This is a genomic window from Winogradskyella sp. PE311, from assembly GCF_046545555.1.
Taxonomy (GTDB): domain Bacteria; phylum Bacteroidota; class Bacteroidia; order Flavobacteriales; family Flavobacteriaceae; genus Winogradskyella.
On record NZ_JBHZTH010000001.1, the window covers coordinates 1,398,344 to 1,456,014 of the forward strand.

Below are 57,671 nucleotides of genomic sequence, written 5' to 3' on the forward strand. Positions count from 1 at the left end.
GAGAAGGAGTTGTAGATGGAATAGATGTAGAATTTGATGCAAGTGTACCACGCTTTGGAACCAACGCAAGTTGGGTAATCACAGACCAAGCAACGGGTAATATATTAGGATTACCAGCAATGGTACCAGCCGGAGGCTTCGTATTAGAAGGAGCAGGACCAGGAGTATGTGATATCTGGTATTTAAGATATGAAGACGGACTAACAGGCTTAGCAGCAGGCAACAATGTAGCAGATTTAATGGGATGTTTCGATTTGTCTAATCCAATCTCAGTAACACGTAATGCAGTAGACGGAGGAGCTATTCAAATAGCAGGAACAACAGATACTACTGCAGAGATTTGCGTAGGAGAAGGAGTTGTAGATGGAATAGATGTAGAATTTGATGCAAGTGTACCACGCTTTGGAACCAACGCAAGTTGGGTAATCACAGACCAAGCAACGGGTAATATATTAGGATTACCAGCAATGGTACCAGCCGGAGGCTTCGTATTAGAAGGAGCAGGACCAGGAGTATGTGATATCTGGTATTTAAGATATGAAGACGGACTAACAGGCTTAGCAGCAGGCAACAATGTAGCAGATTTAATGGGATGTTTTGACTTGTCTAATCCAATCTCAGTAACAAGAAATGCAGTTAATGGTGGTGCAATACAAATTGCAGGTACTAATGATACAACTGCAACGATATGTGCAGGTGAAGGTGTAGATGATTTAATAGAAGTAGAGTTTGTAGATATGAGTGTATTATCTGGTGACTCATCTATTTGGGTTATTACAGACCAAGCTACAGGAGATATATTAGGTACGCCTCCATCAGGACCATTCAATTTAGAAGGAGCAGGCGCAGGAGTTTGTGATATTTGGCACCTAAGATATACAGGTGACATTGGTTTAGCCACTGCTGCGAATGTAGCAGACTTAACTGGCTGCTTTGATTTATCTAATCCTATTTCAGTAACACGTTTAACGGGAACTGATTGTAATATGATTTGTGACGCTCAAGGTGGTGAGATTCAGATAGCAGGAACAACAGATACTACTACAGAGATTTGTGTAGGTGAAGGTGTAGATGATTTAATAGAAGTAGAGTTTGTAGATATGAGTGTATTGTCTGGTGACTCATCTATTTGGGTTATTACAGACCAAGCTACCGGAGATATATTAGGTACGCCAATGGCAGGACCATTTAATTTAGAGGGAGCTCCAACAGGAGTTTGTGACATCTGGTACTTAAGATATACAGGAGATATAGGTCTAGCGACAGCAAGTAATGTTTCAGATTTAACAGGATGTTTCGATTTATCTAATCCAATCTCAGTAACGCGTAATGCAGTAGACGGAGGAGCTATTCAGATAGCAGGGACAACAGATACTACTGCAGAGATTTGCGTAGGTGAAGGTGTAGATGATTTAATTGAAGTAGAGTTTGTAGATATGAGTGTATTGTCTGGTGACTCATCTATTTGGGTTATTACAGACCAAGCTACCGGAGATATATTAGGTACGCCAATGGCAGGACCATTTAATTTAGAGGGAGCTCCAACAGGAGTTTGTGACATCTGGTACTTAAGATATACAGGAGATATAGGTCTAGCGACAGCAAGTAATGTTTCAGATTTAACAGGATGTTTCGATTTATCTAACCCAATCTCAGTAACAAGAAATTCAGTTAATGGTGGTGAGATTCAGATAGCAGGGACAACAGATACAACTGCGACGATATGTGCAGGTGAAGGTGTAGATGATTTAATAGAAGTAGAGTTTGTAGACGAAACTGTTCGTTCAGGTGATAGTTTTGCTTGGGTTATTACAGATAATGCTACAGGAAATATCTTAGGGACGCCTCCATCAGGACCATTCAATTTAGAAGGAGCAGGTGCAGGAGTTTGTGATATTTGGTACCTAAGATATACAGGTGACATTGGTTTAGCAACTGCTGCAAATGTAGCAGATTTAACTGGCTGCTTTGATTTATCTAATCCTATTTCAGTAACACGATTAACGGGAACTGATTGTGACGTTTTAAGTATAAATGATATAAGCTCTAATTTTGATTTTAGCGTTTATCCGAATCCTGCAAAAGATTCTGTTAATATTAATTTCAATGGAAATAGTGTTTTAGACTTAAATGTTCAATTATTTGATGTTCTTGGAAAGGAAGTTTATAGTAGGCCATTATCAACACAGGGAACTATGACTATAGATATTAGTAATCTAGAAAATGGGACTTACTTTATGAATATTATTGATATAACTTCTGGAAACAGAATTGTAAAGCGCATAATTAAAAATTAAAAATAAATTTATTGTTAAAAAAAGAGCACCATTTTGGTGCTCTTTTTAATTTATATATATCTTTTTAATGTTTAAAATGTCGTGTTCCTGTCATTACCATAGCTACATTATTAGCGTTGCAATAATCAATACTTAATTGATCTTTTATAGATCCACCTGGTTGAATTACAGCAGAAATACCAGCATTATCTGCAATCTCCACGCAGTCTGGAAAAGGGAAAAAAGCATCGCTTGCCATAACTGCTCCTTCTAAATTAAAATTGAAGGATTTTGCTTTATGAATCGCTTGGTTTAATGCATCAACACGGCTTGTTTGCCCAGTGCCACTCGCACATAATTGTTTGTTTTTGGCCAAGACTATTGTATTCGATTTTGTGTGCTTACAAATTTTGGAGGCAAAGATTAGATCTTCTAACTCGCCAGCACTAGCTGTTTTGTTAGTTACAGGTTTTAAACCTTCAACCGTATCTGTGATCTTATTTCTATCCTGTACTAAAACACCATTAAGACAACTTCTTACGTTGGTTTTCGGCATTTCTATGTCTTTCAAGATTAATAGTATTCTATTCTTTTTACCTTTTAAAATTTCTAAAGCCTCATCTGAAAATGAAGGTGCAATAACAACTTCACAGAATAGTTTATGAATCTCATTTGCTGTAGAAGAGTCAATTTCTGTATTACTAATTAAAACCCCTCCAAAGGCAGAGACGGGATCACCTGCCAACGCGTCTACATAAGCTTGATGAATCGTATCACGTTGTGATAAACCACATGCATTATTGTGTTTGAGCACTGCAAAAGTTGGTGCATCATTTTTAAATTCTAACATAAGGTTAACAGCGGCATCAACATCTAGAAGATTGTTATAGCTCAATTCTTTACCGTGTAATTTTGTGAAGATATCATCGAAATTTCCGAAAAAGAATCCTTTTTGATGGGGATTTTCCCCATATCTTAAAACTTTACCATTAGTCTCAGATATTTTTAAAGATGCTATTTCGTGGTTTTTATTGAAATAATTAAATATAGCGGAATCATAGTGTGAAGACACATTAAATGCTTTTGCTGCAAAATGTTTTCTGTCATCTTCAGATGTTTCACCGTTTTTTGTCTCGAGAAGTTCTAAGAATTCTGCGTAATCTTCAACTGAAGATACGCAAGTAACATCTGCATAATTTTTCGCAGCTGCTCTTATCAACGAAATGCCACCAATATCAATTTTTTCAATAATATCTTGATTGCTTGCTCCAGAAGCAACTGTTTTTTCAAAAGGATAGAGGTCAACAATAACTAAATCTATTTGCGGAATTTCAAATTCTGCTAATTCAGCAACATCACCTTCATGATTTTGACGATTTAAAATACCTCCAAACACTTTAGGGTGCAATGTTTTTACACGGCCACCAAGTATTGATGGGTAAGACGTTACATCTTCTACAGGTACGACTTCAATTCCTAGATCTTTAATAAATTTTTCTGTTCCACCTGTAGAATAAATAGTGACATTGAGGTCATTTAGTTTTTTTACAATTGGTGCTAATCCATCTTTACTAAAAACAGAGATTAGTGCAGATGACATAGTTTTGTTGCTCATAATGTTGTGTTGTGATTTTTTCGATGTTGCAAAAATAAACATATTCATCAGTTAAATCTCGATGAAAAAACGAGTTTCTTTAAGTTTTTTGTAACAATAGATTGTTGAAAACGTCCTATCTTTAAATTGTTTTAAAACAACCAATCATGCTTGTCTATTTAAGAGTGTTTAGAGAGAGTTTTTCATTTGCAATTAATGCACTTAGAAATAACAAATTGCGAACTTTTTTATCACTTTTGGGTGTTACAGTTGGTATTTTCTCAATTATAGGTGTTTTAGCAGCTGTAGATTCTTTAGACCGTTATATAAAAGATAATTTATCAGGCTTAGATAAGAATACCATGTATCTCACTAAATTTTCATTTGGTCCGACAGATGTACCTCGTTGGAAACGTGACAATTTTCCTCAAACAGAGCATGATGATTTTGATTTTGTAAGACGAAATGTCCCAGATATTGAAGCAGCTGCATATATTATTTTTGGAGGAAATGAAACTATTCGTTATCAAGCAGAAACAGTTTCTGGTGTTGGTGTGGACGCGGTTTCTAATGAGATATACGAAATAGAAGATTTTAAGGTAGAGCAAGGACGATTTTATGGTGAGGCAGAATCAGAATCGGGCGCTCCGGTTATAGTTTTGGGGCATACTATTGCAGAAAATTTATTTGGTAATTCTAATCCATTAGGAAAAAAAGTTAGGGTTTACGGTAGAAAGTTATCTGTAATTGGTGTTTTGAAAAAGTTTGGTACAAGTATATTTGACTCTCCAGACGAAAAGGCTTTTGTACCAGCAAATTTCGTAAGACGTTTTAAAAATGGAGGCGTGAATGGATTGCCAGGCGCTATTATTATAAAGCCAGATTCAGACGTAGAAATTTCCTCATTTGAACAAGTTTTAAAACAAAAGTTTAGAGCTTTTAGAGGACTTAAAGCAGATGAAGATGATAATTTTTTTGTAAATAAAATTTCTGGCTTTGTAAGTGCTGTTGAAGGTGTAATATCTGGTATGAATTTAATAGGATGGATCATCAGTGGATTCTCATTATTAGTAGGAGGTTTTGGTATCGCCAATATTATGTTTGTTAGTGTGAAAGAACGCACCAATCTTATCGGTATTCAAAAATCTTTGGGTGCTAAGAACAGATTTATCTTATTTCAATTTTTGTTTGAAGCTGTCGTACTCGCCGTTGTTGGTGGCTTAGTAGGTTTGTTTTTGGTATGGATAATTGCATTAATAATGTCCAATTTTACGGGTGATTTTAAATTTGTACTTTCATTTGGTAATATGTTTTTAGGTTTTATGCTTTCTACGATAATTGGATTAATTGCAGGTGTGATTCCTGCAATATCTGCATCGAAATTAGATCCTGTAGAAGCTATTAGAACAGGAATGTAAATTGTGTTTTATTTTTTTTAAGCCTTTTTTAATACCTTAATATTTGAAAGCGTTTATCTTTATACATAATTAGAGATGGTATATGCTTGTATATTTACGCTTATTAAAAGAGAGTTTTTCCTTTGCAATAAATGCGCTTCGCAATAATAAACTAAGAACATTTTTGTCACTTTTAGGAGTTACAGTTGGTATATTTTCTATTATCGCTGTATTGGCTGCAGTAGATTCTTTAGATAAAACCATAACATCACAGTTAAGTTCTTTAGATAGTAATACAATGTATGTTGTTAACAGGTCTTTTGGACCAACTGATGTACCACGTTGGCAAAGAGAAACGTTTGATCAAATTTCATACAATGAATATAAAAATTTAAAATCATCATTACCTAATGCAGAGCATGTTGCTTTTCAATTAGGTGTGAGACGGGAGAATATTAGGTATGAGTCTGAATTAGTTAGCGGTGTAAATACAGTTGTTGTATCAAATGAATTTACAGATATTCAGGTTTTAGAATTTGAAAAAGGACGATTTTATAATGAGTCTGAATCCAATTCAGGAAAGGCAGTAGTTGTTATTGGTTCAGAAATAGCTAAATCTCTTTTTGGTCAATTCGAACCTATTGGTAAAAAGGTAAGACTTTATGGTCAAAAGTTTACCGTAATTGGTGTTGTGAAAAAGGAGGGGTCTGGTTTGTTGGGAGATAGTAATGACGTTTCTATTTTTTTACCAGCCAATTACGTAAGAAATAGATTTGGTGATAACAACCCAAATATGTTAGCTATAGTTATTATAAAACCCGAAAAGGAAGCTGATATAGATGCTTTAAAGGCTGATGTAACTCAAATTATGAGAAACAAACGAGGGCTAAAGCCAGATGAGATTGATACTTTTTTTATAAATATTATAGCAGGTTTGCAAGGAGCGATAGATACTATGCTTGGTACCATGAACCTCATTGGTTGGGTAATTAGTGGTTTCTCGTTATTAGTAGGTGGCTTTGGTATTGCTAACATAATGTTTGTTAGTGTAAAGGAGCGTACAAACCTCATTGGTATTCAGAAATCATTAGGAGCAAAAAATAAATTCATTCTTTTTCAGTTCTTATTCGAAGCTGTTATATTAGCCATAGTTGGCGGTATAGTAGGCTTGCTATTAGTATGGATAGGCACTATAATAGGTAGCGGATTAACTGAAGATTTTGAATTTGTATTGTCACCTACAAATATGTTAATAGGATTTGGAATTTCATTTTTAATTGGGTTAGTTTCAGGAGTTATTCCAGCACTGACGGCGTCACGTTTAGACCCTGTTGAGGCAATTAGAACAGGTATGTAATACTACTATTAAGAAATAAGTTTTGAGACTTCTTTACAAACAAACTCTAAAAAGCGCTCATCGGCCTCATTAAAAGGATCTGGTGTATTGGAATCAATATCAATTTGACCGATATTTTCGCCATTTACAAAAATCGGAATAACAATTTCAGCTTTAACCGTTATGCTACAGGCAATATAATTATCTTGTGCAGCTACATCTGGTACTACAAAATTTTGATTACTCACTGCAACTTGCCCACAAATGCCTTTACCAAAAGGAATTATAGTGTGGTCCGTAGGTTCACCTACATAAGGGCCTAGTTTTAATTCATCTTTGTCACCGTTTTTAAAGTAAAAACCTACCCAATTATAATAATTAATATTAGTTTCTAAGATTTCGCAAATCTTTAATAAACGCTCGTCAACTGTGAGCTGAGATTGTACTATAATATTTTTTATTTTAGGTTTTAATTCTTGTAGTGTCATAGATTTTCAAAACTTTTGGTAAAAGTATTTAAAATGCACAATTATAAATTACAGTTTTTATAAATTTAACATCAAACTAACATTGCTTGAAGGCTTTATTAAAACAATACAAACTCGTTATTAAATTTATTCTCACTTTTTTAGTGGTTTATGCAGTTTTGACCATTGGATATAATTTATATTTAAATCTTTCCGATGGCTCGAAGTTTTACCCAGATTACTTAACTAACTTAGTAGCAGAACAAACTAATTCCTTACTAAATGGAATTGGTTACAACGCAAATATTTTACCACATGCCAATGAACCTTCGATGAAAGTTATTATTAATGGTAAATATGTTGCTAGAGTTATTGAGGGTTGCAACGCTATTAGTATCATCATATTATTTTTATCTTTTATTATTGCGTTTGCAGGCAAGTTTAAAACCACACTGTTTTATTGTGTTGCTGGAAGTATAATAATATATGTTTTCAACCTATTTAGAATTGTTGTTTTATCCCTAGGTCTCTATCATTATCCATGGAGAAAAGAAATGTTGCATAATGTTATTTTTCCATTACTTATTTATGGTACCGTTTTTATTTTATGGATGATTTGGGTGAATCGTTTTTCAAAAAACACAAAAAGTCATGCCTAAATTAACAAGATATATAGTAATTGTGCTTTTGCTAGTGGTGTTGATTCTAATACGCGCTTTTGAAGATGTCTTATTTTATGATCCCTATCTTACTTTTTTTGAGAATGATTATCTTTATATAGATAATCCAAGACGAGAGGTTTTTAAACTTGTTTTTTTTACTAGTTTGCGATATCTGCTTAATACATTAGCTTCATTAGGTATACTATATTTATTGTTTCAAGATAAGAGTATAATTAAATTTGCAATTTTAGTTTATGTTATTTCTTATATATTATTACTAATTCCATTTTTATATTTTGTTGTTAATCCAAGGCAAGCGGATTACTATTTATTCTTTAACATTAGACGTTTTTTAATACAGCCTCTGCTTTTAATTCTCTTATTACCTGCGTTTTATTATCATAAGCTTAAACGTTAATTGTTGTTTAAATTAAGTTACTTTTTTTAAGTATTTCTTAAATTTGCACTGTGCAATATAAGTTAGTACATAAACTAGTTGGGTCAATACTATCATTTTTAGTATTGTTTTCTACAATGTCTTTTACTGTAGAAAAGCACTATTGTGGCGAAAATTTAGTCGATACATCCTTGTTTTCTGAATCGAAAAAATGTGGAGGTATGGATGTTTCTGATTCTAATTATGTTAAAAAGCCATGTTGCGAGGATACTGTGGATATTGTTAAAGGACAAGATGAACTTAATACCATAGAATTTCTAAAAATTAATACATCACAAGAGCTTATACTACTGGCTTATGGATTAACGTATTCATGTTTTTTTGAAAGTTTACCTAAACTTATAATACCTCATAAAGATTATTCTCCACCTAATCTCATCAAAGACATACAAGTCTTAGATGAGACTTACTTAATTTGATTTATAGATAACTCTTAAAATAATAGTGAACATAATTGTGCACTAAATTATTATATCTATAAATAAAATAAATGAAAAAATATTTAATATTAATAATGATGTTCTTATCATTCTTTGCATTTGGTCAAGAACAGTTAAAGGGCATAGTTTTAGAAACAAGTAGCTCTAAAGAATTACCCTTATCAGGCGCAAATGTTTATTGGTTAAATTCCTCAGTTGGCGGCGTAACTAATGATGATGGTACATTTAGCATACCATATAAATTCTCTTATAATAAGCTTGTAATAAGTTATATTGGGTTTAAAGCCGATACAATAATTATTACTGAAAATAGATATATAAGACATGTATTACAAGCCTCAGAAGAATTAGATGTTGTAACACTTATTTCTAGAAAACAGGCTACAACTAAATCTTATTTAAAAGCTACAAATACACTTTTTGTAAGTAGTGACGAGCTCTTAAAAGCAGCATGTTGTAATCTCTCAGAGAGTTTTGAAACTAATCCATCTATCGATGTAAATTTTGCTGATGCAGTTTCTGGTACAAAACAGATTAGAATGTTAGGTTTAAACTCACCTTACATCTTAATTACAACAGAGAATATTCCTTCTATACGCGGTGCATCTCAAGCCTATGGTTTAAGTTTTATTCCAGGTACTTGGGTAGAAAGTATACAAATTACTAAAGGAACAGGTAGTGTTGTTAACGGTTTTGAAAGTATTGCAGGGCAAATAAATGCGGAGCTCGTTAAGCCAAATACAGATGACAAGCTTTTTGTAAATGCTTATGCCGGTCTTAATGGGAGATTTGAGTTAAATACGCACATTAATCAAAAAGTATCGGATAGGTGGAGTACAGGTTTATACTTACATGGTAATAAAAGAGATAAGAAATTCGATAGAAATGATGATTCGTTTTTAGATGTGCCAATAAAGGAACAAATTAATGTGATGAGCCGTTGGCAATATACCAATGGTGAAAAAGGAATTGTAAGCTTTATTAATCTACGTTACCTTAATGATAAAACTCAATCTGGTCAAGAAGATTTTAATCCAGAATCAGATAGAGGAACTACCAATTTTTGGGGAAGCGAAATTAATACAGAACGTTTTGAAATTACAACAAAATTAGGTTTTGTAAACCCTAAAGTGCCATATCAAAGCTTAGGATTTCAAACGGCTTTCAGTCATCACAGACAAGACTCTTATTTTGGTTTAAATATCTATGATATACAGCACAATAGTTTTTATTCCAATTTAGTTTATAATAGTATAATTACAGATTCGCGTCATAAAATAAAAACAGGTTTAAGTTTTACTTACGATCATTTTGATGAATTTGTAGATACAGATTCTTTTGAGCGCACTGAGAATTCAGTTGGTGGATTTTTTGAGTATGCTTATGATGACTTAGATAAGTTAACAATGACTGCAGGTATAAGATTAGATCAGCATAATAGACTAGGTTTTTTTGTAACCCCACGTTTGCATGTAAGATATTCACCGTGGGAGAAATCGGCATTTAGAGCTTCTATTGGAAGGGGTAAACGAAGTGCGAATATTTTTGCCGAAAATCAAAATATGTTTTCTAGTTCGAGACAAATCAATATTTTAAGTAATGGCGGCAAAATCTATGGCTTAGACCCTGAAATTGCATGGAATTATGGAATAAGTTATTTACAAGGGTTTAATTTATTTGAAAGAAAGGCAGACGTCACCTTAGATTTCTACAGAACGGATTTTCATAATCAGGTCATTGTAGATTGGGAAAATCCTTTTGAGCTTAATTTTTATAATCTTAATGGTAAGAGTTATGCTAATAGTTTTCAAATAGAATTTAATTATAACGCATTTAGAGGTTTCGATTTAAGAACGGCTTATAAGTATTATGATATAAAAGCAGATTATAATTCTGGTCGCCTAGAAAAACCATTAACTCCACGACACAGATTATTTGCTAATGCATCCTTTGAAACAGACGAAAAGGAAAATAGTGCGCAATGGAAATTCGATGCCACATATAATTGGTTAGATTCGCAACGTTTTCCTTCAACAAATTTAAGTACCTCAGAATTTCGGTTAGATGAGTATTCCCCAACTATTGGGACATTAAATCTACAAGTTACAAAAGTGTTTTCTTCTAAATTTGAAGTATATTTAGGTGCAGAAAATATTACCAATGTACGTCAGTCAAACCCGATTGTAAGTGCAGATGATCCTTTTGGGTCAAATTTTGATAGTAATTTTGTTTATGGTCCAATTTTTGGAAGTATGTTTTACTCGGGTTTAAGATATCGTATAGAGTAACACATAATTTTATGGAGCTGACAGTCACATAAAAAATGAATATAATAAGATGAAAAAAATAATTTTAATTTGCACAGTATTATTTTCTACAGGAGTATTTGCCCAAAATAAAAATGCTAAAGCTTCAATGGAAGTGGATGGCATTTGTGGTATGTGTAAACAACGAATAGAAAAAGCTGCAATAAGAACTAAAGGGGTAAAATCTGCAGTTTGGAATTTGGATACCCATGAGTTAAAACTTATCTACGATGAACGTAAGACAGATTTAACTATAATATCAAAAAAGTTAGCTTCAGTAGGGCATGATACGAAAGAGGTGAAAGCAACAGAAGAACAATATGAAACTGTTCATCCTTGCTGTAAATACCGAGATAAAGATGTAGTAAAAGATCATGACGGTGAGAAGCAAAACAAGAAGAATAAAAAATAGGAATTTAATTATATCAGTTAATAAATAGACACGAACCTTATGAAGTTTAAATTATTTTTAATTATTACATTAATATCTTTTGTAACCGCGAACGCCCAAAAAGATTATATCATAACCATAGATGGGAAGTCATATGAGATTGAAATGGATAGTGAAATAGAAATAAAAATAAAAGGTAAGAAGCTCGATTTAGGACTTAGAAAAAAAGACACATTACTACTAGATGAAGATTATTTTCAACTTAAGTATACAAAGAAACATAAAGTATCTAAAGTTACTGTAGAAGAAGGTATAGACCAGTTAATGATAATGACTGCTGGCGGATCTGGTGTAATCGTTCAGAAATATAGTAGTTTTAACCCGACAATGCTTCAAGAGATGATGCTCAACGAGGTGACTAAAGAAAGTGTTAGTTATGGTTATAGCTTAGTGAGAAAAGACTATGATAAAAAATTATTATCTGGTGAAACTATAAAAGTATTAAAAGCTGTTTTAGACTATAAAGGAGAAACTGAGACCTATGAAATTGCAGCGCACGGAAAAAAAGATGAAGGTATTTTAGTAATGACTATGGACATGGGTTTAGGTCTTGGTGATGGTGGTCCTGAAATGGTTCAACTTATGTGGGACACTTTAAAAATAAAATAGCATTTAATAAATGTAAATGATGTTTTTCTATCACATTTTTCAATCAAAATAATGAAAAAGATTCTCTGTATAACCTTAATAATTGTTTTACAAAGTTGCAGCAGCAATGATGATAGCAATGTTGTGACGGCACCAGTGGCTACTGATATTTCAGTGTCATCTTCCGTAAGTCTAATTAATTGGACTGCGAGTATCGATTTGCAACAAAAATTAGACATTGCATTGAGTTATGATTATGGAGCTGCTCTAATTAGTGAAACGGTAAAACAGACAAATTTTAACGCGGATACGACTCAAGTCATTACCACAATTAATTTTATAGCGGCTGTACAGAATGCTTACACTGATACTAATCTATCAAATAATTCTGTTACGATTAATCTTATTAAAAATATTGAAAACCCGGTACCAGAAGGGGTTGAATTAAAGGCAGATGGACCAGGAAGTACATATGACTTAATTACTTCTGTATTAGCGCCAGGTCAAAACCCTATTGAGACACCAGATTGTAATCATACGGCATTTGGAAATCATATAGACGAACTTTTTGATACTGACTTAAATACTAATGTCTTTCGTTTTTTTATTCATACTACACCAGATAATGATCGTTGTATAAATTTTGATCGTCAACGGAATGAAATAAAGACTTATAGCCAATCTCCAGATAATTTATTAGGGATAGAAAATGAAACTGTTATCTATAAATGGAAATTTAAATTGAAAGCAGGATTTCAATCATCTCCAAATTTCACACATTTACACCAATTAAAATCGGTTGGAGGTGCATTAGAAAGTATGCCAATGTATACATTAACAACTCGCAAAGGTACACCAGATAAACTTCAATTGCGTTACGCAGAGACAGATAGTCAAATAACTGTAGAAGAGGCTGAATTAGCACCCTTTATAGATACGTGGTTAGAGGTTACAGAAACCATTAAATACGGTACATCTGGCACTTATGCTATTGAAATTAAGAATATAAGTGATGATTCCGTTTTATTTGAGTACTCTAATAATACCATCATAAATTGGAGGCCAGAAGCATCCTTTGTAAGACCAAAATGGGGCATCTATAGAAGTTTAATAAATCAACAAGATCTAAGGGATGAAGAAGTATTGTTTGCTGATTTTAGTATAACTGAAATTTAAACTCCTCACAAGTCTAACAGTTTAATAAACTGTTGTTGTAGTATTAGCCTTTACCTCACAAATAATGACATGTATCAATCGTTATCAATTTCTATTGTTAGAAGTTTTAGCGTGTTTACAAATTCAATATTTTAAGAAGTGATATGCGTTTTGCTAAAGATTTCTTTAAGGTCTTATGCACGATTAGATATTGAGGTTCATAATTGATAAGATCTATTATAAATTTTCTAAAACTATAGAGCATAATTCCTCTGCTACCCATAAAACTTCATTTTACCTTATGCAACTTTAGTTGAGGTTAGACTTTTATCGTTTTTATCATCATTTTGATAATTGTTTTATTAGGCAATGAACTCATCTTTGCATTAATAATTACAAACAATAAATCAAAACCTATGGCGTATTTTCCAGATAACGGTATGATGATTGAATTTTTTATATAATTATTAATTAATAGCAAAAGAAGATACTTAGCTTTTAGTATCCTTTTCTCAAAAGAAAACAAATATGATTACAGAACAAATAGAAACGACTTTAGCTAGCTTATATAACGACTCAAAATATGACCATCTCAAAATGATGAAAGGTTTTTCTAAAAGTATATTTAGACCAATAAAGCCATCTGATTTCAAGGATGTATATCTTTCTATCTCACAAGAACAAGGTAGGGATTTGGTGCAATTTATAAAGAATAATAATCTAAAAAATATTGTTGAATTTGGGACTTCGTTCGGAATATCCACTATATTTTTAGCACAAGGTGCTGCAGATACAGCAGGTCATATTATCACAACTGAGTTAATTGAATCTAAAGCTAAAAAGGCGATTGAAAATTTTGAAAGAGCAGGTGTAGATGATATAATTGAAGTAAGAATAGGAGACGCTATGGATACTTTAAAGAATCACCAAGAGTCAATAGACTTATTACTATTGGACGGTTGGAAAGATTTGTATTTGCCTTTATTTAACATGTTGGAGCCTAATTTTCATGAAAATACTTTTATCTACGTAGATAATGCAGATATGGAAGAAACTAAAGTGTTTTTAAAAACCATTGTCAAAAACTCTAAATATAAGTTACAATCAAAATATAATGGAAAGGTCGCAATTATCACTAGTATAAGTTAATTTAATTATTATGAAATTCATAGAAAAAATCTTAAAGGAAGAATATAATGAAGTACTTTCTTATTTAACTGAAAATGTAAAACTTAATCTTCAAACGGTTGGTGATGCAAAAGGTAAAGCTTCTGGTATAAAATTATTGAAAAAGCAATTCGAATACCTTCAAAATGAAATTAAAGAAGTAAAAGTTTTTAAACAATTTGAAGATGAAAAACATAGTGTTATCGAGTATGATATTTTACTTAATAACACGTTCGACTTACCCTTAGTAGCAATTATGGTGAAAGATGGAGATAAGTTTAGTGAAGTGCGCACATATCATTCAGTTTATCCTATTACAGAAGGACATGTTTTTAGAGCATCTATATTTTCTGAACAAATTGAATTAATAGAACCAAAAGAGGTGGTAAGCTATTTTGACGGTATTACTATTGGCTCAACTCAAGCCACAATGGCAACGTTAGCTTTTGAAGACGACGTATATTTTAGAGAACCTGCTGGATGGCGCTGGAATCATAAAACTAGAGAAGGGTTAAAAAAACATTTTGACCATTTCTTTGGAGATGGCGGAGTACCCTTAAAATTTCATAACTATGTGTTTGATAAAGAGTCTGGGACTTTTGCAGGTGAATACACTTGTGAAGTTTGGGGTAGTGCAACTTTTAAGCCTCAAGCAGGTGTTTCTATTTACGATATAAATAAAGAAACTGGTAAAATAACAGGCATTAGAGTTTATGACAATGTAGATACAAATTATAGATAAGAGTAGTTAAGATTTAATATTATTGTTGACTTTACAGTTTGGTAAATAAACCCAAATTAGAGTTACTAATTTATGCATTCTATTATTTAGCGAGTATATCTAAAATACTATCACATCTTTTAATACCCTCTAAAGTAGCATCGCGTTTAAACATTAAAGCTCCGTATACACTCTGAATAATATTTTTCAATAATTTTTCGTCTTTAAAAGGAATTTTACCTACTTCTATTAATTCATAGTCTGTATGGTAAATAAAATAGTTTCCTAGATAATCTTTATTGATTATTTCTTGTCGTTTGTAGGCGTTTAAAATATCTTCATAGTCTGAATAGTGTTTTTGAATAGTAGTTCTAAGCTCAAAATTATTCAGTAGTTTTAGGTCACCAGAGTTAACTAGAGTTTGGTGCGTGTAGTCTTTTGGTTTAAATGAAGTTAATTGTGCTAAATTATAAATTGCTCTTAATCTTTGATTTTTATCAGGACTATTTTTCCCAAGAATAGAGATGACATCTTTGGCTTGGTCTATTTTGGTTTTAATGATTTCCAGGTTAGATTCTAAATGCAATTTATCAGCTGCTATATCTTGTTTTAAATTAGTTATATATTCGTTTTTCTGAGTTTCATCGGATCTCTTTTCTCCCCAATTATTCATAGCAAAGGCTAAAGAGATACCTACAATAACTATTAAAATTTCGCCAAAAGCATAGGTGAGTTTCTTTTTCATAGGTTTAAAACATTGTACTTCTTTAAAATTAGGAAAATAACATACAAAACCAAAAGCCTTTGATGAAAACCAAAGGCTTTATAGCTTAAAATATATTTACTTGCTTATATATGCATAGCAAGTTGTTGTGTATCCTTGTTAAGAATTACATCATGCCAGGCATTCCGCCTCCGCCCATTGGTGGCATGGCAGGAGCATCTTCTTTAATATCTACTAAAGCACACTCAGTGGTTAAAATCATACCAGCTACAGAAGCGGCATTTTCCAAAGCAATACGAGTTACTTTTTTAGGATCGATAATACCAGCTTTTAGCATATCTACATAAGTTTCAGACTTAGCATTATATCCAAAATCTTTTTTACCTTCTAAAACTTTATTAATTACAACAGAACCTTCTCCACCTGCATTTTCTACAATAGTTCTTAAAGGAGATTCAATAGCTTTGTTTACAATTTGTACACCAGTTGTTTCATCTAAGTTCTCTGTTGTGATTTTTTCTAAAGTTTTCTTAGCTCTCACTAATGCAACTCCACCGCCAGCAACGATCCCTTCTTCAACAGCTGCTCGTGTTGCATGTAATGCATCATCAACTCTGTCTTTTTTCTCTTTCATTTCTACTTCAGATGCAGCACCTACATAGAGTACAGCAACTCCACCAGCTAATTTTGCTAATCGCTCTTGTAATTTTTCTCGATCGTAATCAGAAGTCGTTGTTTCTATCTGCGCTTTTATTTGGTTTACTCTTGCTTTTATATCAGAAGCTTTTCCGTTACCATTTACAATTGTTGTATTGTCTTTATCGATAGTTACGGTCTCCGCTGTTCCTAGCATAGTAAGATCTGCATTCTCTAAAGAGAATCCTCTTTCTTCAGAGATTACAACACCACCTGTTAATATAGCTATGTCTTCTAGCATTGCTTTACGTCTATCACCAAAACCAGGAGCTTTCACAGCTGCTATTTTTAGTCCACCACGCAATTTATTAACAACTAAAGTTGCTAATGCTTGTCCTTCAACATCTTCTGCTATAATTAATAGAGGACGACCAGACTGTGCAACTGGTTCTAATATTGGTAGAATTTCTTGTAAGTTAGAAATCTTCTTATCAAACAATAAAATGTATGGATTCTCTAAATCAGCAATCATTTTATCAGCATCAGTGACGAAATAAGGGGATAAATACCCTCTGTCAAACTGCATGCCTTCTACAACGTCAACGTATGTTTCCATACCTTTCGCTTCTTCTACAGTAATTACACCTTCTTTACCAACTTTTCCGAAGGCTTTAGCGATTAAATCACCAATAGTGTCATCGTTGTTAGCAGAAATCGCCGCAACTTGTTTAATCTTGTCAGAATCGCTACCTACTTTTTTAGATTGTTTATCAAGGTCAGAAACAATAGCTTCGACAGCTTTGTCAATACCTCGTTTTAAATCCATAGGATTAGCACCTGCAGCAACATTTTTAAGTCCTTCTTTTACAATAGCTTGTGCTAAAACTGTAGCGGTAGTTGTGCCGTCACCAGCTAGATCGTTAGTTTTAGAAGCAACCTCTTTTACCATTTGCGCTCCCATATTTTCAAGTTCATCTGCAAGCTCAATTTCTTTTGCTACAGATACACCATCCTTGGTTACTTGAGGAGCACCAAATGATTTTCCTATAATTACATTACGACCTTTTGGTCCTAAAGTTACTTTTACTGCGTTTGCTAAAGCATCTACACCACGTTTTAGTCCGTCGCGTGCTTCAATATCAAATTTTATATCTTTTGCCATCGTTAAAATTTTAATTTTAGCGTTTCCGCGAAAGCGGAAATCTGTTTGTGTTTAATTTAAAAAATTTAGTTTTTTGGTTGATCATATTCATGTCTTAGCAGGAATGACAATCTAAATTATCGCCAAGATGTCACTTTCGCGCATCATTAAATAGTCTTTTCCTTCTAATTTAAGTTCTGTTCCTCCATACTTTCCGTAAAGTACAGTATCACCAACTTTAACTGTAATAGGTTCGTCTTTTGTGCCTTTTCCAGTTGCTACTACAGTTCCTTTTTGTGGTTTTTCTTTTGCATTATCTGGAATAATAATACCTGAAGCCGTAGTTGTTTCAGCTTGCATTGGTTCTACAAGAACACGATCTGCTAAAGGTTTAATGTTTAAAGCCATTTTGTTGTATGTTTTAGTTGTTTTAAATTCTAATTACGCTCTAGCGTAGTTCTAAAATTGTGCCAAGCAATAAAGACTGACAAACTTGCAGAAATAAAAAAAAGCCAACTAAATTTTAGTTGGCTTTTTTTTATTTCTATTTATTTAGATTACCCTTCTGGATTTGTGCTTGGGGCTGCAGCATCATCTGTTGCAGGTTCAGTAGTTAGAGGTAATTCTGTATTGTCATTAGTGTCTAAAGCTTTAGATTCTATGCTGCCACCACCATCAATAGTTAAGTTAGAAGCTAAAATTAAAATAATTAGAGCAGTAGCTAAAAACCAAGTACTTTTATCTAAAAAATCTCCAGTCTTTTTAACTCCACCTAGTTGTTGTGTACCACCACCACCGAAAGATGACGATAAACCTCCACCTTTTGGATTCTGTACCATTATAACAACGATCAATAAGAAGGCTACTATTACTATTAATACCAAGAATATTACAAATGTACTCATGTTATATATTATTTTGTTCTTTTAATTCTTTTACCGCTTTAATTTGGTGTGCAAAGAAACTACTTTTTTCTGGATATTTCAAACTTAAAATTTTATAAGATTGAATGGCTTTATCATAGTTTTTTTGTTCTAAATAAATACGAGCTAAAGTTTCTGTCATTAAACTGTTAGAAAGATGATCATCATTATTTACCAACTTAGGTTTTGGTGCATTACCTGTAATAGGTTTTATTTTAGGATTTTCATTTATAAACTTGTCTATAATATCGAGTTTACTTTTCAACGGAGCAGAAGTTGTGTTGTTTTCTAATTTTTTAGATTCATTAGTTTCACGCAAAATAGGTTTAAAATTGGTGATTTTCAGCCATTCTGCAAATGAATAATTTTCCGATTTATCAAAATCTAATGGTTGTCCTATGTTAAGTTTTTTTTCTGGAGTAATGTTTTTAACATCAACAGAAATTATAGAATCTTCAATTTTAGGCGAAATAGTTGGAGGCGGAATTGGTTTAAAAAGATGAGGATCTAAAACACCTTCAGTTGCTTTAACATGCGCTTTTAAAGCATCGTCAATAGTAACACTTTTATGTATAGAGATATCATCAATATCAGAAACTTCTATAGCTTTAATATATTCTGAGTTTTGCTTAATTTCATTAGATATTTCATTTTGATTAAAAATTTCGGAAGTTATGTAATCAAATAAAACACTACGGTCCGTTGTATGGGCAGCTGTAACTTTTAAAGAATTGTTGTATTTGTAGCTTGCTTTTTGTTTTAAACCTTTGAGATGTAATGCTCTAAGTGGTTGAAAATAAGGAAACTCGCTAATTTTTATAGATAGTGCTTCGTATTGCGATGCAGTTATTGCCTCAGGATGTTTTAATAAGTATGTGAGTTGTTGAAGCTCCATATATTACCAATTAGCTAAAGATGCGTTAAAAATATCTTGTGTTAATCTTTCGAAAATTACTTGGAAAGCTTCATCTTTTGTTCCTCCAGTAAGTTGTGCATTGGCGTCGTAATCAAAGAAGAAAGAAAAACGTCTTTCGAAATCTTTTTCTTCATCTAGTGTATTAAAATATCTAACATTAACTCCTATTGTTAAGCGGTTTTGTGCAGCTGTGTTTTGAGCCGTAGCAGTCATCGGTGCAATGCGGTACTCTGTGATTTCACCTTCAAAAAGTAAATCTCCACCTGTATTTACCAAGTTTAAATTGGTTTGATTCTGAATTAAATCTTGGAGGCTATTGGTAAAATCAATATCTAAACCAGGTTCAACTAATTCTGCATTATTCTGAAAGAAGTTAACCTGAAATGTTTTTGCATTACCAGTATCAGCACCAGTAAATGAATAAATACCACAACTAACTAGGGTTACATTTAATGATAAAAAAATAATGAATTTTAATTTTTTCATTTAATATGTATTTGGACGTTTCATAGTTATAAAAGCATAGATATAACCAGCATTATCAGCGACATCAAAATCTACATTGACAAGACGATAACCTTTATAATGTTTTTCATTTATTAATTCTTCAGCTTCCTTTCTAATAGCCTCAGAACTATTTGGTCTAAATGATTTTCTTATCATAAATATTTCTACTGCTTTCATTATCTGATATTATATTTGTGTCGAAATGTATTTAAATTAAAAACTTAATAAAGTAAATTATCTTATCTAAGACTTCACAAAATTTTCTTAAAGATCGTATTGCTTTATTTTTCTATACAACGTACGTTCACTAATTCCAAGTTCTGCGGCAGCAAGCTTCCGTTTACCACTATGTCGCTCGAGTGATTTTTTTATGAGTTCTAACTCTTTGTCTTGTAAAGATAAGGTTTCTTCTTCTTCAATTTCTTCAGCAAAATGATATTTGTCCTCAACTTCAGGTAGAATAGATTCCTTCGTATCTGTATGTTGTTGCAAAGATAAAACCTCTAAATCTTCAATGGCTGTAGATTCAATAGCTTCGTCTTTATCTCCATATATTTTCTGAATTAAATGCTCATTATCTTTTTGAACCTCAGAAACGCTTCCGTTTTTCATCAACTCCATTGTGAGCTTCTTAAGGTCATTGAGATCAGCTTTCATATCAAATAAAACTTTGTACAAAATCTCACGTTCATTAGCAAAATCGCTTTCGGATTTAGTGTTGTTTACAACAGCAGGTAGATTAGAACCTGTATTTGGTAAATAGTTCTGTATAGTAGCAGCATTAATTGTGCGAATATGCTCTAAAACCGAAACTTGTTCTGCTACATTTCTTAACTGACGAATATTCCCATTCCAACGATATCTTAAAAGTAAATTAACAGCATCATCAGTTAATTTTACAGTTGGCATCTTGTATTTTAAAGCAAAATCACTAGCAAATTTTCTGAATAACAAATGTATGTCTTCTTTCCGTTCTCTAAGGGCAGGCAGGTTAATTTCTATCGTGCTTAGACGGTAATAAAGGTCTTCTCTAAACTTTTCTTTTTTAATAGCTTCGAACATGTTTACATTTGTCGCAGCTACTATTCTTACATCTGTTTTTTGAACTTTACTAGAACCTACTTTTATAAATTCTCCATTCTCTAATACACGTAAAAGACGAACTTGAGTAGTTAGAGGTAGCTCACCAACTTCGTCTAAAAATATAGTTCCACCATCAGCAACCTCAAAATAACCGGACCTTGTTTGAGTTGCTCCTGTAAAAGCCCCTTTTTCATGACCGAATAATTCACTATCAATTGTTCCCTCAGGAATAGCTCCACAGTTTACGGCTATATATTTACCGTGTTTACGGTGTGAAAGTTGATGAATAATTTTAGGAATACTCTCCTTACCAACTCCACTCTCTCCAGTTACCAATACAGATATATCGGTAGGAGCAACCTGAATTGCTTTTTCTATAGAACGATTAAGTTTGGGATCATTCCCAATAATACCAAAACGTTGTTTTATGGCTTGTATAGATTCCATATTTTATCCACTAAAGTTGGAACTCTTAATTATTATTTTTAGTTGACGTAGTTAAACCTTTCATTGATTTCTATCATAAGTTCAGCACCAAAATCGTAAGCGATATCTCTACTCAATATTCTTCCTATGGAATTATATTCCAAATCAAATGTAAAAGCCTCACCATCAAATGTGGCGCCACTCCAGTTATTTGTAGAATGAAATTGTGCGATTAATGCGCCAACTTCATCAGAATAATCATCTGCTAAAAAATTAAGTAAATAATTGTCATTGTAGACTATTTGTAAAGGATTGGTGTTGTCATCAAAATTATAAGTGATATTACTTTCGGTTTCACCTGTTGTTATACTACTATTAATATTACCACCTCCATTATAAGTTAGCGTTTCAATTTGTATTGAAAATGTGTCGTCAAAAGACTCTTTCTTAATAATTCGATCAAAGCCGTCTAAAGTGAATACAGTAGAAATGGTCGATCCAACTTCAGTTCTTGTAATGATGTTGTCAGTGTAAGTAAAATTATAAGTATAATCATCTTCATCGTCTTCAAAATAGTCATATGTAATTTGTGAAATTGAACCATTTGTATAAGTTATTATATACTCATTTGTCGTTTGGCCTTGAGAATTAACAGAAATATCACTTGTAATCTGACCAGTCATATTGCGTGTATAAGTCTGGTTATCAGTCTCAAAAGGGCTGCCTTCAACCGATATTGCCGTTGAACTCGATAGAATTTTGTTTTCAGATATATTAATATCAGAATTTGTTATGGTTTGGAGTGGAATACCAAAAAAGCTAAATGTTAAATCAGTGTCCAATTCATAAAGAGATAATGTTAGATCACCGCTCTCGCTTCCGCCATTACCACCTGCATTGCCATCACCACTATCTTGTGTAAAACCAGTGTCTAAAGGTTCATTTTCACAAGCTGTGCTTAACGATAGTATACATAATATTAAAAGTATTTTTTTCATCTATTAATTATTTTTTGAATAACCTACAGGTTCACCAATTAAAGTGGCACTTGTGCAGTCTATAATTTTTACGTTTACAAAATCTCCTGGTTTGTAATGCTCTTTAGGGAAAACAGCAACCACATTTTGACTATTTCTTCCAGCCCATTGTTTATCAGATCTTTTTGATGACTTTTCAATCAAAAATTCTTGGATCTTACCAACATGCTGTTTTGTTCTGTAATGGCTATGTTCTCTCTGTAAAGCTTGAATCTCATTTAATCTTCTTTGCTTAACTTCTGCAGGTATATCGTCCTCCATTTTGCGACCTGCAAGCGTACCAGGACGCTCTGAATAGGCAAACATAAATCCAAAATCATATTTCACATATTCCATTAGGCTTAATGTGTCTTGATGATCTTCTTCGGTTTCTGTTGGGAATCCCGCAATCATATCTTGGCTAATACCAACATCTGGTATTAAACGTTTAATGTTATCAATAAGTTTAAAGTACTCCTCTCGAGTATGCAAACGATTCATGGCTTTTAAAACACGATTACTTCCACTTTGCACAGGTAAGTGAATATAATTGCAAATATTTTCGAAGGCTGCCATAGTTTCAATAACATCTAAAGTCATATCCTGCGGATTTGATGTCGAAAACCTAAAGCGCATTTTTGGTTGTGCTTTAGCACAAAGCTCTAAAAGTTTGGCGAAATTTACTGCGGTAGCCTTTTGCATATCGGTAGCTTTTTCGAAGTCTTTTTTTAGTCCACCACCATACCACAAATAACTATCTACATTTTGACCTAATAAGGTTACTTCCTTGTAACCTTTAGACCATAAATCATTAACTTCTTCTATAATACTTTGTGTATCTCTACTTCTTTCTCTACCTCTGGTAAATGGAACAACGCAAAATGTGCACATATTATCGCAACCACGTGTAATTGATACAAATGCACTAACACCATTAGAGTTTAGTCTAACAGGTGAAATATCGCCATAGGTTTCCTCTTTAGAAAGAATAACATTAATAGCATCTCTACCTTCGTTTACTTCTTCTAAAAGATTTGGTAAGTCTTTATAGGCGTCAGGGCCAACAACCAAATCCACTATTTTTTCCTCTTCTAAGAATTTAGTTTTTAGACGCTCTGCCATGCACCCTAAAACACCAACTTTCATTTTAGGATTGCGTTTTTTCTCTTTATTGTAGTACTTTAATCTTTTTCTAACAGTTTGCTCTGCTTTATCTCTTATAGAACATGTATTTACTAAAACTAAATCTGCATCTTGTAAATTTTTTGTGGTATTATATCCTTGTTCTGATAATATAGAGGCAACAATTTCGCTATCACTAAAATTCATTTGGCAACCATAACTCTCTATGAAGAGTTTTTTTTGATTCCCTTCTTTTTGCTCTAGTACTAAGGATTCTCCCTGTTTATTTTCGTCTATAATCTTTTCCATCTGTTATGTTCCGTGCAAACGAAATATCTGTTAACTTAAAATATTTATTTCAATAAGCATGCAAAGATATAATTATTTTAGACTTTGTGACAAAGTGGCAGTTTTATATTATTTTGATTTGTTTGTTGTTTTTTTGAATGAAATTTAAGTTTTAAGACGCAACCATTTGGAGTATTTTGCATCTTTAAATAAATTAAGAAAATGAAATCATTAAGATTAACTACACTATTTTTATTAGGTCTTCTATTGCTAAGTACACAATGCGACGAAGATAACGTGCCGATTTCTCCTCTTTGTGACGAGGTTCCGATAATAGACAGCTCATTTTATGAGAACTCGGAGTCCGATACATTTAGTATTTTAAATGCAGAAGTTGATGGTGATTGCTTACTTATTAATCTTTCAGCTAGCGGATGTGATGGGAGTTCTTGGCAAATAGAATTGGTGGATGCAGATATTGTTCAGGAATCATCACCAGTGCAGCGTTCCTTAAAGTTAGTGTTAACTAATAATGAGGCGTGTTTGGCTGTTTTTACTCAACGAAGATCTTTTGATTTAAGAGAACTTAGGGTTGCCGGAGAAATTGAGGTTTTATTAAATATCCAAGATTTTTCAGAACCGATTCTATATAGTTACTAAAGAAAAAAGAAAATATTATATTATAAAAGGCTTTGTAAAATACAAGGCTTTTTTTGTTTCAAAGAATAAGTAAACCACGATAAAATGTGTGGTATTTAAGACCAAATTAGGATTGTAAATTTATTTTCGCATACATTTGTAACCTCAAAAAAAATAAAGAATGCCAAAAAATCTAGTCATAGTTGAGTCACCTGCAAAGGCAAAAACCATTGAAAAATTTTTAGGAAAGGATTATAAAGTAGAGTCTAGTTTTGGACATATTGCTGATCTCCCTTCTAAAGAATTAGGGGTTGATGTAGAAGGAGATTTTATGCCAAAATATCAAGTCTCTAAAGACAAAAAGGATGTGGTTAAAAAACTTAAAGATTTAGCTAAGAAAGCAGAAATGGTTTGGTTGGCTAGTGATGAGGATCGGGAAGGAGAAGCAATTGCTTGGCATTTGGCTGAAACATTAAAATTAGATAAGGATAAAACGAAGCGTATTGTTTTTCATGAAATTACTAAAAGCGCCATTAATAAAGCTATTGAAAACCCAAGAAGTATTGATTATAATTTAGTTGATGCACAACAGGCTAGACGTGTGCTAGATAGAATAGTTGGTTATGAGTTGTCACCAGTATTATGGAGAAAAGTTAAAGGTGGACTTTCAGCGGGTCGAGTACAATCTGTTTCTGTGCGCTTAATAGTTGAAAGAGAAAGAGCTGTACAAGGTTTTGTCCCAGAAGCAAGCTACAGGGTTGACGCTGAATTTAAAACTGTTGGAGGTAATTCATTTAAGGCTAAATTACCAAAGAATTTTAGTTCAGAAAAAAAAGCTCTTCAGTTTTTAAATAATAATATTGATGCATCTTATGCCGTTGCTGACCTGCAAAAGAAGCCGGCTAAAAAATCTGCCGCTGCTCCATTTACAACGTCAACACTTCAGCAAGAAGCATCTCGTAAATTAGGATTCTCTGTGGGTAGAACTATGAGTAATGCGCAACGTTTGTATGAAGCAGGTCTTATAACATACATGAGAACAGATAGTGTTAATCTTTCTGATGAGGCTAAGAAAGGCGCCGAAAGTGAGATTATTTCTGCATATGGTTCAGAATTTAGTAAGCCTACTAATTATAAAGGTAAATCTAAAGGTGCGCAAGAAGCGCATGAGGCTATTCGTCCTACAAATTTTGCTAATCATTCTGTTAATGCAGAAAGAGATCAAGCTCGTTTATACGATTTAATATGGAAGAGAGCTATTGCTTCTCAAATGAGTGATGCTAAATTAGAACGCACAAATCTAAAAATAGAGATAGATTCTAGTAACAACGTTGCGGAGCAGTTTACTGCAAATGGAGAAATTATAACCTTTGAAGGCTTCTTAAAAGTTTATTTAGAAGGTACTGATGACGAACATGCGGAACAAGAGGGTATTTTACCAGACTTGAAGGTTGGTGAAAATTTAGAAAATAATTTTATAACTGCTACAGAACGTTTTACTAGACCACCTTCAAGGTTTACTGAAGCGTCATTAGTAAAACAATTAGAAGAATTAGGAATAGGTAGACCATCTACTTATGCACCAACAATATCTACTATTCAGAATAGAAACTATGTAGAAAAAGGAACTCACGAAGGGGATGAGCGACCTTACAAGCAATTAGTTTTTGAAAACGGAAATATAGCAAGTAAGAATTTATCTGAAAAATCTGGCTCTAATAAAGGTAAACTTGTTCCGACAGATATAGGAATGATTGTAACTGACTTTTTAGTCAATCATTTTGAAAGTATTTTAGATTATAATTTCACTGCTAAAGTCGAAGATAAATTTGATGATATAGCGGAAGGAAAAGAAGATTGGAGAGAAATGATGAAGGACTTTTATAAAGGTTTTCATCCGCAAGTTGAAGATGTACAAGAAAATGCAGAGCGTGAATCTGGAGAACGTGTTTTAGGAACCGATCCAAAATCTGGAAGAACAGTACTAGTGAGATTGGGTAAATTTGGTCCTCTTGTTCAATTAGGAAAACCCGACGATGAAGAAAAGCCACAATTTGCTAGTTTATCTCCAGACCAGCAATTAAGTTCTATAACTTTTGAAGAAGCTATGGATCTATTCAAATTGCCAAAAGCATTAGGTCATTATAAAGAGGAAGAGGTTGAAGTGAATAATGGGCGTTTTGGGCCTTATGTTAAATTTGGTAAAAAGTTTGTTTCTTTACCTAAGGGAGTTGATCCATTAAGCGTAGAATTAGAGGAAGCTATTGTATATATAAAGGAAAAAGAATTAGCAGATGCTCCTATATACATTTATAAGGATTTAGAGGTTACTAAAGGAAAAGGTCGTTTTGGGCCATTTATAAAGTGGAATAATCTATTTATTAACGTAAATAAAAAATACGATTGGGATAATTTATCTGAGGAAGACATTGTAACTTTGGTTGAGGAAAAAATTCAGAAAGAAATAGATAAAGTGATCCATAATTGGGAAGAAGAAGGTGTTAGAGTAGAAAAGGCAAGATGGGGAAGGCATAATATTATAAAGGGTAAGCAAAAAGTAGAATTGGCTAAAACAGTTGATGTTACTAAAATGACATTAGAAAAAGCACAAGCTTTATTAGAAAAAAACGCACCTAAGAAAAAAACTAGAAAGAAAGCAACTAAGAAAAAAGCGACTACTAAAAAGAAGTAACACACTATGAATTTTAATTTTCTAACGCCTGTTTCAGATGCGGTTTTGGCTCATAACGAACTAACAGCGCAACAAGCGCTAGGAAGAAAAATTAAAGTCCATTCAAGACAAAACGGAATTCCAGAATTAGAAGGTGTTCAATTAGCTATTATTGGTGTTAAAGAAAATCGTAATGACGTCAATTATATTGGTGTAGAGATCAATTTTGACTCTATTAGAAAAACACTTTATACGCTTTTTCCTGGTAATTGGCACACAACCTTGGCTGATTTGGGTGATATAGAGCCAGGAGAGACAGTAGAAGATTCTTACTTCGCAATAAGAACAGCAATCTCAGTTTTATTAGAGAAAGATATAATACCAATCATTTTAGGTGGTAGTCAAGATTTAACCTATCCTAATTATAGAGCCTACGATACAATAAAACCAATGATCAATATTGTAAATATTGATACTAATTTTGATTTAGGCGATGCTAGTTTACCTATTAAAAACAATAGTTATCTCGGAAAAGTCATTGTTGATGAGCCTTATAATTTATTTAATTATACAACTATAGGGTATCAAACCTATTTTAATTCTCAAGAAGAAATAGATCTTGTAGAGAAATTGTATTTCGAAGCTTATCGTTTAGGTGAAATTTCAGCCGATATTAATAGAGTAGAGCCTTTACTACGAGATGCTCATATAGTTTCTATAGATTTAAAGTCAGTTCGAGCAGCTGAGGTAAGTGAAAATCAAAAATACTCGCCTAATGGATTTTCTGGAAAGGAAATTTGTGCTATCTCGCGTTATGCTGGGATAAGTAATAAAGTATCTTCTTTTGGAATTTATGAGTATCATAATTCTAAAAATGATAGTGCTTCTTCAATGTTATTAGCTCAAATGATTTGGTATTTTATTGAGGGTGTTAATTGTAGAGTGTTAGACGATGCATTTACTAATGAAAAGCAATATCAAAAATATAACGTGTTGGTAGACGATGATGAGTTAATTTTCTATAAAAGTTTAAAAACCGGTCGTTGGTGGATAGAGATTCCTTTTTTGCCAAATGTTAATAATAAATTAAAAAAGCATGCGTTATTACCTTGCATGCACTCTGACTATAAGTTAGCATTACAAGGAGAGATACCAGAAAGGTGGTATAAAGCTTATAGGAAGAACAGCTTCTAAAATTGACGTTTAATCGATAATTTAACAGTTAAAGTATCGATGAAATGCATTTTTTAAGGACGAAATGCAAAAAAAAATAGAAAAAAGTTGTTTTTTAAAAATTATATAAATATGTTTACGTCCTTAAAATTAAGGAGAACTAATTTAACCTCGAGTTACTATGAATATTAAGAAGTTTATTTTACTAACCACAGTATTGATTTTGGTTGCCAGTTGTAATTCTGGAGACCGAGGACAATTGGTCGGTGTTAAAGGTAAATCATGGCACCCAGAAAAACCTTATGGAATGACATTAGTTCCTGGAGGAGCGTTTATTATGGGTAAATCAGATGATGATATTGCTGGTGTGCAAGATGCTCCAACTAAAACAGCAACTGTACGCGCTTTCTATATGGACGAAACAGAAATCACTAATAGTGAGTATCGTCAATTTGTAGAATGGGTAAGAGATTCTATCTTAAGATTAAAGTTAGCAGAAATGGCTGACTTGGAAGGAAAAACTCCAGGGAATGGTGATATAGGTGAGTTTGCTTATTTAGATTCAAATCCAGACGATCTTAATGCATACGAAAGTTATATGCTTAATACTTATGGTAATGAGCAAAGAAAAATAAATCGTGATCCAGAATTATTTTTTGATACTTCTGAATACCCAGATGAATTATATGCTGAGGTTATGGATGGTATGTATTTACCATTAGAAGAATCTTATAACGGACAACGTACTTGGGATGTAAAGCAATTTAAATTTCAGTATACCTATATGGATATTGCTAAAGCAGCAAAAGATAGAAGCTTAAGACGTTCAGAAGTTATAGAACAAGAAGAGGTAGAAATCTATCCAGATACAACAGCTTGGATACGAGATTTTGCTTATTCATATAATGAGCCAATGCATAATGATTATTTTTGGCATGATGCCTATGGGGATTATCCTGTGGTTGGTGTGTCTTGGAAGCAGGCAAGAGCGTTTTGTCAGTGGAGAACAATAAATCATAATGGCTACCAAAAAAGTAAAGGTAAACAACCAGTAAATGCTTATAGATTACCTTCTGAAGCAGAATGGGAATATGCAGCTCGTGGAGGTCTTCAAGGTGGAACTTATCCTTGGGGTGGCCCATATGCTAAAAATGATAGAGGATGCTTTATGGCAAACTTTAAGCCATTAAGAGGTGATTATGCAGCAGATCAAGCATTGTATACTGTAGAAGCCGACGCTTACGATCCTAATGATTTTAACTTATACAATATGGCAGGAAATGTCTCTGAATGGGTAGCTGGTTCTTATGATCCAGGTTCTTATGAGTTTTCTTCAACAATTAATCCTAATGTTAATGATCCAGATAATGCGCGTAAAGTAGTTAGAGGAGGTTCTTGGAAAGATGTTGCATACTTCTTACAAGTGAGCTCAAGAGACTACGAATATGCCGATTCGGCTAGAAGCTATATTGGTTTTAGAACAGTTCAAGATTATATGGGAACTGAAGTTACCAAAAACGCTGCAACAAACTAAAAAAGTAAAAATTAAATAACAACCCAAATTAAATTAACCTACTTAAGTTAAATACATCCATTTATAACTTAAACTAAACTTAAAACAAAAAAATTATGGCACAGAAAGGTAAAATGACAATAACAAACATGATCTACGGATTAGGAGCGGCAATCGTAATCGTAGGTGCATTATTTAAAATACAACACTGGCCATATGGTTCAGAAATTTTAACACTTGGTATGATTGTAGAGGCTTTAGTATTTACATACTCAGCTTTTGAAAGACAACAATCAGATTTAGATTGGTCTTTAGTATATCCTGAGTTAGCAGGAGGACAAACCCTAGGTGGTAAAAAGAAAAAAGAAGAACCTAAAGATGCAGAAGGTTTATTATCTAAAAAATTAGACAACTTGTTAAAAGATGCTAAGATAGATGGTGAACTAATGGCAAGTTTAGGAGATAGTATTAAAAACTTTGAAGGTGCTGCTAAGAATTTAAACCCAACGGTAGATTCTATGACAGCTCAAAAGAAATATAGCGAAGAGATGTCTTTAGCAGCTGCACAAATGGAGTCTTTAAACAGTCTTTACAAAGTACAGATGGAAAGCGCTAATCGCCAAGCTGCAATTAACGAGGAAGCAGTTGAAAATGCGACTAAATTAAAAGAGCAAATGCAATCCTTAGCATCTAACTTATCATCTTTAAATGGTGTATATGGTGGTATGTTAACTGCTATGAACAAAAACTAATTGGTTTTTATAATCGAGATTTAATTAACATTTAAAAACTAAATTACAATGGCAGGAGGAAAAGCATCTGCAAGGCAGAAAATGATTAACTTAATGTACTTAGTATTTATTGCTATGATGGCAATGAATATGTCTAAAGAAGTACTATCCGCTTTCGGATTGATGGACGTAAAGTTTGCTGAGTCTAATGCAGTAGCGACAGAAAAAAATGGAGCATTGTTAGCAGATTTAGAGACTAAGGCTGAAGAAAAGAAAGAGGAATTTGCTGTACCTTTTAATAAGGCTACAGAAGTGAATGCAGTTTCAGATAAATTTTTTACATATATAGGTTCTTTAAAGCAAGACTTGCTTAGAGAAGGAAAATATGAAGTAGAAGAAGAAACAGGTCAGTTACCATTTGAATCAATGGATAAGACTGATATACTTGATGAAATGTGGTTTACTGGTGATAGAGAAACTATCAAAGGGCAAGAAGTAATCTCTAAAATAGAAGCTTATAAAGCAGATATTAAGAAAATTCTTGGATCTGATGTAAAGTATAAAAAGGCTATTGAGCGCTTAGATAAGCGTTTTTCTACGGCAGAAGTTGAAACTAAAGAAGGAATAACGAAAAGTTGGTTAAACTATAATTTTCAAGGATTCCCAGCGATTGCTTCTTACACAAAGTTAACTGCTATGCAAAACGATGTTAAGATGACAGAAGCTAACATGTTCAACCTATTTTTAGGGAATAGTTTAGACGAGGCTGTATCTTTAAAGAAATATCAAGCTATCGTATTGGCTGATAAGTCTGCATTTTTTGCTGGCGAAAAATTTCAAGGTAAGGTTGTTCTAGGGAAATATGCAAATGTTACACCTACTAAACTAACTGTACAAGGAAAGGAAATAAATGTAAGTGAAGCAATTGATTCTACCGGTGCTGCAAAATTAGACTTTAATGTTGGTAATGTTGGAGAGCAAAAGATAAATGGAACTTTTACATTTTTAGAAGATGGAAAGCCATTAGAAATTCCAATTGTAGGTAATTATGTAGTAGTACCTAGACCAAACTCAGCTACAATTTCTGCTGATAAGATGAATGTTGTTTATCGAGGTGTACCAAACCCAATGACAATTTCTTTTGCTGGTGTTCCAGATAATAAAGTAAATGCGTCAGGAGCTGGTTTATCTAAAGCATCTGGTCAAGGAAAGTATGTAGTTAACGCAGGTTCTGGTAAGGAAATGACAATTAATGTTACTGCAACTCTAGATGATGGGTCTAAAGCAAGCGATAGCAAAACATTTAGAATTAAAGATATTCCTGCACCAACTGGAGTTATGGCTGGTCAAACAGGAGTAGTGAAGTTACCAAAGCGTAATGTAGAAATAGGTACTGTTAGTGCTAAATTAGATGATTTTGTATTTGATTTACCGATTAACGTAACTTCATTTAAAATTAAGGTGCCTGGTCAACCTACAGTTAATGTAGTTGGTACAAAAATGAACGCACAAGCCAAGTCAGCTATTAAAAAAGCGCGTAGAGGTGATAACATTACGATCTTTGAAATTAAAGCTAAGATACAAGGTAACTCAAAGTATAGATTAAAGAATGTATCTCCTGTTATTGTTGAAGTAACTAACTAGGATAATTTTTAATTGATAAAAACGTTACTGATAAAAAAAACCCAAATTATTAATATAAAGTAAGATGAAAATAAAAAATGTTTTATATATAGGATTAGCACTGTTTGCAACAAACACAATGTTTGCTCAGTCTAATGTCCTTAATGCTAAAATTCCTGAGGAAATTGGCATGAAAACTGAAGCAGAATTACTTCTAGATAACGATAAGCCATTAGAGTATGGTTATGTTGGAGATAGAGACATCTTGTTTTCTAAGATGACTTGGGAAAAGGTAGTTTTAGATGAACGTGTTAACTTTCCATTATATTTCCCTGTAGATGGTAATCTTGGTGATGATAGAAAATCTTTATACCAAGTTTTAACAGAAAATATGGAAAGTGGTATGATACCTAAAGTGTATGCGGATTCATATTTTACAGAAGAGCGTACGTTAAAGGATTTAGCTGCATCGCTTACGATGACTAAAATTACTGATGCGGGTATTGACTACATGAATGAAAATGGTGTAGGAGAAGACGAAATTCCTGAAGAATATATTATTAAAAGAGATATTGGTCCTGCTGATATAAACTCTTATTTAATAAAAGGCCTTTGGTATTTCGATAAGCGTCAAGGAGAATTAAAATACCGCATTTTAGGTATTGCTCCAGCGGCACCAGATGTAAACTTTATTGATGATGAGAATTCGGAAAATAGTGAGCCAATACCTATGTTTTGGGTATTCTTTCCAGAGGTAAGAGATATTTTACACGAGGCTAAATCATTTAATAACAAAAATAGTTCATCACCAATTTCTTTTGATCACTTATTAAATAGTCGTCGTTTCCATGGATTAATTTACAAGGAAGAGAATGTTTATGGTGATAGAGAAGTTAAGGAGTATATTGCTGAAAATGCATTAATGCAACTTTTAGAATCAGAACGTATCAAAGATAAAATTAGAGATTTTGAACAAGACATGTGGAGTTATTAATTAACGCACATAAGAAATACAAAACGCCCACTTTTTAAGTGGGCGTTTTTATTTTAAGAGAAATTCTATATTAAAAAATCAAATCGTTATGCATATAAATATACAATTGAACTAAAACCGCTTTATCGTGTGATCTTTTATTCCGAATAAGGACGTTAATTTTATTATTAAATAAGATTCTTGCCTTCGCAGGAATGCGAAACATTTATTTACTTTTACCAAAATGAAACAAATCGATTACATTATTGTAGGTTGTGGGTTAGCAAGTATTTCATTTTGCGAACTCTTAAGAGCAAACCATAAGTCATTTATAGTTTTCGATGATAAGTCGCAAAAATCGTCACTAGTAGCAGCTGGATTATATAACCCAGTCATTTTAAAACGTTTTTCAGAAGTTTGGAAAGCCAAAGAGCAACTGAAACTAGCTTTGCCAGTATATAACAAGATAGAAGTAGATTTAAATATTAAGATAGACTATAAACTTAGAATATTAAGGCGTTTCACATCAATTGAAGAAGAAAATAAATGGTTTTCTGCGTCAGACAAGCCAAGTTTAGACCCGTTTCTGTCGACAAAATTGATTAAAAATACTAATAAGGCAATAGATGCTGAGTATGGGTTTGGTGAAGTATTACATGCAGGTCGAGTTGATACAGAAAAGTTAATTGTTGAATACAAGAAATTTTTAAAGCAAGAAGGTTATCTACACGAGTTAAGATTTAATTACGAAGAGGTTCAAATTCTAGACAATTCTTATCTATATAAAACATATATAGTATCTAACATAATTTTTGCAGAAGGCTTTGGGGTAAAGCAAAATCCATATTTTAAAGATATTCCGTTAACAGGTTCAAAAGGTGAGATTCTTACTATTAAAGCACCAAATTTAAAAATTGATTATGCCATAAAGTCGTCTGTTTTTGTAATTCCATTAGGTGATGATCTTTATAATATAGGTTCAACTTACGATAATGCAGATAAATCTAATGTACCTACAAAAGAGGCTAAGGAGAAGTTGATTGATAAAGTAAAGACCTTTATTAAATGTGATTTTGAAATAGTGGACCAACGTGCTGGAGTAAGACCAACAGTTAAGGATAGAAGGCCATTAGTTGGCGCGCACGATAAATATAAAAACCTTTATGTTTTAAATGGTTTAGGGACTAGAGGAGTAATGATAGCACCATACGTTGCAAATCAGTTATTTCAGCATATAGAAAATCAAACTGAGTTAGATAAAGAAATTGATATTAACAGGTTTATTTCTTAACTAAAGATTTATCATAGCTCATAAAAAGATTAATCCAGATATTTCTAGATAATCTCATTATTATAGGCATTAGAGCAACTAGTGTGATTATGATACTAATGAAAGCCATAGTTATTGAAGATTCAAAAACTATAAAACTCATTATAAATGCGGCAACAGCAAAAGCAACACCCACGCCATAACTAACATACATAGAACCATAAAAGAAAGAGGGTTCCATCCTATATTTAGTTTTGCAATGAGAACAATGCTCATTAATTTTTAACGTATCAGAAAGTATATATGGATTTTTATAAGTATACATCGATTCTTGGTGGCATTTAGGGCAAGCCCCAAAAAGAATACTATAAAGCTTCATTCCTTTTCTAATCATAACTAAAAACGTTTATTTTTGCGTTTTTTAAGACAGTACAAAGATAAAATTTTATAATACTGGTATTGTAACAATTGTAACATTTATAGCAATTGTAATATTCAAAAAAGTTATGCTAAATATCCACAACCTATCCATATCATTTCAAGGAGAATACCTTTTTGAAGAAATCACATTTAAACTTGGTTTAGGTGATCGAATCGGTCTCATTGGGAAAAATGGGGCTGGAAAATCTACTATGCTTAGAATTCTTTCTAAAGAGCAAGAGGCTGATACTGGTCAAATAGCTGCTGATAAGGATTTAAAAATAGGGTTTTTAAAACAAGATATTGACTTTGATTTTGGTAAAACAGTTTTAGAAGAGTCGTACGAAGCTTTTAAGGAGATAAAAGCTTGCGAGGCAAGTTTAGAAGAAATTAATATACAACTCGCAGAGCGAACTGATTATGAGAGCGAATCGTATAACCAGTTGATGATTGATTTAAATGATATTCAGCATCAATACGAAATCTTAGGAGGTTATAACTATCAAGGTGAAACAGAAAAAATTCTTCAAGGATTAGGTTTTAAGCGCGAAGATTTTGAAAAACTAACAGACACTTTTTCTGGCGGTTGGCGAATGCGAATAGAATTAGCAAAACTATTACTTCAAAATAATGACTTGTTACTTTTAGATGAGCCTACTAACCACTTAGATATAGAATCTATAATTTGGTTAGAAAATTTCTTAAAAAGTTATAGCGGCGCAGTGGTTATTGTATCACATGATAAAATGTTTTTAGATAATGTTACTAATAGAACAATAGAAATCTCTTTAGGACGAATTTATGATTACAACAAACCTTACACCAAATTTTTAGCGCTTCGAAAAGAGATGAAAATTCAGCAACTAGCTGCTCAGAAGAATCAAGAAAAACAAATACAACAAACTGAAAAGTTAATAGAAAAATTTAGAGCCAAAGCCTCTAAAGCAACAATGGCTCAATCGTTAATTAAGAAATTAGATCGTATTGATAGAATTGCGGTAGATGAAGATGATAATAGTGTAATGTCTTTAAATTTTCCTGTTTCTATAACTCCAGGAAAGGTAGTTGTAGAAATTGAGAACGTGTCAAAATCTTATGGTGAATTGCAAGTTTTACAGAATGTAAATTTAGCAGTATCAAGGGATGTTAAAACGGCATTTGTTGGCCAGAACGGACAGGGAAAATCAACATTAGCAAAAATTATAGTTGGAGAAATAAAGCATGAAGGAAATTTAAATTTAGGACACAATGTTCAAATTGGTTATTTCGCTCAAAATCAGGCTGAATATTTAGATGGGAATAAAACCGTTTTAGATACTATGATTGATGCTGCTAACGAAACCAATAGGAGTAAGGTTAGAGATATCTTAGGCTCGTTTTTATTTAGAGGTGATGAGGCAGAAAAATACGTTAGAGTACTTTCGGGTGGAGAGCGAAATCGTTTGGCACTAGCAAAATTATTGCTTCAACCATTGAATGTCCTTATTATGGATGAGCCGACCAATCACTTAGATATAAAATCTAAAAACGTATTAAAAGATGCCTTAAAAAAATTCGAAGGTACTTTAATTTTGGTATCGCACGATAGAGATTTTCTCCAAGGTTTAACTGATACGATTTACGAATTTAAAGATCAGAATATTAGAGAGTATTTAGGTGATATTGATTTCTATCTGGAACAGCGAAATCTAGAAAATTTGAGAGAAGCAGAAAAGCGAACTGTTGTTGCAAACAAACCAAAGGAGACAAATAAGCAGAGTTATGAAGATCAGAAAAAATTAAAGTCTTTAAATAATAAGCTTAGTAATATTGAATCTAAAATCAATCAACTCGAAAAGGATATCAAAGCTGACGATTTAAAGTTAGCAACCAATTATGATGAAACCGCTTCCAACCCTGAGTTTTTTGATATGTATCAAAAAAAGAAAAAAGATTTAGAAAATTTAATGACGGATTGGGAGAACGTTCAGGCACAATTAGACCATCTTAATAATTAAGATTATTTTAACGACTCGGCATTTTGTTATAGGTAAATTTGCTCTTTAACAACCATCATATTACAATGCGTAAAATTATTCTTTTTATATTAGGACTTATCCTAATAGTAGGAGCCTATTTCGTTAGTCAATCTATTGCTAACAATGAAAAAAAGAAAAGACCAACACCAGCTAAGGTTGTAAAAACTGTTTTTATAGATACGGTACAGAATTCTTCAGTTCAAATTATAATTCCTGCAAATGGAAGTTTGGTAGCTCAAAGGCGTGTAGAGTTGTATGCAGAAGTTCAAGGTGTTTTTAAAACAAGTGGTAAGCTTTTTAAACCAGGACAAGAATACCGCAGTGGTGAAAACTTAATACGTATTGATGCATCAGAGTATTATGCAAGCGTACAATCATCAAAAAGTAATTTGTATAATTCTATTGCGGCAATTATGCCAGATTTACGATTAGATTTTCCAGAAGTTTTTAAAAAATGGCAAAGTTATTTAAATGGTTTTGATCTAAATAAGACAACGCCAAAATTGCCAGAGATGACTTCAGAAAAAGAAAACTACTTTATTACAGGACGTGGTATAGTCTCTAATTATTATAATGTAAAGAATTTAGAACAACGCTTGGCAAAGTATAGTATAAGAGCACCATTTTCGGGAATTTTAACAGAAGCCTTGGTTACCGAAGGTTCATTGATAAGAAGTGGACAGAAATTGGGGGAATATATAGATCCATCTGTTTACGAAATGGAAGTAGCATTAAGCAAAACTTACGCAAGTCTATTAAGAGTAGGGGAAAGCGTAGTTCTTAAGAGCCTAGATAATACACAAAGTTATATAGGTAAAGTTTCTCGTGTTAATGGGAGTATTGATGCAACTACACAGACTATAACTGCTTACATAGAGGTAAAGGATGAGACACTAAAGGAAGGCATGTATTTAGAAGCAAATCTAAATGCGAAACAAGAAACTGATGCGATTGAAGTTGATAGAAGCTTGGTGATAGAAGGTGATCAAATGTTTATTGTTAGAGATAGTATCTTAGATTTAATTAATGTTAATCCTGTATATTTTTCTGACACCAAAGTAGTTGTTAAAAATGTACCAAATGGTACTGTAATTGTATCGAAACCAATTCCGGGAGCTTATGCAGGCATGCTTGTAAAGCCTTATAAGGATAACGTTAATTCAGAGAAACCAGCTCAAAAAGTAGACTAAGTGATGAGAAAACTAATTGCTTTTTTTATTAAGCACAGCGTAGCAGTCAATGTTGTAGTTTTAACGTTTGTTGTATTTGGTTTCTTTGGTGCTAAAAATCTTAAATCCTCTTTTTTCCCCTTAATAGATTCAAAGAACATTAGTATTAATGTGACGTATCCTGGTGCTTCACCGCAAGAAGTTGAAGAAGGTATAATTCTTAAAATAGAAGATAATCTTAAAGGTCTAAATGGTGTAGAGCGTGTAACATCAACATCTAGAGAAAATAGTGGTAATATTAACGTCGAAATCGAAAAAGGAAAAGATATCGACTTTATGCTTCTCGAAGTTAAGAATGCAGTTGATCGTGTACCTACTTTTCCGGCTGGTATGGAGCCTTTAATTGTGGCTAAGCAAGAAGCTTTAAGACCAACAATTACATTTGCTATTAGTGGTTCTAAAATACCTTTATCAACTCTAAAACAAATTGGAAGACAAGTTGAAAATGACCTCAGAGGAATAGATGGTATTTCTCAAATTCAAATTTCTGGATACCCAGAAGAAGAAATTGAAATCGCATTAAATGAAACTAATTTATTAGCTTATAATTTAACCTTTGCTGAAGTTTCACAGGCTATAAATGAGTCAAGCCTTATTACAACTGGAGGTACGATAAAAACAAATGCAGAGGAATATTTAATTAGAGCTAACTCACGATCGTATTATGCTGATGAGTTATCAAATCTAGTAGTAAAAGCTGATGCATCAGGTCGTACTATTCAACTTAAAGATATTGCTGTAGTGAAGGATCAGTTTTCTGAAACACCAAACTCTAACTACTTTAATGGTGATTTATCTATCAATATCACCATAACAAGTACAAATACAGAAGATTTAATTACTTCAGCAGATAAAACCAAGGCATACATTGAAGAATTTAACCAGAAATATGATAATGTACAATTAAACGTAGTTAGAGATTTATCGACAACTTTAGTTCAGCGTACAGCTTTGTTAACTGAGAATGCGATTATTGGTATGGTTTTGGTTCTGCTATTTTTATCTTTATTCTTAAATACTAGATTGGCATTCTGGGTAGCATTTGGTTTACCTGTAGCGTTTTTTGGTATGTTTATGTTTGCAGGTTATTTTAATGTTACCATCAATGTATTATCACTTTTTGGGATGATTATTGTAATCGGGATTTTGGTAGATGATGGTATAGTAATCGCTGAAAATATTTACCAGCATTACGAAAAAGGAAAGTCACCAGAAGAAGCCGCTATTGATGGTGTCATGGAGGTGCTTCCTGCAATAGTTTCTGCAATACTAACAACTATATTAGCATTTGGGATATTCTTATTTCTTGATGGTCGTATAGGTGAATTTTTTGGGGAAGTTTCAGTGGTAGTTATGCTAACATTACTTGTCTCTTTAGTAGAAGCCTTAATTATTTTACCTGCCCATTTAGCCCATTCTAAGGCATTGAGAGTGCAAAATCCGGACCAGAAGCAAGGAGTGTTTCAGGAGGTTTTTTCAAAATTGAGATATGTAAATAAATTTGGTGACTTTATAATGCGCTGGCTTAGAGATAAAATTTACAGTCCAGTTTTACGCTTTGCTCTTAAATATAAATTCTTAACTATTTCATTTTTTATAGTCTTCTTTATGCTTACTAATGCGAGTTTTAAAGGAGGAATAATTAGAGGAGCTTTCTTCCCTAGAATTGCTAGTGACAGAATCGATATATCACTTAACATGCCAAATGGCACAAATGAAAATGTAACAGATAGTATCATTTCGTTTATAGAAGCTAAAGCAATTGAAGTAACAAATGAAATTAATCAAGAATATTTAGGTGAAGGAAATGAAAAGCATTTGGTAGAAAATATGATTAAAAGTATTGGCCCAGGTTCTTCAACAGCATCATTAACAATAAATTTATTACCAGGTGAAGAACGACCAAACTCAATAACATCAGATTTGGTTACTAATCGATTGAGAGATCGAGTTGGACCTATTATTGGAATAGAAAGTTTAGTTTATGGTGGTGGTGGTAACTTTGGCGGTCTACCAGTTTCTGTTTCCTTATTAGGTAGTGATATTTCTGAGTTGAAAGCCGTTAAGGCAGAGTTAAAACAGAGTTTAGAAAATAATGTATTACTTAAGGATGTTACTGATAATGATCCTGCTGGGATAAAAGAAATACGATTAGAACTTAATGAAGGTGCTTATGCACTAGGTTTAAACCTTAGAACAGTTATGACACAAGTGCGTTCTGCATTTTTTGGAGCACAAGCACAACGTTTTCAAAGAGGCCAAGATGAAATTAGAGTTTGGGTCCGTTATAATAGGGCGAATCGTTCCTCAATAAACAATTTAGATAATATGCGTATTACCTCACCTAGTGGTCAAAAGGTACCCCTTAAAGAAATAGCGAGTTATAGCATAGCACGCGGTGATGTAGCTATTAACCACCTAGAAGGCCGCCGAGAAATACAAGTTTCTGCTGATATAAAGGATACAAAGAAGACAAGTGCCACAGATATTATGGCGGAAATAAGAGATGAAATAATGCCAGAAATTTTATCAAAATATCCAACAGTGACGCCATCGTATGAAGGACAAAATAGAGAACGATTAAAGCTAATGAATTCTCTAGCTCCTGTAGGCTTAACAGTTTTGTTGTTGATTTATGTTGTCATTGCATTTACATTTAGAAGTTATAGCCAACCTTTGTTGTTACTATTAATGATACCACTGAGTTTACCTGCTGTGGCTTGGGGACATTGGATACACGATTTTCCATTAAATATTTTATCCATGTTGGGTATTATAGCGCTAATAGGTATTATGGTTAATGATGGGCTCGTTCTTATAAGTAAATTCAACAGTAATTTAAGAGAAGGTCTAGCATTTGATGACGCTTTATACGAGGCAGGTCGTTCACGTTTTAGAGCTATATTTTTAACCTCAATTACAACAGTTGCTGGTTTAGCTCCATTAATTTTTGAAGAAAGTAGACAAGCGCAATTTTTAATCCCAATGGCAGTATCTATCGCCTATGGTATTGGTTTTGCAACTGTTTTAACCTTAGTGGTGCTTCCTATCTTTTTATCTTTTAGTAATTTCCTAAAGAAGAATATTAAATGGCTAATAACTGGAGGTGAAATAACAAAAGAAGAAGTCGAACGTGCAATTAAGGAGCGTAATGCAGAAATTAAATCTGAACGTCTTAAACTTAAACATAATCAAGAACATCTGATAACAGAGATAAATGAATAAACAGAGTTTTTATAATATTTTTATGGTGCTTTTGTTGTGTATTTCTTTTAAAGGACTATCGCAGCAAATTGTTAGGCCTTCTGAAGCAGTTACCTTGGCTTTAGAAAATAATTTTGGAATTAAAATAGCAAATAACAATGTTCAGGTTTCAGAAAATAATAAGAGTATATTAAATTCTGGTTATCTTCCAACAGTTACAGCTAATGCTGGGGCAACTTTTAATAGAGATAATATTTCAGCCGAATTTTCAAATGGGGAAACAACTACTTTAAATGGAGCCGAGAGCTCTAGATATAATGCTAGTGTTAATTTAAATTATACCATTTTTGACGGATTAGGACGTTTGTACGATTATAAAAGATTAAAAGAAGAGTATAATCTTAGTGCATTACAAGCAAGAGAAACTATTGAAAATACTATAACACAGTTGCTTACTGTTTATTACGATGTAGCCAGACGTTCTGAGAACCTAAGATCGTTAAAGGAAACTTTAAATATATCAAACGATAGACTTACCAGATCTGAATATCAATTTGAATATGGTCAGAATACAAAGTTAGATGTTTTGAATGCAGAAGTAGATATTAATAATGATAGTATTAATATTATTAATTCGGAGCAAGGACTTATAAATGCTAAACGTGATCTTAATTTTGTAACTGGTAATACTATTCGAAATGCTTATGTCGTAGACACAACAGTGACCTTTTTATTACAACTAAATAAGCAAGAACTTTTAGATAAGCTATATGGTAATAATGTTACCCTTATTCAAAATGAAAAAAATATAGCTATAAATGAGTTTACGTTAAAGGCCAATAGATCTGGTTATTTACCCACAGTTGGATTGGTTGGGACTTATGGTTGGAATGAAAATAACAATAATGCTGCTTCATTCGTCGCAGTGTCAACAAATACAGGACTATCAGCGGGTTTAAACCTAAGCTGGAGTTTATTTGATGGCGGTGGTACTATTACCAGAGTGAAAAACGCACAGATTAATTTAGAGAATCAAAAATTGCTGAAAAAACAATTAAAATTAGATATTGAGCGCAATTTTAACAATGCTTGGGACGATTATCAAAATAAACTAACCATTTTTAGAGTTCAAGAAGATAATATTAAAACGGCAAAAAATAATTTTTCGAGAACTAAAGAAAAGTTTAAACTAGGTCAAGTAACCTCAATAGAATTTAGACAAGCACAGCTTAATCTTCTAACTGCGGAATTAAGTCGTAATCAAGCAAAGTATGACGCTAAATTAGCTGAAGTTTTGGTATTACAAATTAGTGGTGAATTATTAAACGTAGAATTTTAGTAGTTATGGAAGAGCATTTTTTTCAATGCCCTTATTGTTGGGAGGAAATTTCTATGCTAATAGATACCTCTCAAAGAGAACAAACATATATTGAAGATTGCGAAATCTGTTGTAATCCTATTCAAATTTCAACTGTTATGAATAATCAAGAATTAGTTAGTTTTCAAGCGGAAAATATAGAGCAGTAAATAGTTAAGTGCTTGTAAATCAATTTTTTAATAAAAACCGTTATGCATTTCATCGAATAAATTTGCATTTTATAGTGTTTGAACCTATATTCGTATAGTAATTGTGCCCCTCCACAGAATCCGCTATTATGAAATCTATAAAATTTACTCTACTAGCCTGCTTGTTTTCTGCATTTACATTTGCAAATGTATCCCAAAGCGAAAAGGATGCTTTAGTAGCATTATACAATACAACTCAAGGTGAATCTTGGAATACCTCATGGGATTTAGATCAGCCAATTGCTAATTGGCATGGATTAACTATTGAGAATGACAAGGTGGTTGCCATCAATTTAAGTTTCAATAATCTTCAAGGGACTATACCAAATGAACTTTCAGATCTTTCTTCATTAAGAATTTTAAATTTATCATTTAATAAACTTAAAGGAGAGTTGCCAAAATCACTTATGACTATAACTAGTCTTCAAGAGTTAAAACTTTTTTCTAACAGCTTTGGTGGACCAATTCCATCAGATATTGGTAATTTAATCAACTTAAAAGCTTTAGAGTTATACAACAATAATTTTTCAGGCGAAATTCCGTCTACTATAGGTAATTTATCAAACCTAGAAAACTTAATTTTAAGTAGTAATTTGTTAATGGGAAAACTGCCTTCAAACATTTCTAGTTTAAAATCTTTAAAAGTCTTAAGTCTTTTTGATAATAGTTTTTTAGGAACTATACCATCTTCTATAGGCGAACTGACGCAATTAGAGGAGTTAGTTCTGTCTAATAATGCATTTTATGGAGATTTACCTGGGGAATTAGCACAGTTATCAAACCTCAAAACCTTGTTATTAAGTAACAATGCTTTTAAAGGAAATTATGCTGCGTTAAAAAATCAACTACCAAATATTGTTGATTTTGATTTGGATGAGGTAAATATGAAAGGGTCTTTAGCTACTTTAGATGCAGAAGATGATGATGACGATGATTAAATCGATAAGAATTTAAATTTATATATATTAGATAGCGTTCAATTAAATTGAACGCTTTTTTTTTGGTTTAATACTTGCTAAAATTAAAAAGCGTTGTATATTTGCATTCCTAAAATGATTGAGTCGGTATTATGACCCGAAAGTTAAAAGCTAAGAAAATCGTTTTAAGATTAAATCGCGGGATAGAGCAGTAGGTAGCTCGTCGGGCTCATAACCCGAAGGTCACTGGTTCGAGTCCAGTTCCCGCTACTACTTTGAAAGTCCTACCCTTATGGTAGGACTTTTTTATTTTAAATTATTATGCATAAAGCAGGTTTTGTAAATATTATTGGAAATCCCAATGTTGGAAAGTCCACATTAATGAACGCTTTTATAGGAGAAAAGCTATCCATTATTACATCTAAAGCTCAGACTACAAGACATCGTATCCTTGGTATAGTTAATGGTGAAGATTTTCAAGTGATTCTGAGTGACACGCCTGGTATAATAAAACCAGCCTACGAATTGCAGGCTTCAATGATGGATTTTGTAAAGTCAGCTTTTGAGGATGCAGATGTGCTGATTTATATGGTTGAGATTGGAGAAAAGGAACTAAAGGATGAAGCATTTTTTAAAAAAATCACAAATTCTAAAATCCCAGTTTTATTACTTTTAAATAAGATTGATAAGTCAAATCAAGAACAATTAGAAGAGCAATCAGAATTATGGCAAAGTAAAGTTCCTAATGCTGAGTTTTTTCCAATTTCTGCTACCGAAGGTTTTAATGTTCAAAATGTTTTTAGTCGTATAATAGAATTATTACCTCAATCTCCAGCATTTTATCCAAAGGATCAGTTGACGGATAAGCCAGAACGCTTTTTTGTAAACGAGGCAATTAGAGAAAAAATCTTAATGCATTATAAGAAGGAAATTCCGTATGCCGTTGAGGTTGATACAGAAGAATTTTTTGAAGAAGATTCAATAATCAGAATGCGATCAGTTATAATGGTTGAGCGCGAAACTCAGAAAGGAATTATAATAGGGCATAAAGGTTCTGCTTTAAAAAGAGTAGGTATAGAAGCACGAAAGGATTTAGAAAAATTCTTCGGAAAACAAGTGCACCTAGAGTTATATGTAAAGGTCAATAAAAACTGGCGAAGTAACCAAAGACAGTTAAGGCGATTTGGGTATAATCAAAAGTAAATTATAAAGACTCAATAATTAGTTAAATATCATATTAATAGTACCTTTGAAGGCTTAAATTTTTAACCAAAATGGGAAATATTGTTGCTGTTGTAGGAAGACCAAATGTAGGAAAATCAACATTTTTTAATCGTCTAATTAAAAGACGTGAAGCAATTGTTGATGCCGTCAGTGGAGTTACTAGAGACCGCCATTATGGTAAATCTGATTGGAATGGAAAAGAGTTTTCTTTAATAGATACAGGTGGTTATGTCGTTGGTAGTGATGATATTTTTGAAGCTGAGATAGATAAACAGGTAGAATTAGCAATAGAGGAGGCTGATGCTATCATCTTTATGGTAGATGTAGAGACTGGTGTTACTGGTATGGATCAGGATGTTGCAAATTTGCTTCGTAAGGTTAAAAAACCAGTTTTTCTAGTTGTTAATAAGGTCGATAATAATAAACGCGCTGAAGATGCTGTAGAGTTTTATGCCTTAGGTTTAGGCGAGTATTTTACAATTGCTAGTATAAACGGCAGTGGCACAGGAGACTTACTAGATGCTCTTGTGGAGGCTTTACCAGAAAAAGAAGAGGTTGAAGAAGATGAATTACCACGTTTTGCTGTGGTAGGAAGACCTAATGCTGGCAAATCGTCGTTCATTAATGCATTAATAGGCGAAGATCGGTACATTGTAACTGATATAGCTGGCACAACAAGAGATTCTATTGATACTAAATATAACCGCTTTGGTTTTGAATTTAATTTAGTTGATACAGCAGGTATTAGACGAAAATCTAAAGTAAAAGAAGACTTAGAATTCTATTCGGTAATGCGAAGTGTTAGAGCCATCGAGCATAGTGATGTATGTTTAATTGTTTTAGATGCAACTAGAGGTTTTGATGGTCAGGTTCAAAATATATTTTGGCTAGCAGAACGTAATAGAAAAGGTATTGTGATTTTAGTTAACAAATGGGATTTGGTTGAAAAGGATACTAAAACAGCAAAAGCTTTTGAACAACACATAAAAGAAGAGATTGCTCCATTTACAGATGTCCCAATTGTATTCATTTCTGTATTAAATAAGCAACGTATTTTTAAAGCAATTGAAACAGCTGTAGAAGTATACAAAAATAGAACCAAACGAATTAAAACAAGTGTTCTTAATGATACGTTCTTACCTATTATAGATCACCAACCACCACCTGCATATAAAGGTAAATTTGTTAAAATAAAGTATATAATGCAATTGCCTACACCGCAGCCGCAGTTTGCCTTTTTCTGTAATTTACCACAGTATGTTAAAGATCCGTATAAGCGATTTTTAGAAAATAAACTAAGGGAACATTTCGATTTTAATGGTGTTCCGGTAAGCGTATACATGAGAAAAAAATAATTTATTTTATATTTCTTTTAAGAAAATTCATACGAATTTTTGCTTTCTTGCGTTTAGAAATCAGCTATTTACAATAATCATCAATCAAATCAATATGAAAAAACTAGTCTTAGTTTTTACATTACTCTTTAGTGCCTTTTTATTTTCACAAGAAAAATCATTTGAAATTACAGGTGAGATTAAAGCAGAGGATGATCAAAGTCCTTTAGAATCTGCAACTATTTATTTAGAACGTGTTAAAGACAGTAGTGTCGTGTCTTATACTATCTCTGATAAAGAGGGTAAATTTAATTTAAAAGGTACAACTTACGATGAAAGCCTTAATCTCTATGTATCTTTTGTTGGTTACAGAACGTTTTATAAAAGAGTAAAGATCGATAAAGAGATAATTAATCTTAATATTTTAAATCTAAAGGTAGATGATAATATGCTTGGTGAGGTTCTCGTAAAGTCCACTGCGCCCATAACTATTAAAAAAGATACTTTAGAATTTAACGTAAAGTCGTTTAAGACCAAAAAGGATGCAACTGTCGAGGATTTACTTAAGAAATTGCCTGGAGTTGAAGTTGATGATGAAGGTAATATTACCGTTAATGGTAAAAGCGTCAACAAAATTTTGGTAAATGGAAAGCCCTTTTTTGGTAATGATCCTACTATAACAACTAAGAATTTAACCAAAGATATTATTGAAAAAATTCAGGTAGTTGATACAAAAACTAAGGCAGAAGCGTTTACAGGTGAAGAAGGGGATAAAGAAAGTAAAACCATAAATCTTACCATAAAGGAGGAGAATAATAAGGGTATTTTTGGTAGAGTAGCAGCAGGTGGTGGTACAGATAAGCGTTATGAGTTGGCAGGTATGCTTAATTTATTTGATAACGATCGACGCATAAGTTTTTTAGTTGGAGGTAACAACACTAATACACCTGGTTTTAGTTTTGGCGAAATTTCTAAAATGTTCGGCACAGGAGGCGGTATAAGTTTTAATAGTAATGGATCGTTTTCCTTAGGAGGTCGTTCTTTTGGTGGTGGTCAAGGAATAACTACTTCGCAAAATGCTGGATTTAACTACGCCGATCAAATTGGGGAGAATACCGAAATTGCCAGTGACTATTTTTATGCATCAAGTAGCTCAGAGAATGAATCATCTTCGCAGAGGGAAACTATTTTAGCGGATTCGAGATTTTTTAGTAATTCAGAATCACAGACTGAAAACGATACAGATAGTCATAGTTTTAATTTAGAATTTGAAATAGAAACAGATTCAACCTTTCAAATTAATATAGAACCTTCTTTTAGTTATTCTCGAAATACAACGTTATTCAATAGTCAAGATGAGACTTTTGATGAAGATATGGTACTTACAAATCAATCTGATGTTAACTCTAGTGTTGAAAGTTATGCTAGACAATTTAATAATGAACTAACAGCAACAAAGCGCTTTGGTAGTAGAGGTGCTTTTATTAGATTTCAAATTAATAATAGCGTCAGTCAGCAAGAAAGTGATGACTTTATAAATTCTGATACCGAAATCTTTGGAGATAACCCAGAATCAATAATAAGAAATCAATTTACAGACGGAGAGAATGATAGTTACGGTGTTTCAACAAAATTACAATACCGCTATCCTATTATTTCTAAAAAATTCTTTTTGAATTTTGAATATGAATATGCTATAGATAAAGATAAAAATAGACAGAGTACATTCGATTTTAGCGATAGCACACAAGATTTTACAGATTTTAATACAGTATTAAGTACAGATTTTGAATACGGTGACGTAAGAAGTATTCCTGAATTAGGAATAACTTATAGAGGTGAAAAATGGTCTACACGATTAAATGTAGGTTATAATATTAGAACTTTAAATAATAAAGATTTATTGAGACCACAATTTAATATTGAGCGTACATTTAAAAACTTAGAAGGGCGTTATAATTTTAATTATAGATTTAGCCCAAAGGCTTCTGTATATATGGGTTATAGGTTATCAAATAATCCTCCTGGTATACGTCAGTTACAAGCTTTTGAAGATGTTTCTAATCCGTTAAATGTTGTAATTGGTAACCCTAATTTAGAACCATCAAATAGACATAGTTTCTATGGTGGTTACAGTGGGTTCGACTGGCAGAAGCGTACTGGTTTTTATGGTAATTTTAATGCAGCAATAAATAATAATCAAGTGATTGCAAAAACTGTAGTAGACCCAGAGACTTTAAAAAGAACTACAACTTATGACAATGTTAATGGTAGCTATTCTTATGGTATATCTGGTAATTATAGTAAAGATTTTAAAGTAGATACGCTACGAACAATTAAGGTAAGAGTTGGCGCAAGATATAATTTTAACAACAGAATTAATTTTAATAACGACGTTAAATATTCTAGCGAGGTTACAACATATTCTCCAAGCTTAGCTATCGAATATTTATGGAGTAAAGTACTAGAGTTTAAGCCTTATTACCGACTTAATTTTACTAATAATGCTTTTGATATTGATGCTTTTGAAGATAGACAATTTACGACGCATTCAGCTGGCTTGCGCACAGCAACATTTCTACCTAAAGACCTAGAATGGAGAAATGATATTAGTTTTAACTATAATCCCAACGTTGCGGATGGCTTTCAAAAGAGTGCATGGTTCTGGAATTCTACTCTCGCATATTCCATTTTAAAAGATAAGGGACTTATTACATTAAAGGTTTATGACTTGCTTAATCAAAATACTAATGCACGAAGGATAGCTACTCAAGATTATATTGAAGATTCTCAGAGCACTGTTTTACAACAGTATTTTATGCTAAGTTTTAGTTTTAAATTTAATAGTTTAGGTAGTAAAGGAGAAGCGGATAATGGTGGAGTCTTCATTATGAACTAATCCCAAAGTACAATCAAAGAATCAATAGCTCTATCAATACCCTCATAAAACCGATTTTCTTTAAATTTAGGGATCATTACACTGTCAATTATAATTTTACAATTAGCATCAGAAATTATAGCTTCAGTTCCTAAGCCAACAGCAATTGCAATACTCTTATCTTTTTTGGCAAACGTAATTAATAGGCCATTGTTTTTGTCTTTCTTCCCTATTCCCCAAGCATTAGACACTTCTGTTCCAAAGTCTAAAATATGCATATCAAAAGGTGCAGAATCAATGGTAAGCACTCCTATTTCGTTAGTCGTTTCCTTCTCGTAAGCCATTATTTTGTTTGTTAATGCCTTCTTTTCTTCAATAGTGAATATTTTTGATGCATCGTATACTACGCTTTGTGCACTATTTTTTGGAATGTAAGTCGGAATTGCTACTGTTTCAGGAGGTTTGTCTTTACAATTCAGAAAGCATATAACGCATATTACAACTAAAAGTGGAAAATGAATTCTCATATTAAATTTATGTATTATAATTGAATGTCGCATTCTGAAGTTAAATATTAAATTTACCAACCACCAGAAGCGCCACCACCTCCAAAACTACCTCCTCCAAAGCCTCCGCCGAATCCACCACCAGAAGAACTGCTGCCAAATCCGCCACCAAAACCTCCGGATGAGGAACCTCTAGAGTAACTTCCGCGTCCCATATTACTGAGTATAATTGCTTCTAAGATACTTCTGCCAGCATCGTTGCGTTTACCTCTATTTCCGCCACTGCCACCATCTCTGCGGTTTTTAGAAATCGCGATAATAAAAATGATGAAGACTATAAATAAAAAGAAGAAAATTTCAACAGGAAAATCACTTGTGTTGCCTTGTCGACTACCTTGGTACTCTCCATTCATAACTTCAAAAATGGCATCGGAAGCTCTATTAAGACCACCATAGTAATCATTTCGTTTAAAATAGGGAATAATGTCTCTATCGATAATACGTTTACTTACCGCATCGGTTAATAAATGTTCTACTCCTATACCTGTATTAATGGCTATTTTTCGGTCATCCTTTGCTAAAAGTATTAGAATACCATTATCCTCTTTTGCTTGTCCAATTCCCCATTTTTCTCCCCATTGCGCACCCAAATAATTAATAAACTCTCCTTCAGTAGATTTTATGATGGCAATAACAATTTGAGTAGAGGTGGTGTCTGAGTATTTTCTAAGTTTAATATTTAGATTGGTGCTATCAATTTTAGATAATAAGTTGGCATAATCATAAACAAAGTGTTGTTTGTTATTTTTTGGTTTTTCTGGAATTTGATATTGCGCATTCGTTACATATGTAAAGGATATACATAGTAAAAAAACTAATTTTGAAACTATAGATTTCAATTTTTCCATTAGCTCTTAGAGATTGTATTGTCTAGTTCATTACGATCTCCATGTTCCCAAGGGAAATGGTGGGATAATACTTTGCCTGCTTCTTTAATACCATCAATTAAACCTTGCTCAAAATTTAAGGTTTTAAATTGTATTGCAATTTTATCTCGAGTAGAATTCCAAAAATTGTTATCTACACTATCGTTGATTCCTTTATCACCAAAAATCACAAACGCTTTATTATCTACAGCAACATATAATAATACACCATTTTGATATTTAGTGTTATCCATTTTGAGTATATGAAATACTTCTAATGCACGTTCGTATGCATCAATATCGCAGTGTTGCTCAATATGAACACGAATCTCACCAGAAGTTTCAGATTCTGCTAAACGGATAGCTTCAACGATTTCCTCTTCTTGTTTCGCGGTAAGAAAATCTTCTATATATGGCATGATTAGATTTTAGTTAAAATCAAATTCTACATCTGGTGCATTTTCGGCACCATCTTCAGATTCAAAATATGCTTTTTTATCAAAACCAGCGATTTTTGCGATAAAACTTCTTGGAAAAGCACGTACATATGTATTATAAGGCTTGACCGCTTCATTAAAGCGAGTCCTAGCAACATCTATTCTGTTTTCAGTCCCTTCTAGTTGACTTTGTAGTTCAATGAAATTTTGATTGGCTTTTAAATCAGGGTAACGTTCAACCGTAACAAGAAGACTTTTTAAGGCACCAGAAAGACCACCTTGTACTTTATTAAACTGAGCTAACTTTTCAGGTGTAATATTTGTTGGATCTATATTAATTGAGGTAGCTTTTGCTCTAGCTTCTATCACTGCTGTTAGTGTGTTTTTTTCAAAATCTGCAGCTCCTTGGACTGTTTTTACCAAATTACCTATTAAATCATTACGTCTTTGGTAACTACTCTCAACATTAGACCATGATTCACTAACATTTTCATCTAATGTCACTGCTTTATTATTAACACCGACGCCCCAAAATATTAGGAGTGCAATGATTATTAGTGGTAGAATCCATTTTTTCATGATTAATTAGTTTTATAGTTGGGTTTTTATTTTTATCAGCTGTGCCTTAATGCTTTCTAGCTTTTCAATAATTTCAAATTTTTCTAAAGCTTGTTTTTTTTCTTCTTTAAGATGTGTTTTTGCTCCTTCGAGTGTAAAACCTCTTTCTTTGACAAGGTGGTAGATAAACTTTAAATTTTTAATATCCTCTGGTGTAAATTTTCTATTACCCTTTGCGTTCTTTTTAGGTTTAATAACATCAAATTCTTTTTCCCAAAAGCGTATCAAAGAAGTATTTACATTGAAAGCTTTGGCGACTTCTCCAATACCGTAATAACGTTTTTCTGGTAAATCTAAATGCATATTAATCTAAAGATTGATTTTCTAATGACGCTTTTCTTAATAATACATTAAACTCTTCTGGCGATAAATTGCCGTAATAGAAATTAATAGGATTGATCCGTTCACCATCTTTAAAAACTTCATAATGTAAATGTGGTGCTTCCGATCTTCCAGTACTACCAACAAATCCAATCAAGTCACCTCGTTTAACACGTTGGTTAACACGAATATTATATTTGTAAAGGTGAGCATACAACGATGTATACCCATAACCATGGTCTATCCGAATATGATTACCATAGCCAGTAGAGCTATTATCTGCACGTCTTACAATTCCATCTCCAGTGGCATAAATAGGTGTGCCACGTGGTGCGGTAAAGTCCATGCCAAAATGGAATTTTCTAATTTTTGTAAAGGGATCGGTTCTATAACCATAACCAGATGCCATACGTGTTAAATCTTGATTGCTCACTGGTTGAATTGCAGGAATAGCCTCTAAAAACTTTTCCTTATCCTCAGCTAATTTTGCAATTTCGTCTAATGACATAGACTGTACTACAATTCCTTTTTCTAGTATATCTAGTCTTTTATTGGTTTCTGATATTAATTGAGAATTATCAAAACCTTCAAATTTTTTATAGCGATTAACACCACCAAAGCCTGCGCGTCTTTGTTCTTCTGGTATTGGGTTGGCTTCAAAATACAATCTGTAAATAGCATTATCACGCTCTTCCACGTTTTCTAAAGCCGCAATTGCATCATCCATACGCTTATTTAGAAGTTCATATTGCAGCTCCATATTTTGTAGTTCTCGCGATAGTTGGCGTTCTTTTGGAGATTCTAAATACTGACTTGTTATAAAGAAGGATAAAAATCCAAATAATGCAGCCGCTACTATAAATACGGTAGCGTATTTAAAAGTTGTTCTTTTTTTGCGCACAATCTTACGGTAAGAAAGCGTGTCTGCATCATAATAATATTTTACCTTAGCCATGTTTGAATTTATGCTATTTTTGCAGCTAATAAGCCGATTATAGAACCGTTGTTATCATTAGCCTAACGACCAAAGATAAAAATTGTTTTGTAATTGTGGTAATTAAAAATATGATAACTGTTTATGAAGTCTAAAGAAGTTCGTGCTAAGTTTTTAAATTTCTTCAAAGAGAAAGAGCATCTTATTGTACCATCAGCTCCTATGGTTTTGAAAGACGACCCAACATTAATGTTCGTTAATTCGGGTATGGCTCCATTTAAAGAGAATTTTTTAGGGAATGCAGAGCCTAAAAAAAATAGGATTGCTGATAGCCAAAAATGCCTCAGAGTTTCAGGTAAACATAACGACCTCGAAGAAGTAGGTTATGATACGTACCATCATACACTTTTTGAAATGCTTGGGAATTGGTCTTTTGGTGATTACTTTAAAAAAGAAGCTATTGCTTGGGCATGGGAGTTATTGACCGAAGTTTATGGCATAGATAAAGATATTTTATATGTTACAGTTTTCGAAGGAAGTGATGATGTTGATAATTTAAAAATGGATACCGAAGCTTATGATATCTGGAAAAACTACATTTCAGAAGATCGTATCCTTAAAGGGAATAAGAAAGATAATTTCTGGGAAATGGGTGATCAAGGTCCTTGTGGGCCATGCAGTGAAATTCATGTAGATATTCGCTCAGCAGAAGAAAAAGCCAAAGTAGACGGAAAGACTTTGGTAAATATGGATCATCCTGAGGTTGTAGAAATTTGGAACCTTGTTTTTATGCAATACAACCGTAAAGCCAATAAATCTTTAGAAGCTTTACCTAATAAGCATATTGATACTGGTATGGGCTTTGAGCGTCTTTGTATGGTTTTACAAGGTGTGCAGTCTAATTACGATACCGATGTTTTTACACCAATAATTAGAGAGATAGAAGCTATTACCAGTAAAGATTATGGTAAAGATGAAAAAGTAGATATTGCTATTAGAGTAATTTCTGATCATGTTCGAGCTGTAGCTTTTTCTATCGCAGATGGACAGTTGCCAAGTAATACTGGTGCAGGTTATGTGATTCGTAGAATTTTAAGACGTGCAGTACGTTATGGATTTACCTTTTTAGATAAAAAAGAACCATTTATATACAGATTAGTGGATACTTTGGCTAAAAAGATGGGAGAGGCTTTCCCTGAGTTAAAGGCTCAAAAACAGTTGATTGAAAATGTTATTAAAGAAGAAGAAAGTTCTTTTTTAAGAACTCTAGATCAAGGTTTAATTATTTTAGACGGTATAATTAAGCATGCGAAAACCAAAGAAATAAATGGATCAAAAGTATTTGAACTAAAAGATACATACGGTTTTCCAGAAGATTTGACTGATCTTATTTTAAGAGAGAAAGGATTTACTTATAATGCTGAGGAATTTGAGAACTCACTTAAAGAACAACAAGATCGTGGACGAAAAGCTTCGGAATTAAAATCTGATGACTGGACAATTTTACATCTTGACGAGGTTGAGGAATTTATTGGTTATGATACCTTAGAAGCACACGTTAAAATAACTCGTTATAGAAAAGTAACCTCTAAGAAGGATGGTGAAATGTACCAGTTGGTGTTTAATATTACACCTTTTTATGCTGAAGGTGGTGGGCAAGTAGGTGACAAGGGATATTTAGAGGATGCTCATGGTGACGTCGTTTATATATTGGATACTAAAAAAGAAAATAACCTTATTATACATTTTGCTAAGAATTTACCTAAACATAATGATGAGGTTTTAAAAGCTGTCGTAGATTCTAAACAACGTTATAGAACCGAATGTAATCATACTGCAACACATTTATTGCATCAGGCACTGAGAGAGGTATTAGGTGATCATGTTGAACAAAAAGGTTCTGCGGTACATTCAAAACAATTACGATTTGATTTTTCTCACTTTTCTAAACTAACAACTGAAGAATTAAGAGATGTTGAGAATTTTGTAAATGCACGTATAGAAGGTAAATTACCATTACAAGAAAATAGAAGTGTGCCAAAAGAACAAGCTATAGCAGATGGAGCTATGTCTTTATTTGGTGAAAAATATGGTGACGAAGTACGCACGATTCGTTTTGGTCAGTCTATAGAACTATGTGGAGGAACTCATGTTAATAATACATCAGATATTTGGCATTTTAAAATTACAGCAGAAGGTGCAGTAGCATCTGGTATACGTCGTATAGAGGCTATAACGAATGATGCTGTAAAGGATTTTTATTTTGAAAATAATCGGGCTTATTTTGAAATGCGAGATTTACTTAATAATGCAAAAGAACCAGTTAAGGCTTTACAAAATTTACAATCTGAAAATATAGATCTAAAAAAACAAATTGAAAACCTACTAAAAGATAAAGCAAAGAACATTAAAGGTGAACTTAAAAATGAATTAACTGAAATTAATGGTGTTCAGTTTTTGGCTAAAAAGTTAGATTTAGATGCAGGTGGAATAAAAGATGTTTGTTTTGAATTGGGTAGTCAATTTAATAATCTCTTTTTATTATTTGGTGCAGAAAATAAAGGAAAAGCCATCTTATCTTGTTATATATCAAAAGAATTGGTAGCTAGCAAAGATTTAAATGCAGGCTCAATTGTGAGAGAGCTTGGTAAACATATCCAAGGTGGTGGTGGTGGACAAGCGTTCTTCGCAACAGCTGGAGGAAAAAAACCGGAAGGTATTGAAGAGGCTTTAAAGTTGGCTAAGAACTATATAGATTAAAATTATGCTAAGAACAATTAGTATCGCTTTTATATGTTTCATCAGCATAACGAAACTGTTTGCACAGGATATAGTTTTTCCAAATCCAAGTCAATTAAAAAAAGGTGATAGTTTTGTGAAATTTAGCCCTAAGCATAATGGAGTTAATCTTACAAAAATACTACATAATCTTAAAACTGAAGAAATTATAGCGATACAAGAAAAACTATTAGACCTAAAATATAATGTCATAGTTAACGGCAAAATTGATAACAATTTTAAAGCTGTTATTTTTATTTTTAATAGTGAAGAGTGTGGTATAGAATCTTCTTATATTACAGAAAGAACAGTTTCTTTTTTAAATACACTACATAAGAAGTATTTAAGAATTAAAAGGCGAGAGAAACGTAATGTAAAAAACAATTGACTTGAAGTTGCAAACTATTATAAAGCTGAGAGAAGAACCTCATAATCAAATAGATTATGATTCAAAATTGTTCCTTTTAGGTTCGTGCTTTTCAGAAAATATTGGTAATAAATTTGAATATCATAAATTTCAAGCGTCCATTAATCCTTTCGGTATTTTATTCCATCCTTTAGCGATAGAGCATCTAATTAAGAGAGCAATTAATAGTGATTACTATTCAGATAGTGACTTATACTTTGAAAATGAACAATGGTTTAGTTTAGAGGTACATTCAAAATTAAATAACGCGTCTAAAACTCAATTATTAAACACTTTAAATTCTCAGATAGACGCTACTTTAAATGCGCTTAAGTCGTCAACACATATTGTCATTACATTAGGTACAAGTTGGGTTTATAGGCACATTTCATCTGATAAAGTTATCGCAAATTGCCATAAATTACCTCAGAAACAATTTTTAAAAGAGTTGTTGCCTGTAGAAGAAATTACAGGGTGTTTAGAAGTAATCATAGCGTTAGTAAAGCGTATTAACCCTAAAGTGAATTTTATATTTACGGTATCTCCTGTGAGACACACAAAAGATGGCATTATAGAGAATATGCGCAGCAAATCGCACTTGATTTCTGCAGTCCATCATATTATTGAGCCAAGGCAACAGGTCTACTATTTCCCTGCATATGAAATTATGTTAGACGAATTAAGAGATTACCGTTTCTATGGTAAAGATATGATTCATCCTAGCGAAGTTGCCATAGATTATATTTGGGATAAGTTTAAAACCGTCTGGTTAGTAAGAGAGGCGATAGACATTTCTGAAAAAGTATCTGCAATACAGGCTAAAAAATTACATCGTCCTTTTAACCCATCTTCCGAAGTACATCAAAAATTTCTCGCTAAGCTTCAGCTAGAAATAGAAGATTTTTGTAAAAAGTATTCGAATATTTCCTTTTGAAATTATTTAAACACTTAATATTTAGTTAGTTGTGAAAATATACGCAATTCATCGTATGTTTTTTTATCTACTTATTATTCAATTTTGCAGTGTTATTAACTTTAAAATATATTGTTGAATTATGAAAAAAGTAGAAGCAATACTTGTAACTATAGTCTTTTTATGTATCGGTAGCATTAATGCCCAAGACATAGCTGACTTTAAACCTGGACAACAAAAATATGGTTTAGGTAAACTTAAAAAAGGACCGAAGAAAATATATATTGCTAGTTTTAATGTCAATTTTGAGACGTATAAAGAAGCAGTGTCTTATAAAGCTGCTGGTGGATTTAGAAGAAATGCGAAAGGTGAAGCTACTGCAAAAGCCGCAATTGGTATAAATGGTTTAATGGAAGCCGATATTCAATCAAAGACAAATCAGTTATACAACGAGTTTATAAATGAATTAAAAGCTCAAGGTTTTCAAATTATTACTCAAGAGGAGGCTGGCAAAACAAAAACATATGAAGGATGGTTGAAAGCAGAAGGACCTTACGTTAATCAATCGGGTTTGCCTGGAGTTATGACTGCCGTACCAGAAGGTTATAGTTTTTATTACAAGAAAGAAACTAAAAAAGGAAAGAAGAAGA

General features: G+C 32.7%; 52 protein-coding genes and 1 tRNA gene (1 of these 53 cut by a window edge). 34 read left to right on the plus strand and 19 right to left on the minus strand.

Going from position 1 to position 57,671, the window contains the following annotated elements; translation table 11 throughout:
• Positions 1 to 2,297 (plus strand): T9SS type A sorting domain-containing protein (locus ACFWU4_RS05935; protein ID WP_411125817.1); only part of this gene is annotated, 2,297 nt, incomplete at its 5' end.
• A gap of 64 nt (positions 2,298 to 2,361) precedes the next feature.
• On the opposite strand, the gene purH is transcribed toward ACFWU4_RS05935, so the two are convergent.
• Positions 2,362 to 3,891, minus strand: a complete 1,530-nt coding sequence (gene purH, locus ACFWU4_RS05940) for a bifunctional phosphoribosylaminoimidazolecarboxamide formyltransferase/IMP cyclohydrolase (RefSeq protein WP_411125819.1) — start codon at positions 3,889 to 3,891, stop codon at positions 2,362 to 2,364.
• A 146-nt stretch (positions 3,892 to 4,037) separates the two neighbouring features.
• On the opposite strand from purH, the gene ACFWU4_RS05945 reads away from it, so the two are divergent.
• Both ACFWU4_RS05945 and ACFWU4_RS05950 read left to right on the plus strand, forming a co-directional pair.
• A complete protein-coding gene (locus ACFWU4_RS05945; protein WP_411125821.1) occupies positions 4,038 to 5,288 on the plus strand; it encodes an ABC transporter permease in 1,251 nt (416 codons plus the stop codon).
• An 82-nt stretch (positions 5,289 to 5,370) separates the two neighbouring features.
• Positions 5,371 to 6,624 carry an ABC transporter permease gene (locus tag ACFWU4_RS05950; protein WP_411125823.1) on the plus strand — a complete coding sequence of 418 codons (1,254 nt, stop codon included), beginning with the start codon at positions 5,371 to 5,373 and terminating at the stop codon, positions 6,622 to 6,624.
• Positions 6,625 to 6,632: 8 nt separating this feature from the next.
• On the opposite strand, the gene ACFWU4_RS05955 is transcribed toward ACFWU4_RS05950, so the two are convergent.
• Positions 6,633 to 7,091 (minus strand): GAF domain-containing protein, encoded by a 459-nt coding sequence (locus ACFWU4_RS05955; protein WP_411125825.1) that lies wholly within the window; start codon positions 7,089 to 7,091, stop codon positions 6,633 to 6,635.
• Positions 7,092 to 7,177: 86 nt separating this feature from the next.
• On the opposite strand from ACFWU4_RS05955, the gene xrtF reads away from it, so the two are divergent.
• The 9 genes from xrtF (at position 7,178) to ACFWU4_RS06000 (ending at position 15,038) form a co-directional block, all read left to right on the plus strand.
• Positions 7,178 to 7,729, plus strand: coding sequence for an exosortase family protein XrtF (gene xrtF / locus ACFWU4_RS05960; RefSeq protein ID WP_411125827.1), 552 nt, complete (start codon positions 7,178 to 7,180; stop codon positions 7,727 to 7,729).
• Positions 7,722 to 8,150, plus strand: coding sequence for an exosortase F system-associated membrane protein (locus ACFWU4_RS05965; RefSeq protein WP_411125828.1), 429 nt, complete (start codon positions 7,722 to 7,724; stop codon positions 8,148 to 8,150). The genes xrtF and ACFWU4_RS05965 overlap by 8 nt, the downstream gene beginning before the upstream one ends.
• A gap of 50 nt (positions 8,151 to 8,200) precedes the next feature.
• Complete coding sequence (locus ACFWU4_RS05970; protein WP_411125830.1) at positions 8,201 to 8,608, plus strand: HYC_CC_PP family protein; 408 nt, start codon at positions 8,201 to 8,203, stop codon at positions 8,606 to 8,608.
• Between the two features lie 71 nt (positions 8,609 to 8,679).
• Positions 8,680 to 10,917 (plus strand): carboxypeptidase-like regulatory domain-containing protein, encoded by a 2,238-nt coding sequence (locus ACFWU4_RS05975; protein ID WP_411125831.1) that lies wholly within the window; start codon positions 8,680 to 8,682, stop codon positions 10,915 to 10,917.
• A 49-nt stretch (positions 10,918 to 10,966) separates the two neighbouring features.
• Positions 10,967 to 11,347, plus strand: coding sequence for a heavy-metal-associated domain-containing protein (locus ACFWU4_RS05980; RefSeq protein WP_411125833.1), 381 nt, complete (start codon positions 10,967 to 10,969; stop codon positions 11,345 to 11,347).
• Between the two features lie 39 nt (positions 11,348 to 11,386).
• The gene (locus ACFWU4_RS05985; RefSeq protein WP_411125835.1) at positions 11,387 to 11,995 is read left to right on the plus strand and encodes a hypothetical protein; all 609 of its coding nucleotides are present in this window, start codon (positions 11,387 to 11,389) and stop codon (positions 11,993 to 11,995) included.
• A gap of 51 nt (positions 11,996 to 12,046) precedes the next feature.
• A complete protein-coding gene (locus ACFWU4_RS05990; protein ID WP_411125837.1) occupies positions 12,047 to 13,150 on the plus strand; it encodes a hypothetical protein in 1,104 nt (367 codons plus the stop codon).
• Between the two features lie 507 nt (positions 13,151 to 13,657).
• A complete protein-coding gene (locus ACFWU4_RS05995; RefSeq protein ID WP_411125839.1) occupies positions 13,658 to 14,278 on the plus strand; it encodes an O-methyltransferase in 621 nt (206 codons plus the stop codon).
• A 10-nt stretch (positions 14,279 to 14,288) separates the two neighbouring features.
• Positions 14,289 to 15,038 (plus strand): hypothetical protein, encoded by a 750-nt coding sequence (locus ACFWU4_RS06000; RefSeq protein WP_411125841.1) that lies wholly within the window; start codon positions 14,289 to 14,291, stop codon positions 15,036 to 15,038.
• A gap of 82 nt (positions 15,039 to 15,120) precedes the next feature.
• Here the strand turns inward: ACFWU4_RS06000 and ACFWU4_RS06005 are convergent, their stop codons facing one another.
• From ACFWU4_RS06005 to miaB, 10 genes are all read right to left on the minus strand, one after another.
• Positions 15,121 to 15,762 carry a DUF6090 family protein gene (locus ACFWU4_RS06005; RefSeq protein ID WP_411125843.1) on the minus strand — a complete coding sequence of 214 codons (642 nt, stop codon included), beginning with the start codon at positions 15,760 to 15,762 and terminating at the stop codon, positions 15,121 to 15,123.
• 145 nt (positions 15,763 to 15,907) lie between these two features.
• Positions 15,908 to 17,539, minus strand: coding sequence for a chaperonin GroEL (groL, locus tag ACFWU4_RS06010; protein WP_411125844.1), 1,632 nt, complete (start codon positions 17,537 to 17,539; stop codon positions 15,908 to 15,910).
• Between the two features lie 111 nt (positions 17,540 to 17,650).
• Positions 17,651 to 17,926 (minus strand): co-chaperone GroES, encoded by a 276-nt coding sequence (gene groES, locus ACFWU4_RS06015; RefSeq protein ID WP_411125846.1) that lies wholly within the window; start codon positions 17,924 to 17,926, stop codon positions 17,651 to 17,653.
• Positions 17,927 to 18,075: 149 nt separating this feature from the next.
• Positions 18,076 to 18,423 (minus strand): preprotein translocase subunit SecG, encoded by a 348-nt coding sequence (gene secG / locus ACFWU4_RS06020; protein WP_411125848.1) that lies wholly within the window; start codon positions 18,421 to 18,423, stop codon positions 18,076 to 18,078.
• A gap of 1 nt (position 18,424) precedes the next feature.
• Positions 18,425 to 19,336 (minus strand): hypothetical protein, encoded by a 912-nt coding sequence (locus tag ACFWU4_RS06025; RefSeq protein WP_411125850.1) that lies wholly within the window; start codon positions 19,334 to 19,336, stop codon positions 18,425 to 18,427.
• Positions 19,337 to 19,339: 3 nt separating this feature from the next.
• A complete protein-coding gene (locus tag ACFWU4_RS06030; protein WP_411125851.1) occupies positions 19,340 to 19,843 on the minus strand; it encodes an LptE family protein in 504 nt (167 codons plus the stop codon).
• Positions 19,844 to 20,041 carry a hypothetical protein gene (locus ACFWU4_RS06035; protein ID WP_411125853.1) on the minus strand — a complete coding sequence of 66 codons (198 nt, stop codon included), beginning with the start codon at positions 20,039 to 20,041 and terminating at the stop codon, positions 19,844 to 19,846.
• 87 nt (positions 20,042 to 20,128) lie between these two features.
• Positions 20,129 to 21,394, minus strand: coding sequence for a sigma-54 interaction domain-containing protein (locus ACFWU4_RS06040; RefSeq protein ID WP_411125855.1), 1,266 nt, complete (start codon positions 21,392 to 21,394; stop codon positions 20,129 to 20,131).
• 38 nt (positions 21,395 to 21,432) lie between these two features.
• On the minus strand, positions 21,433 to 22,371 hold the full coding sequence (locus ACFWU4_RS06045; RefSeq protein WP_411125857.1) for a hypothetical protein: 939 nt from the start codon (positions 22,369 to 22,371) through the stop codon (positions 21,433 to 21,435).
• 3 nt (positions 22,372 to 22,374) lie between these two features.
• Entirely contained in the window at positions 22,375 to 23,820 is a 1,446-nt protein-coding gene (gene miaB / locus ACFWU4_RS06050) for a tRNA (N6-isopentenyl adenosine(37)-C2)-methylthiotransferase MiaB (RefSeq protein ID WP_411125858.1), read from the minus strand.
• Between the two features lie 201 nt (positions 23,821 to 24,021).
• Here miaB and ACFWU4_RS06055 point away from each other — a divergent pair, with 201 nt between their 5' ends.
• From ACFWU4_RS06055 to ACFWU4_RS06090, 8 genes are all read left to right on the plus strand, one after another.
• Positions 24,022 to 24,459 carry a hypothetical protein gene (locus ACFWU4_RS06055; protein WP_411125860.1) on the plus strand — a complete coding sequence of 146 codons (438 nt, stop codon included), beginning with the start codon at positions 24,022 to 24,024 and terminating at the stop codon, positions 24,457 to 24,459.
• A 160-nt stretch (positions 24,460 to 24,619) separates the two neighbouring features.
• Positions 24,620 to 27,130, plus strand: a complete 2,511-nt coding sequence (gene topA, locus ACFWU4_RS06060) for a type I DNA topoisomerase (protein ID WP_411125862.1) — start codon at positions 24,620 to 24,622, stop codon at positions 27,128 to 27,130.
• 6 nt (positions 27,131 to 27,136) lie between these two features.
• Positions 27,137 to 28,303 (plus strand): formimidoylglutamase, encoded by a 1,167-nt coding sequence (locus ACFWU4_RS06065; RefSeq protein ID WP_411125864.1) that lies wholly within the window; start codon positions 27,137 to 27,139, stop codon positions 28,301 to 28,303.
• A gap of 160 nt (positions 28,304 to 28,463) precedes the next feature.
• Positions 28,464 to 29,816, plus strand: a complete 1,353-nt coding sequence (gene gldK, locus ACFWU4_RS06070; RefSeq protein WP_411125865.1) for a gliding motility lipoprotein GldK — start codon at positions 28,464 to 28,466, stop codon at positions 29,814 to 29,816.
• 95 nt (positions 29,817 to 29,911) lie between these two features.
• Positions 29,912 to 30,547 carry a gliding motility protein GldL gene (gene gldL, locus ACFWU4_RS06075; RefSeq protein ID WP_411125867.1) on the plus strand — a complete coding sequence of 212 codons (636 nt, stop codon included), beginning with the start codon at positions 29,912 to 29,914 and terminating at the stop codon, positions 30,545 to 30,547.
• Between the two features lie 48 nt (positions 30,548 to 30,595).
• Positions 30,596 to 32,170, plus strand: coding sequence for a gliding motility protein GldM (gene gldM / locus ACFWU4_RS06080; RefSeq protein ID WP_411125869.1), 1,575 nt, complete (start codon positions 30,596 to 30,598; stop codon positions 32,168 to 32,170).
• Positions 32,171 to 32,234: 64 nt separating this feature from the next.
• Entirely contained in the window at positions 32,235 to 33,143 is a 909-nt protein-coding gene (gldN, locus tag ACFWU4_RS06085) for a gliding motility protein GldN (RefSeq protein WP_411125871.1), read from the plus strand.
• A 223-nt stretch (positions 33,144 to 33,366) separates the two neighbouring features.
• Complete coding sequence (locus ACFWU4_RS06090; RefSeq protein WP_411125873.1) at positions 33,367 to 34,413, plus strand: NAD(P)/FAD-dependent oxidoreductase; 1,047 nt, start codon at positions 33,367 to 33,369, stop codon at positions 34,411 to 34,413.
• On the opposite strand, the gene ACFWU4_RS06095 is transcribed toward ACFWU4_RS06090, so the two are convergent.
• Positions 34,403 to 34,786, minus strand: a complete 384-nt coding sequence (locus tag ACFWU4_RS06095) for a DUF983 domain-containing protein (protein WP_411125875.1) — start codon at positions 34,784 to 34,786, stop codon at positions 34,403 to 34,405. The two genes, ACFWU4_RS06090 and ACFWU4_RS06095, sit on opposite strands and share 11 nt — an antisense overlap.
• Positions 34,787 to 34,898: 112 nt before the next feature.
• Between ACFWU4_RS06095 and ACFWU4_RS06100 the strand changes: the two genes are divergently transcribed.
• The 10 genes from ACFWU4_RS06100 (at position 34,899) to ACFWU4_RS06145 (ending at position 49,203) form a co-directional block, all read left to right on the plus strand.
• Complete coding sequence (locus ACFWU4_RS06100; RefSeq protein ID WP_411125877.1) at positions 34,899 to 36,809, plus strand: ABC-F family ATP-binding cassette domain-containing protein; 1,911 nt, start codon at positions 34,899 to 34,901, stop codon at positions 36,807 to 36,809.
• Positions 36,810 to 36,874: 65 nt separating this feature from the next.
• Positions 36,875 to 38,020 (plus strand): efflux RND transporter periplasmic adaptor subunit, encoded by a 1,146-nt coding sequence (locus ACFWU4_RS06105; protein WP_411125879.1) that lies wholly within the window; start codon positions 36,875 to 36,877, stop codon positions 38,018 to 38,020.
• A gap of 3 nt (positions 38,021 to 38,023) precedes the next feature.
• Complete coding sequence (locus ACFWU4_RS06110) at positions 38,024 to 41,284, plus strand: efflux RND transporter permease subunit (RefSeq protein WP_411125881.1); 3,261 nt, start codon at positions 38,024 to 38,026, stop codon at positions 41,282 to 41,284.
• Positions 41,277 to 42,602: a TolC family protein gene (locus ACFWU4_RS06115; protein ID WP_411125883.1), complete on the plus strand. Its 1,326-nt coding sequence runs from the start codon at positions 41,277 to 41,279 to the stop codon at positions 42,600 to 42,602. The genes ACFWU4_RS06110 and ACFWU4_RS06115 overlap by 8 nt, the downstream gene beginning before the upstream one ends.
• Before the next feature lie 5 nt (positions 42,603 to 42,607).
• Positions 42,608 to 42,790, plus strand: coding sequence for a CPXCG motif-containing cysteine-rich protein (locus ACFWU4_RS06120; protein WP_411125885.1), 183 nt, complete (start codon positions 42,608 to 42,610; stop codon positions 42,788 to 42,790).
• Between the two features lie 128 nt (positions 42,791 to 42,918).
• Positions 42,919 to 43,767 carry a Two component regulator three Y domain protein gene (locus ACFWU4_RS06125; protein WP_411125890.1) on the plus strand — a complete coding sequence of 283 codons (849 nt, stop codon included), beginning with the start codon at positions 42,919 to 42,921 and terminating at the stop codon, positions 43,765 to 43,767.
• A gap of 176 nt (positions 43,768 to 43,943) precedes the next feature.
• Positions 43,944 to 44,016: transfer RNA gene (locus tag ACFWU4_RS06130), tRNA-Met, on the plus strand.
• A 48-nt stretch (positions 44,017 to 44,064) separates the two neighbouring features.
• The gene (gene era / locus ACFWU4_RS06135) at positions 44,065 to 44,949 is read left to right on the plus strand and encodes a GTPase Era (RefSeq protein WP_411127236.1); all 885 of its coding nucleotides are present in this window, start codon (positions 44,065 to 44,067) and stop codon (positions 44,947 to 44,949) included.
• 71 nt (positions 44,950 to 45,020) lie between these two features.
• Positions 45,021 to 46,325 (plus strand): ribosome biogenesis GTPase Der, encoded by a 1,305-nt coding sequence (gene der / locus ACFWU4_RS06140; protein ID WP_411125892.1) that lies wholly within the window; start codon positions 45,021 to 45,023, stop codon positions 46,323 to 46,325.
• Positions 46,326 to 46,419: 94 nt separating this feature from the next.
• Complete coding sequence (locus tag ACFWU4_RS06145) at positions 46,420 to 49,203, plus strand: outer membrane beta-barrel protein (protein WP_411125894.1); 2,784 nt, start codon at positions 46,420 to 46,422, stop codon at positions 49,201 to 49,203.
• Here ACFWU4_RS06145 and ACFWU4_RS06150 read toward each other — a convergent pair.
• Genes ACFWU4_RS06150 through ACFWU4_RS06175 form a run of 6 tightly spaced genes read right to left on the minus strand, consistent with a single transcriptional unit; the run spans position 49,200 to position 52,945 of the window.
• Complete coding sequence (locus tag ACFWU4_RS06150; protein ID WP_411125896.1) at positions 49,200 to 49,709, minus strand: TPM domain-containing protein; 510 nt, start codon at positions 49,707 to 49,709, stop codon at positions 49,200 to 49,202. The two genes, ACFWU4_RS06145 and ACFWU4_RS06150, sit on opposite strands and share 4 nt — an antisense overlap.
• 53 nt (positions 49,710 to 49,762) lie before the next feature.
• Complete coding sequence (locus ACFWU4_RS06155; protein WP_411125898.1) at positions 49,763 to 50,596, minus strand: TPM domain-containing protein; 834 nt, start codon at positions 50,594 to 50,596, stop codon at positions 49,763 to 49,765.
• The gene (locus ACFWU4_RS06160; protein ID WP_411125900.1) at positions 50,596 to 51,033 is read right to left on the minus strand and encodes a TPM domain-containing protein; all 438 of its coding nucleotides are present in this window, start codon (positions 51,031 to 51,033) and stop codon (positions 50,596 to 50,598) included. Before ACFWU4_RS06160 ends, ACFWU4_RS06155 begins: the two co-directional genes overlap by 1 nt.
• A 9-nt stretch (positions 51,034 to 51,042) precedes the next feature.
• Positions 51,043 to 51,630, minus strand: a complete 588-nt coding sequence (locus ACFWU4_RS06165) for a LemA family protein (RefSeq protein WP_411125902.1) — start codon at positions 51,628 to 51,630, stop codon at positions 51,043 to 51,045.
• 12 nt (positions 51,631 to 51,642) lie between these two features.
• The gene (locus ACFWU4_RS06170) at positions 51,643 to 51,972 is read right to left on the minus strand and encodes a MerR family transcriptional regulator (RefSeq protein ID WP_411125904.1); all 330 of its coding nucleotides are present in this window, start codon (positions 51,970 to 51,972) and stop codon (positions 51,643 to 51,645) included.
• A 1-nt stretch (position 51,973) separates the two neighbouring features.
• A complete protein-coding gene (locus tag ACFWU4_RS06175) occupies positions 51,974 to 52,945 on the minus strand; it encodes a M23 family metallopeptidase (RefSeq protein WP_411125906.1) in 972 nt (323 codons plus the stop codon).
• Positions 52,946 to 53,068: 123 nt separating this feature from the next.
• Here ACFWU4_RS06175 and alaS point away from each other — a divergent pair, with 123 nt between their 5' ends.
• The 4 genes from alaS to ACFWU4_RS06195 all read left to right on the plus strand — a co-directional run.
• On the plus strand, positions 53,069 to 55,684 hold the full coding sequence (gene alaS / locus ACFWU4_RS06180) for an alanine--tRNA ligase (RefSeq protein WP_411125908.1): 2,616 nt from the start codon (positions 53,069 to 53,071) through the stop codon (positions 55,682 to 55,684).
• A 4-nt stretch (positions 55,685 to 55,688) separates the two neighbouring features.
• Positions 55,689 to 56,090 carry a hypothetical protein gene (locus ACFWU4_RS06185; RefSeq protein WP_411125910.1) on the plus strand — a complete coding sequence of 134 codons (402 nt, stop codon included), beginning with the start codon at positions 55,689 to 55,691 and terminating at the stop codon, positions 56,088 to 56,090.
• A gap of 1 nt (position 56,091) precedes the next feature.
• A complete protein-coding gene (locus ACFWU4_RS06190; protein ID WP_411125912.1) occupies positions 56,092 to 57,042 on the plus strand; it encodes a GSCFA domain-containing protein in 951 nt (316 codons plus the stop codon).
• Positions 57,043 to 57,163: 121 nt separating this feature from the next.
• A protein-coding gene (locus ACFWU4_RS06195) for a hypothetical protein (RefSeq protein ID WP_411125914.1) crosses the window boundary here: on the plus strand, positions 57,164 to 57,671 show its beginning. 539 nt of this gene lie beyond the right edge of the window; 508 of the gene's 1,047 nt are visible here — the first part of the coding sequence; it begins with the start codon at positions 57,164 to 57,166; the stop codon falls past the right edge of the window.

Excerpts from the sequence above, each read along its gene's own strand:
- ACFWU4_RS06170 (WP_411125904.1), bottom strand. The coding sequence starts at position 51,972 with ATGCATTTAGATTTACCAGAAAAACGTTATTACGGTATTGGAGAAGTC.
- ACFWU4_RS06105 (WP_411125879.1), top strand. The coding sequence starts at position 36,875 with ATGCGTAAAATTATTCTTTTTATATTAGGACTTATCCTAATAGTAGGA.
- ACFWU4_RS06005 (WP_411125843.1), bottom strand. The coding sequence starts at position 15,762 with ATGAAAAAGAAACTCACCTATGCTTTTGGCGAAATTTTAATAGTTATT.
- ACFWU4_RS06100 (WP_411125877.1), top strand. The coding sequence starts at position 34,899 with ATGCTAAATATCCACAACCTATCCATATCATTTCAAGGAGAATACCTT.
- ACFWU4_RS06090 (WP_411125873.1), top strand. The coding sequence starts at position 33,367 with ATGAAACAAATCGATTACATTATTGTAGGTTGTGGGTTAGCAAGTATT.
- ACFWU4_RS06120 (WP_411125885.1), top strand. The coding sequence starts at position 42,608 with ATGGAAGAGCATTTTTTTCAATGCCCTTATTGTTGGGAGGAAATTTCT.
- miaB (WP_411125858.1), bottom strand. The coding sequence starts at position 23,820 with ATGGAAAAGATTATAGACGAAAATAAACAGGGAGAATCCTTAGTACTA.
- ACFWU4_RS06040 (WP_411125855.1), bottom strand. The coding sequence starts at position 21,394 with ATGGAATCTATACAAGCCATAAAACAACGTTTTGGTATTATTGGGAAT.
- ACFWU4_RS06150 (WP_411125896.1), bottom strand. The coding sequence starts at position 49,709 with ATGAGAATTCATTTTCCACTTTTAGTTGTAATATGCGTTATATGCTTT.
- ACFWU4_RS06175 (WP_411125906.1), bottom strand. The coding sequence starts at position 52,945 with ATGGCTAAGGTAAAATATTATTATGATGCAGACACGCTTTCTTACCGT.
- topA (WP_411125862.1), top strand. The coding sequence starts at position 24,620 with ATGCCAAAAAATCTAGTCATAGTTGAGTCACCTGCAAAGGCAAAAACC.
- purH (WP_411125819.1), bottom strand. The coding sequence starts at position 3,891 with ATGAGCAACAAAACTATGTCATCTGCACTAATCTCTGTTTTTAGTAAA.
- ACFWU4_RS06185 (WP_411125910.1), top strand. The coding sequence starts at position 55,689 with ATGCTAAGAACAATTAGTATCGCTTTTATATGTTTCATCAGCATAACG.
- ACFWU4_RS06025 (WP_411125850.1), bottom strand. The coding sequence starts at position 19,336 with ATGGAGCTTCAACAACTCACATACTTATTAAAACATCCTGAGGCAATA.
- alaS (WP_411125908.1), top strand. The coding sequence starts at position 53,069 with ATGAAGTCTAAAGAAGTTCGTGCTAAGTTTTTAAATTTCTTCAAAGAG.
- ACFWU4_RS05995 (WP_411125839.1), top strand. The coding sequence starts at position 13,658 with ATGATTACAGAACAAATAGAAACGACTTTAGCTAGCTTATATAACGAC.
- ACFWU4_RS05980 (WP_411125833.1), top strand. The coding sequence starts at position 10,967 with ATGAAAAAAATAATTTTAATTTGCACAGTATTATTTTCTACAGGAGTA.
- ACFWU4_RS05985 (WP_411125835.1), top strand. The coding sequence starts at position 11,387 with ATGAAGTTTAAATTATTTTTAATTATTACATTAATATCTTTTGTAACC.
- ACFWU4_RS05990 (WP_411125837.1), top strand. The coding sequence starts at position 12,047 with ATGAAAAAGATTCTCTGTATAACCTTAATAATTGTTTTACAAAGTTGC.
- ACFWU4_RS06110 (WP_411125881.1), top strand. The coding sequence starts at position 38,024 with ATGAGAAAACTAATTGCTTTTTTTATTAAGCACAGCGTAGCAGTCAAT.
- ACFWU4_RS06095 (WP_411125875.1), bottom strand. The coding sequence starts at position 34,786 with ATGATTAGAAAAGGAATGAAGCTTTATAGTATTCTTTTTGGGGCTTGC.
- gldL (WP_411125867.1), top strand. The coding sequence starts at position 29,912 with ATGGCACAGAAAGGTAAAATGACAATAACAAACATGATCTACGGATTA.
- ACFWU4_RS05950 (WP_411125823.1), top strand. The coding sequence starts at position 5,371 with ATGCTTGTATATTTACGCTTATTAAAAGAGAGTTTTTCCTTTGCAATA.
- ACFWU4_RS06160 (WP_411125900.1), bottom strand. The coding sequence starts at position 51,033 with ATGCCATATATAGAAGATTTTCTTACCGCGAAACAAGAAGAGGAAATC.
- ACFWU4_RS06145 (WP_411125894.1), top strand. The coding sequence starts at position 46,420 with ATGAAAAAACTAGTCTTAGTTTTTACATTACTCTTTAGTGCCTTTTTA.
- der (WP_411125892.1), top strand. The coding sequence starts at position 45,021 with ATGGGAAATATTGTTGCTGTTGTAGGAAGACCAAATGTAGGAAAATCA.
- ACFWU4_RS05975 (WP_411125831.1), top strand. The coding sequence starts at position 8,680 with ATGAAAAAATATTTAATATTAATAATGATGTTCTTATCATTCTTTGCA.
- ACFWU4_RS06000 (WP_411125841.1), top strand. The coding sequence starts at position 14,289 with ATGAAATTCATAGAAAAAATCTTAAAGGAAGAATATAATGAAGTACTT.
- ACFWU4_RS05945 (WP_411125821.1), top strand. The coding sequence starts at position 4,038 with ATGCTTGTCTATTTAAGAGTGTTTAGAGAGAGTTTTTCATTTGCAATT.
- ACFWU4_RS06045 (WP_411125857.1), bottom strand. The coding sequence starts at position 22,371 with ATGAAAAAAATACTTTTAATATTATGTATACTATCGTTAAGCACAGCT.
- secG (WP_411125848.1), bottom strand. The coding sequence starts at position 18,423 with ATGAGTACATTTGTAATATTCTTGGTATTAATAGTAATAGTAGCCTTC.
- ACFWU4_RS06165 (WP_411125902.1), bottom strand. The coding sequence starts at position 51,630 with ATGAAAAAATGGATTCTACCACTAATAATCATTGCACTCCTAATATTT.
- ACFWU4_RS05955 (WP_411125825.1), bottom strand. The coding sequence starts at position 7,091 with ATGACACTACAAGAATTAAAACCTAAAATAAAAAATATTATAGTACAA.
- ACFWU4_RS06125 (WP_411125890.1), top strand. The coding sequence starts at position 42,919 with ATGAAATCTATAAAATTTACTCTACTAGCCTGCTTGTTTTCTGCATTT.
- gldK (WP_411125865.1), top strand. The coding sequence starts at position 28,464 with ATGAATATTAAGAAGTTTATTTTACTAACCACAGTATTGATTTTGGTT.
- ACFWU4_RS06115 (WP_411125883.1), top strand. The coding sequence starts at position 41,277 with ATGAATAAACAGAGTTTTTATAATATTTTTATGGTGCTTTTGTTGTGT.
- gldN (WP_411125871.1), top strand. The coding sequence starts at position 32,235 with ATGAAAATAAAAAATGTTTTATATATAGGATTAGCACTGTTTGCAACA.
- ACFWU4_RS06030 (WP_411125851.1), bottom strand. The coding sequence starts at position 19,843 with ATGAAAAAATTAAAATTCATTATTTTTTTATCATTAAATGTAACCCTA.
- ACFWU4_RS06065 (WP_411125864.1), top strand. The coding sequence starts at position 27,137 with ATGAATTTTAATTTTCTAACGCCTGTTTCAGATGCGGTTTTGGCTCAT.
- groL (WP_411125844.1), bottom strand. The coding sequence starts at position 17,539 with ATGGCAAAAGATATAAAATTTGATATTGAAGCACGCGACGGACTAAAA.
- ACFWU4_RS06035 (WP_411125853.1), bottom strand. The coding sequence starts at position 20,041 with ATGAAAGCAGTAGAAATATTTATGATAAGAAAATCATTTAGACCAAAT.
- groES (WP_411125846.1), bottom strand. The coding sequence starts at position 17,926 with ATGGCTTTAAACATTAAACCTTTAGCAGATCGTGTTCTTGTAGAACCA.
- ACFWU4_RS06055 (WP_411125860.1), top strand. The coding sequence starts at position 24,022 with ATGAAATCATTAAGATTAACTACACTATTTTTATTAGGTCTTCTATTG.
- ACFWU4_RS05965 (WP_411125828.1), top strand. The coding sequence starts at position 7,722 with ATGCCTAAATTAACAAGATATATAGTAATTGTGCTTTTGCTAGTGGTG.
- gldM (WP_411125869.1), top strand. The coding sequence starts at position 30,596 with ATGGCAGGAGGAAAAGCATCTGCAAGGCAGAAAATGATTAACTTAATG.
- ACFWU4_RS06155 (WP_411125898.1), bottom strand. The coding sequence starts at position 50,596 with ATGGAAAAATTGAAATCTATAGTTTCAAAATTAGTTTTTTTACTATGT.